Source organism: Fluviicola chungangensis, from assembly GCF_007558725.1.
Classification (GTDB): domain Bacteria; phylum Bacteroidota; class Bacteroidia; order Flavobacteriales_D; family Crocinitomicaceae; genus Fluviicola; species Fluviicola chungangensis.
This window is the reverse complement of the sequence record NZ_VLPL01000003.1, coordinates 230,686-288,356: the sequence shown is the minus strand read 5'-3', so window position 1 is coordinate 288,356 and position 57,671 is coordinate 230,686. Positions and strand designations below refer to the sequence as shown.

At 43.2% G+C, this 57,671-nt stretch carries 39 protein-coding genes (2 of these 39 only partly in view); 18 read left to right on the top strand and 21 right to left on the bottom strand.

The features are described from left to right. The 6 genes from FO442_RS07470 to dacB form a co-directional block, all read right to left on the bottom strand. On the bottom strand, positions 1-880 hold the 5' portion of the coding sequence (locus FO442_RS07470; protein ID WP_144332541.1) for a Gfo/Idh/MocA family protein. It extends 161 nt beyond the left edge of the window; only the first 880 of its 1,041 coding nucleotides appear in the window; the start codon lies at positions 878-880; its stop codon lies beyond the left edge, outside the window. 204 nt (positions 881-1,084) lie between these two features. Further along, positions 1,085-1,657, bottom strand: coding sequence for an acyltransferase (locus FO442_RS07465; protein WP_144332540.1), 573 nt, complete (start codon positions 1,655-1,657; stop codon positions 1,085-1,087). A 10-nt stretch (positions 1,658-1,667) separates the two neighbouring features. Then, entirely contained in the window at positions 1,668-2,666 is a 999-nt protein-coding gene (locus FO442_RS07460; protein ID WP_144332539.1) for a UDP-glucuronic acid decarboxylase family protein, read from the bottom strand. Position 2,667: 1 nt separating this feature from the next. Further along, complete coding sequence (locus tag FO442_RS07455; RefSeq protein ID WP_144332538.1) at positions 2,668-3,984, bottom strand: UDP-glucose dehydrogenase family protein; 1,317 nt, start codon at positions 3,982-3,984, stop codon at positions 2,668-2,670. A 2-nt stretch (positions 3,985-3,986) separates the two neighbouring features. Then, on the bottom strand, positions 3,987-5,105 hold the full coding sequence (locus FO442_RS07450) for a DegT/DnrJ/EryC1/StrS family aminotransferase (RefSeq protein ID WP_144332833.1): 1,119 nt from the start codon (positions 5,103-5,105) through the stop codon (positions 3,987-3,989). A 206-nt stretch (positions 5,106-5,311) separates the two neighbouring features. After that, positions 5,312-6,835, bottom strand: coding sequence for a D-alanyl-D-alanine carboxypeptidase/D-alanyl-D-alanine endopeptidase (gene dacB, locus FO442_RS07445; RefSeq protein ID WP_144332537.1), 1,524 nt, complete (start codon positions 6,833-6,835; stop codon positions 5,312-5,314). Positions 6,836-6,967: 132 nt separating this feature from the next. Here dacB and FO442_RS07440 point away from each other — a divergent pair, with 132 nt between their 5' ends. The 7 genes from FO442_RS07440 (at position 6,968) to uvrA (ending at position 16,871) form a co-directional block, all read left to right on the top strand. Next, positions 6,968-8,146 (top strand): glycosyltransferase, encoded by a 1,179-nt coding sequence (locus FO442_RS07440; protein ID WP_144332536.1) that lies wholly within the window; start codon positions 6,968-6,970, stop codon positions 8,144-8,146. Next, entirely contained in the window at positions 8,136-8,906 is a 771-nt protein-coding gene (locus tag FO442_RS07435; RefSeq protein ID WP_144332535.1) for a polysaccharide biosynthesis/export family protein, read from the top strand. Before FO442_RS07440 ends, FO442_RS07435 begins: the two co-directional genes overlap by 11 nt. 1 nt (position 8,907) lies before the next feature. Further along, a complete protein-coding gene (locus FO442_RS07430; RefSeq protein WP_144332534.1) occupies positions 8,908-11,265 on the top strand; it encodes an exopolysaccharide transport family protein in 2,358 nt (785 codons plus the stop codon). Further along, positions 11,266-11,814, top strand: coding sequence for a dTDP-4-dehydrorhamnose 3,5-epimerase (gene rfbC / locus FO442_RS07425; protein ID WP_144332533.1), 549 nt, complete (start codon positions 11,266-11,268; stop codon positions 11,812-11,814). 6 nt (positions 11,815-11,820) lie between these two features. Then, complete coding sequence (locus tag FO442_RS07420; protein WP_144332532.1) at positions 11,821-12,885, top strand: MraY family glycosyltransferase; 1,065 nt, start codon at positions 11,821-11,823, stop codon at positions 12,883-12,885. A gap of 34 nt (positions 12,886-12,919) precedes the next feature. Further along, entirely contained in the window at positions 12,920-13,846 is a 927-nt protein-coding gene (locus FO442_RS07415) for a lytic transglycosylase domain-containing protein (RefSeq protein WP_144332531.1), read from the top strand. 178 nt (positions 13,847-14,024) lie between these two features. Continuing rightward, entirely contained in the window at positions 14,025-16,871 is a 2,847-nt protein-coding gene (gene uvrA / locus FO442_RS07410) for an excinuclease ABC subunit UvrA (RefSeq protein ID WP_144332530.1), read from the top strand. 630 nt (positions 16,872-17,501) lie between these two features. On the opposite strand, the gene FO442_RS07405 is transcribed toward uvrA, so the two are convergent. The 3 genes from FO442_RS07405 to FO442_RS07395 form a co-directional block, all read right to left on the bottom strand. Continuing rightward, complete coding sequence (locus FO442_RS07405) at positions 17,502-19,706, bottom strand: OmpA family protein (protein WP_186279972.1); 2,205 nt, start codon at positions 19,704-19,706, stop codon at positions 17,502-17,504. Between the two features lies 1 nt (position 19,707). Further along, positions 19,708-20,640 carry a PorP/SprF family type IX secretion system membrane protein gene (locus tag FO442_RS07400; RefSeq protein WP_144332528.1) on the bottom strand — a complete coding sequence of 311 codons (933 nt, stop codon included), beginning with the start codon at positions 20,638-20,640 and terminating at the stop codon, positions 19,708-19,710. Positions 20,641-20,732: 92 nt separating this feature from the next. After that, complete coding sequence (locus tag FO442_RS07395; RefSeq protein WP_144332527.1) at positions 20,733-26,372, bottom strand: T9SS type B sorting domain-containing protein; 5,640 nt, start codon at positions 26,370-26,372, stop codon at positions 20,733-20,735. A 420-nt stretch (positions 26,373-26,792) separates the two neighbouring features. Here FO442_RS07395 and FO442_RS07390 point away from each other — a divergent pair, with 420 nt between their 5' ends. Continuing rightward, positions 26,793-27,476 (top strand): LOG family protein, encoded by a 684-nt coding sequence (locus FO442_RS07390; protein ID WP_144332526.1) that lies wholly within the window; start codon positions 26,793-26,795, stop codon positions 27,474-27,476. 41 nt (positions 27,477-27,517) lie between these two features. Here the strand turns inward: FO442_RS07390 and FO442_RS07385 are convergent, their stop codons facing one another. The 3 genes from FO442_RS07385 to FO442_RS07375 form a co-directional block, all read right to left on the bottom strand. Further along, positions 27,518-28,723, bottom strand: coding sequence for a 3-deoxy-D-manno-octulosonic acid transferase (locus FO442_RS07385; protein WP_144332525.1), 1,206 nt, complete (start codon positions 28,721-28,723; stop codon positions 27,518-27,520). Further along, entirely contained in the window at positions 28,724-29,482 is a 759-nt protein-coding gene (locus tag FO442_RS07380) for a hypothetical protein (RefSeq protein WP_144332524.1), read from the bottom strand. An 85-nt stretch (positions 29,483-29,567) separates the two neighbouring features. Then, on the bottom strand, positions 29,568-31,292 hold the full coding sequence (locus FO442_RS07375) for an ABC transporter permease (protein ID WP_144332523.1): 1,725 nt from the start codon (positions 31,290-31,292) through the stop codon (positions 29,568-29,570). Between FO442_RS07375 and FO442_RS07370 the strand changes: the two genes are divergently transcribed. Together FO442_RS07370 and FO442_RS07365 are read left to right on the top strand one after the other, a co-directional pair. Then, positions 31,273-32,565 carry an exo-beta-N-acetylmuramidase NamZ family protein gene (locus FO442_RS07370; RefSeq protein ID WP_246073830.1) on the top strand — a complete coding sequence of 431 codons (1,293 nt, stop codon included), beginning with the start codon at positions 31,273-31,275 and terminating at the stop codon, positions 32,563-32,565. The two genes, FO442_RS07375 and FO442_RS07370, sit on opposite strands and share 20 nt — an antisense overlap. Before the next feature lie 163 nt (positions 32,566-32,728). Further along, positions 32,729-34,312: an FMN-binding glutamate synthase family protein gene (locus FO442_RS07365; protein WP_246073829.1), complete on the top strand. Its 1,584-nt coding sequence runs from the start codon at positions 32,729-32,731 to the stop codon at positions 34,310-34,312. 43 nt (positions 34,313-34,355) lie between these two features. On the opposite strand, the gene purE is transcribed toward FO442_RS07365, so the two are convergent. Continuing rightward, positions 34,356-34,850 (bottom strand): 5-(carboxyamino)imidazole ribonucleotide mutase, encoded by a 495-nt coding sequence (gene purE, locus FO442_RS07360; protein WP_144332522.1) that lies wholly within the window; start codon positions 34,848-34,850, stop codon positions 34,356-34,358. A 128-nt stretch (positions 34,851-34,978) separates the two neighbouring features. Between purE and FO442_RS07355 the strand changes: the two genes are divergently transcribed. From FO442_RS07355 to FO442_RS07345, 3 genes are all read left to right on the top strand, one after another. Beyond that, entirely contained in the window at positions 34,979-38,317 is a 3,339-nt protein-coding gene (locus FO442_RS07355; RefSeq protein ID WP_144332521.1) for an HYR domain-containing protein, read from the top strand. Positions 38,318-38,329: 12 nt separating this feature from the next. Next, entirely contained in the window at positions 38,330-39,370 is a 1,041-nt protein-coding gene (locus tag FO442_RS07350) for a PorP/SprF family type IX secretion system membrane protein (protein ID WP_144332520.1), read from the top strand. Positions 39,371-39,459: 89 nt separating this feature from the next. After that, positions 39,460-40,782, top strand: coding sequence for a 1-acyl-sn-glycerol-3-phosphate acyltransferase (locus tag FO442_RS07345; RefSeq protein WP_144332519.1), 1,323 nt, complete (start codon positions 39,460-39,462; stop codon positions 40,780-40,782). 78 nt (positions 40,783-40,860) lie between these two features. On the opposite strand, the gene FO442_RS07340 is transcribed toward FO442_RS07345, so the two are convergent. From FO442_RS07340 to hpt, 5 genes are all read right to left on the bottom strand, one after another. After that, positions 40,861-41,226 (bottom strand): fluoride efflux transporter FluC, encoded by a 366-nt coding sequence (locus FO442_RS07340; protein WP_144332518.1) that lies wholly within the window; start codon positions 41,224-41,226, stop codon positions 40,861-40,863. Beyond that, positions 41,223-41,813, bottom strand: a complete 591-nt coding sequence (locus FO442_RS07335) for a phosphatase PAP2 family protein (protein WP_144332517.1) — start codon at positions 41,811-41,813, stop codon at positions 41,223-41,225. Before FO442_RS07335 ends, FO442_RS07340 begins: the two co-directional genes overlap by 4 nt. After that, positions 41,806-42,798 (bottom strand): GTPase ObgE, encoded by a 993-nt coding sequence (gene obgE / locus FO442_RS07330; RefSeq protein WP_144332516.1) that lies wholly within the window; start codon positions 42,796-42,798, stop codon positions 41,806-41,808. The genes FO442_RS07335 and obgE overlap by 8 nt, the downstream gene beginning before the upstream one ends. Positions 42,799-42,991: 193 nt before the next feature. Then, complete coding sequence (locus FO442_RS18985; protein WP_144332515.1) at positions 42,992-43,564, bottom strand: adenylate kinase; 573 nt, start codon at positions 43,562-43,564, stop codon at positions 42,992-42,994. A gap of 11 nt (positions 43,565-43,575) precedes the next feature. After that, complete coding sequence (gene hpt / locus FO442_RS18980) at positions 43,576-44,145, bottom strand: hypoxanthine phosphoribosyltransferase (protein WP_342777660.1); 570 nt, start codon at positions 44,143-44,145, stop codon at positions 43,576-43,578. 155 nt (positions 44,146-44,300) lie between these two features. Between hpt and FO442_RS07315 the strand changes: the two genes are divergently transcribed. Together FO442_RS07315 and FO442_RS07310 are read left to right on the top strand one after the other, a co-directional pair. Next, complete coding sequence (locus FO442_RS07315) at positions 44,301-45,446, top strand: 5-(carboxyamino)imidazole ribonucleotide synthase (protein WP_246073828.1); 1,146 nt, start codon at positions 44,301-44,303, stop codon at positions 45,444-45,446. A gap of 92 nt (positions 45,447-45,538) precedes the next feature. After that, positions 45,539-49,741 carry a PAS domain S-box protein gene (locus FO442_RS07310; RefSeq protein ID WP_144332514.1) on the top strand — a complete coding sequence of 1,401 codons (4,203 nt, stop codon included), beginning with the start codon at positions 45,539-45,541 and terminating at the stop codon, positions 49,739-49,741. 186 nt (positions 49,742-49,927) lie between these two features. Here FO442_RS07310 and FO442_RS07305 read toward each other — a convergent pair whose 3' ends face one another. Both FO442_RS07305 and rbfA read right to left on the bottom strand, forming a co-directional pair. After that, entirely contained in the window at positions 49,928-51,055 is a 1,128-nt protein-coding gene (locus tag FO442_RS07305; RefSeq protein WP_144332513.1) for an ABC transporter permease, read from the bottom strand. A gap of 85 nt (positions 51,056-51,140) precedes the next feature. After that, positions 51,141-51,476, bottom strand: a complete 336-nt coding sequence (gene rbfA, locus FO442_RS07300) for a 30S ribosome-binding factor RbfA (RefSeq protein WP_144332512.1) — start codon at positions 51,474-51,476, stop codon at positions 51,141-51,143. Between the two features lie 67 nt (positions 51,477-51,543). Here rbfA and FO442_RS07295 point away from each other — a divergent pair, with 67 nt between their 5' ends. Next, on the top strand, positions 51,544-53,382 hold the full coding sequence (locus FO442_RS07295; protein WP_144332511.1) for an ABC transporter ATP-binding protein: 1,839 nt from the start codon (positions 51,544-51,546) through the stop codon (positions 53,380-53,382). A 122-nt stretch (positions 53,383-53,504) separates the two neighbouring features. Then, on the top strand, positions 53,505-55,904 hold the full coding sequence (locus FO442_RS07290; protein WP_144332510.1) for a choice-of-anchor L domain-containing protein: 2,400 nt from the start codon (positions 53,505-53,507) through the stop codon (positions 55,902-55,904). Here the strand turns inward: FO442_RS07290 and FO442_RS07285 are convergent. Next, positions 55,896-56,681 carry an SDR family oxidoreductase gene (locus tag FO442_RS07285; RefSeq protein ID WP_144332509.1) on the bottom strand — a complete coding sequence of 262 codons (786 nt, stop codon included), beginning with the start codon at positions 56,679-56,681 and terminating at the stop codon, positions 55,896-55,898. The two genes, FO442_RS07290 and FO442_RS07285, sit on opposite strands and share 9 nt — an antisense overlap. 365 nt (positions 56,682-57,046) lie before the next feature. On the opposite strand from FO442_RS07285, the gene FO442_RS07280 reads away from it, so the two are divergent. Further along, positions 57,047-57,671: the beginning of a GEVED domain-containing protein gene (locus FO442_RS07280; RefSeq protein WP_144332508.1), read on the top strand. 3,344 nt of this gene lie beyond the right edge of the window; only the first 625 of its 3,969 coding nucleotides appear in the window; its start codon is at positions 57,047-57,049; its stop codon lies off the right edge, out of view.

Below are 57,671 nucleotides of genomic sequence, written 5' to 3'. Positions count from 1 at the left end.
AAGCTCCGTAATCATTTCCGGGATTAGTAGGTGCCAGTTCGGGCATTTCATATCCCGGAATGTTGCACACTTCCACTTCGTTCATATACTGCCCGCCGATTTTCACGCTTCCGTTCCTTCCGATGATAGTCATGGAACTTTCCAGGTTGCGATCTGCCACGGCAGTTGAATAATTGATACATCCCATTCCACCGTTTACAAAATCAAAGCTCACAAATCCCGAATCTTCAAAATCAGTGGAATCTTTGTGCGTGAAATCCGCAAATTTCCCCTGAATATGGTCGATATCCCCGAACAACCAATACATGATGTCTATGAAATGGGAAAACTGTGTAAACAAAGTCCCGCCGTCCAGGTCCTTGGTCCCTTTCCAGCCACCTGCTTTGTAATAACGTTCATCGCGGTTCCAGTAGCAATTCAACTGGACCATAAAGATGTCTCCTAATGTTCCGCTTTCGATCAGGTTCTTGATCCATTCACTCGGAGGAGAATAGCGGTTTTGCATCACACAAAAAACATGCTTGGACTGCTGCAAGGATTTAAAGATGACTTTTTCGCACTGGTCTTTCGTTAAACCCATCGGTTTTTCCACCACCACATGCTTTTTATTTTCGAGTCCTGCCAAAGCTTGTTCCGCATGCAATCCGTTCGGAGTACATACATTCAAGACATCAAACTCAATACCCGAAGCCAGTAATTCATCCAACGTAACAAAGAAAGGAACATTGAAATCTGTAGCTGCACATGCTTCCATGGAACGAACATCCACCATTGCAACCAGTTCAGCTTCCGGGTCTCTCCTCACCATTTCAGCATGTCTTTTCCCGATATGTCCGGCCCCAAGAATGGCAAACTTTACTTTTTGGTTTTCTGGTATCATATTATATAATGCTCTGTTATCGACTGGTATTTTCAAAGCCCAAAAGTAATTAAAATTGCTTGGAATAAAGTGGTATCAGGCAAATTCGGAAATCGCTTCCGTTCAATGCACGCAATCCGGCAAAAAACCGATAACCGCCAGGGGCGCTATTAAACCAGTAGGGGTGTAAAATTTTACACCCCTACTGGTCTGGTGTATTTATAATCAAATTGCCTTCACGCGGTTATCCGTCAACTGGTAGCGCTCATTGCTTTCCGGACAAACCGCAAAACCGTTTTCATCGAAAGTCAAGCGGTGACCAAAAGCACTCATCCATCCGATCTGTCGCGCAGGATTCCCTACAACCAGGGCATACGCCGGAACTTCTTTCGTTACAACGGATCCGGCACCGATAAAGGCATATTCCCCGATATCATTTCCGCAAACGATCGTTGCATTTGCCCCGATGGAAGCACCTTTCCGTACAACCGTCCGGGAATACTGATCTCTCCGGTTTACAGCCGAACGCGGATTCATGACATTCGTAAAAACCATCGATGGCCCCAGGAATACATCGTCTTCACAAATGACTCCCGTGTAGATGGAAACATTGTTCTGGATTTTCACATTGTTTCCCAAAATCACTTCCGGGGAAACCACGACGTTTTGACCGATGTTACAGCGTTCTCCGATCACACAATTCGGCATGATATGCGAAAAGTGCCAGATCTTGGTTCCTTCACCAATGATACAGCCGGGATCAACTACCGCTGTTTCGTGTGCAAAATAGGTTGTCATTTCGTTGGATTTATCGAACGATGTACTTCTCAAAATCAATGTGATCCGATTGGTACAATTCCTCCTTGGTTAAACTCTTAAAATACGCATACGTCCGTTTCAAACCTTCTGCCCGGTCAATTTTCGGTTCCCAATCCAACAGTTTCCGTGCTTTGGTAATGTCCGGCTGACGTTGTTTCGGGTCGTCTACAGGAAGATCTTTGTAAATGACCTTCTGCGTAGTTCCGGTCAATTTGATGATCTCTTCGGCAAACTGGCTGATGGTAATCTCATCCGGGTTACCGATATTCACCGGATCAGCACAGTTGCTATGCAGCAAACGCACAATTCCTTCCACTAAATCGTCTACGTAACAAAACGAACGCGTTTGGGAACCATCTCCAAAAACGGTCAGGTCTTCACCACGCAATGCCTGCCCGATAAATGCGGGAAGTACACGACCGTCGTTCAACCGCATGCGCGGTCCATAAGTATTAAATATGCGGACAATCCGCGTTTCAACTCCGTGAAAGGTATGGTAGGCCATCGTAATGGCTTCCTGGAAACGCTTCGCTTCGTCGTAAACACCCCTTGGTCCTACCGGATTCACATTTCCCCAATAGTCTTCCGTTTGCGGATGCACCGTCGGATCGCCATAAATTTCGGATGTACTTGCAATCAATACGCGCGCATGTTTTACCCTGGCCAATCCCAAACAATTGTGAATCCCCAAAGACCCTACTTTCAGGGTCTGAATCGGTATTTTTAAATAATCAATTGGGCTGGCAGGTGAAGCAAAATGCAGGATATAATCCAAATTCCCGGGAACATGGATGAACTTGCAGACGTCGTGGTGGTAGAATTCAAAATTCTCCAGCCGGAACAAATGTTCAATGTTCTTCAGTCGTCCTGTGATGAGATTATCCATCGCGATCACGTGATAATCGTCCTTGATAAAGCGATCACATAAATGCGATCCCAAAAATCCGGCTGCACCGGTAATCAATATGCGTTTTCTCCCTGTATTCATATTATTTTGATACTATGGACCTGCCAATTGAACTGTAATAGAACCCGTTCTTATTCATTTCAGAAATCTCGAACAGGTTTCTTCCGTCGAAGATAACGGAATCTTTCATCAGAGACTTCATTTTATCAAAGTCCGGGTTTCTGAAAACACCCCATTCGGTGCAAATGAGCAAGGCATCTGCATCCTTCAGTGCGTCGTATTCATTCTCTGCAAATGAGATGCTGTCACCAACAACTCCTTTCACGTTTTCCATTGCTTCCGGATCATAGGCCGTGATGTTTGCTCCTGCTTTAACTAAAGCATCAATCATATACAAAGCCGGTGCTTCCCGGATGTCATCCGTATCCGGTTTGAAAGCCAAGCCCCACAGAGCAATTTTCTTGCCCGAAAGATCTCCCCTGAAAAAATTCTTCATTTTCGGGAAAAGAATCGTTTTTTGAGATTCGTTTACTTCCATTACTGCCTGAATGATCCCGAACGAATAGTTATTTTCAAGCCCTGAATTGACCAATGCCTGAACATCTTTCGGGAAACAAGAGCCCCCATATCCGATTCCCGGAAACAGGAAACGCTTCCCGATGCGCTCATCGGACCCGATCCCAATGCGGACTTTGTCTACATCTGCTCCTACCAGTTCACAGAAATTGGCTATTTCATTCATGAATGTAATCTTGGTGGCCAAAAATGCATTTGCAGCATATTTCGTTAACTCAGCTGATTTCTCGTCCATAAAAATGATCGGATTTCCCTGGCGGACGAATGGTTTGTATAATTGTTCCATGATTTGTTCCGCCCGCTCCGAAGAGGTTCCCAAAACGACCCTGTCAGGTTTCATGAAATCGTCTACCGCAAACCCTTCTCTTAAGAATTCCGGGTTGGAAACCACGTCAAAATCAACGGTCGCGTGTTTTGCAATAGCCGCATGTACTTTCTCAGCTGTTCCAACCGGAACCGTGCTTTTATCTACAATAACCTTGTAATCTTTTAATAACTTGCCGAGTTCGTCTGCTACACCTAAGATGTATCTCAGATCTGCCGAACCATCTTCCCCCGGAGGAGTCGGTAGAGCCAGAAAGATTATCTCAGCATCTTGGATACCTGCTTCCAGGTCCGTGGTAAAGGACAAGCGATTTGCTTTAATATTGCGTTCGAAAAGCACATCCAGGTGCGGCTCGTAAATCGGGACCTCCCCGTTGCGCATACGTGCTACTTTTTTACTATCGATGTCTACACAGATAACCTGGTTTCCTGTTTCGGCAAAACAGGTCCCGGTTACCAAACCTACATAGCCGGTTCCAACTACAGCAATTTTCTTCATGATCAGTTAGCGTTTACGAAATGAAGAATTTCAGAACAAATAAATGCCTGCTGTTCTTCTGTCATTTCTGTATGAATAGGAAAAGAGATTACATGTTTCGTTAATTCTTCTGTTACCGGAAGGTCCAAATCGCCCAGATTGAAAGATTTAAACATCCCTTGTTTATGCGCCGGAGCAGGATAATAGATCATCGAAGGAATTTCCTTTGAAGCCAAGTACGCTTGCAGCGCATCTCTGTCAACACCTTTCAATTGAACGGTATACTGATGAAAAACATGTTTGGATTTCCCATCTCTGTAAGGCGTTTCAATTTTATCTGATGCGCCCAAAACACGGTCATAAAAATCAGCCACCTTGATTCGGGCAGCAACATATTCGTCCAGTTTGGGAAGTTTTACATTTAAGATTGCCGCTTGAATGGCATCCAGCCTGGAGTTACAACCTACTACATCGTGCCGGTATTTTACTTTCTGACCGTGATTAGCGACCATTCTCAACTGTTCTGCCAATGCATCATTATTTGTGAAAATAGCCCCGCCATCTCCGTAACAACCCAGATTTTTTGAAGGGAAAAAGCTGGTACATCCAATATCTCCGATCGTTCCGAGCTTTCTTGTTTCCCCGTCTTTTGAATAATAATCGGATCCGATTCCCTGGGCATTGTCTTCGATCACGAATAAACGATGCTTCCGGGCAATCTCCATAATGGCATCCATATCAGAAGCTTGACCGTATAAATGAACCGGGACGATTGCTTTTGTTTTCGGTGTAACCGCCGCTTCGATCTTTGACGGATCCAGGCAAAAAGTCTTTGGATCAACATCTACAAAAACCGGTGTTAAACCCAATAATGCAATAACTTCCGTAGTTGCAATGTAAGTAAATGAAGGCGTAATCACTTCGTCGCCAGGTTTCAGTCCCAAAGCCATCATTGCGATTTGCAAGGCATCCGTGCCGTTGGCACAAGGGATCACGTGCTTTACACTCAAATACGCTTCCAATGATTTTTGAAACCGCTGAACCACAGGTCCGCCAATAAAAACAGACGAATCTAAAACTTCCTGAATTGCTGAGTCTATATCGGATTTTATTGCCTGGTACTGGGTAGCCAGGTCAACCATTTGTATTTTTTTCACGTGTTTAATCTATGGAGATTACTTAAAATAGTCTATTCCTACAAAATTAATAAAAGCGGTGAATTGAAGAAAGGCAATTAAAGTTTCCTCCCTTTACTGCACTAACCTTTGTAAGATCACCTGCAGTGCGGGTCCTTCTACTCAAGGAGGGAAACCCGAATATCGTTCCTTTAACACAATTAAAACCAGTGTTATTCCGACAAAACCATCGCGTTGAAGACCTTCTCCATTTGTTCCACCGTATACTCTGAAGAGCAGTTGAAGTTATTGATGATCAGTGAAAAACACACTTTTTTACCGGACTTTGTTTCTGCATACCCCGAATAAGCCTTGATCCGTTTCATTGTTCCGCTCTTTGCATGGATCTTCCCTTCTCCCGGCTGATTCCTGCAAACAGAAGAAAGCGTTCCGGAAACTCCCGCAACCGGTAAAGTCGCATAAAAAGCATCAAATTCTTTGGCCGTCGACATGTATTTCAGCATTTCACAAAAATGACCGGCAGAAATCGCATTACTTCTCGATAAACCTGAACCGTCGGTAATGTAAAGTCCGATCGTATTGATTTTGCCAGACCAATAATTCATCATCCGCGCAATGCTGTTGTCTATCGATCCGTTTCCGGAAGTTCCATACCCTATCCAGCAAAGCACTTCTTCCGCAAATAAATTCACGGATTTCATATTCGTCCACCAGGCAATGGAATTCAGGGTTTTCCCCTTATGGGTGAAGAATAATCTCATGCCTGCGTACCGCGAAGTCGCTGAAAGGATGCTTAAATTCCGTGCTGAAAGCGCCGGTTCTTTCACCTCAATCCCCCTGGATTTCATTACGCGTGTAAATTCCTGTGAAAACGTCAATTCCGGATCGGGCAAACTTCCCTTTACGGTAAATCTTCCCAAGCCGGCTCCCAGTGTTCCCGTTCCGAAACGGTCCATAGAATACGGAGCTCCGTAGATATACGAATTGTCACCCGAACCACCTGTTTGAATATAATTGGCATATTTTAATCCTTCCACAACCGGAGTTGTTCCAAGAAAATTCGTTTTTAGCCCGCTTTTAGTTCCTACCTGGAAATGATAACGCAACATATTATCATAAATCGGAAGTCCGGATGCTCCTGCTCCGTAATAATTTCCCATATCTCCCCAATTCCAGCCGTCAGGTGCTCCTTCGTAACCGAATTCCGAAGCATCGGCGACAATGGCCCCATTGATTTTCCTGATCCCGAGTTTCACCAGCGTGTCCACCCATTTTTCAAGGAATTCATCTTCTCTTCCATTACCATTGTAATAACGGCTTCCAAGCGCCACATCTCCGCCGCCCCTGATCCATAAATTTCCGTTGAGCACTCCTTCTTTAGATAATTCTCCATCCAGGTAAATCCGCGTTTGAGGGGCATAATTCTTTCCCAGCAACTGAAATGCCGTAGCAGTTGTGAAGAGCTTGGTAGTAGAAGCCGGCGGAAGGGCCAGCGAAGGATTTTTGGCGGCCAAAACCTGGCCCGTAGCACAATCCATTGCCATGAAACTTACGGATGCATTTGCAAAGTAGGCATTGGAAGAAAACGCATCGATTGCTGTTTGAATCGAATTCTGAGAAAAACTGAAATTCCCTGCAAAAAAGACGATTAATCCGATCGAAAAAACGCGTAACATCAGCTTGAAATGAATCATACCATAAAGTTCTGCTTTCTCTCCTTGCAAAATTTCTGCCACTTAAAAACTTTTGAACAGTTCGATCAGGAAAGTTTCCGTATAGTGGGTTCCAGTGAACATTTTACACGCTTTTCAGTTAGATTTTCCGTACTTTTGCAACAGTTCTTATAAAAAAATAACAATTCAGGAATAATGCCAAAAGTGCTGCGAATCATCAATCGATTCAATATCGGTGGCCCAACCTATAATGCTACTTTCTTAACGAAATTCATCTCGGAAGACTATGAGACTTTGTTGGTTGGCGGTTTACCTGAAAAAGACGAATCGGATTCCCTGCACATTCCGGAAAATTATGGGGTAAACCCCTTGTTAATTCCCGAGATGAAACGCATTCCCAATTTTCGCTCGGATCGGGAGGCTTATCGAAAAATCAAACAAATCATCCGGGAGTTTCAGCCCGACATCGTACATACCCATGCAGCAAAAGCAGGAGCACTGGGCAGGAAAGCAGCAAAAGCATGTGGCGTTCCCGTGATCGTGCATACCTTTCACGGTCACGTCTTTCATTCCTATTTTGGCCGGACAAAAACCTGGATCTATAAAGTCATTGAACGCAGATTGGCAAAAATTTCCACCGGAATCGTCGCAATCAGTCCCATGCAGAAAGAAGAACTGAGCGCTGTTCATGGGATTTGCAGCCCGGATAAAATCAAAGTCATTCCACTGGGTTTCGATTTGAGTAAATTCCAAGAGAACTTACCCGAAAAAAGAATGGAAACGCGGCAAAAATGGAATCTCGGTGACGAAGAAATTGCTGTGGCAATTGTGGGAAGATTAGCTCCGATCAAAAACCATGTCCTATTCCTGGATGTTATTCAATTACTTGCTGCGAAAGGAATCAAAGCGCGCTATTTCATTGTAGGAGACGGACAGGAAAAAGCATCCATCGAACAACGGGCAAAGGAATTGGAAGATACATATGGTGTAAAGGTTGAACTAACCAGCTGGATTATAGATATCGCAACCTTTAACGCAGGAATGGACATCATCTGCTTGAGTTCGGACAATGAAGGAACACCAGTCAGTTTAATCGAAGCCCAGGCAAGCGGTATTCCTGTCATCTCAACGGACGTGGGAGGCGTGAAGGATATTTTGGCAGAAGGTGAAACCGGTTTCGTCGTACCCAAAAACGACGCAAAATCATTCGGTGAAAAATTACAATTATTGATCGAAAATAAAGAAATTCGCTCGAAAATGTCACAAAATGGCTGGAACTTCGTAAGAGATAAATTCCATTACACTACTTTGGTGAAAAATATGGAAGATTATTACGCAGAACTAATTGAAAAGACTAGAAAAAATGCAAAATAAAGGAGTGTTGTTTTCCTTGTTGGCCGGTTTATTCCTGTTCCAATCCTGTGGGATCAACAGTAATCTCATGTTCCGAACTCCCAAAGGAGTGAAAGAAGTCAGGGACAGTATTCCTTTGAAGCCTTCGGCGGAATATCAAATCTCCAGGGACGATAAATTCACGTTTATGCTGTATACCAACGAAGGCGAGCGCATTGTGAACGAAATGGCAGGAATGAACAAGGAAGCCATTGCAAAGGCAGAAATTGAGTACGTGGTAAGGCCCGACGGAAAAGCTGATTTACCTATCCTCGGATCGACGCTCGTTGCAGGATTCACCGTCAAACAATGTGAAGACACACTGGCAAAATTATTTGAACAGAAAAACGGTTACAACAAACCTTTTGTCCAGGTAAAACTGACGAACCAGCGCGTGATCGTATTTCCCGGGAACGGGAGCACCGCAAAGGTCATCCCCCTGCAAAACAATAATACGACCCTCATGGAGGCTATTGCACTTGCCGGTGGAATTGCCGAGCGGGGGAAGGCCAGCAAGGTCAAAATTATGCGGGTTGTCAATAATGTGCGCACCATGTACGTGGTCGATCTGTCGAAAATAGAGAACCTTCAATATGCCGATATGATCATCCAGGCCAACGATTACATTTACATTGAACCGAAAGAACAGGTCGGACAGGAATCACTAAAGATCGTGGCGCCGATTGTTTCCCTGGTTTCAAGTGCCCTGGTCATAATTACCGTACTCTCAACATTGAAATAGCGTGAATAGTTCAAACTCATCCATATTTATCAACAAGGATTACAATCCGATCATTGTGAATGTAGTTCTGCGCCGCTACTGGTGGTGGGTTTTGCTATTAATCCTGTTTTTTCTCGGCGTCGCTTTTTTTTACCTGAGATACACCAAACCTGTTTATGATTCTACCATGGTCATTCAGCTGGTTGAAAAAGATCAGGCAAAGGAATTACTGGAACTCGACAATATCAATAAGATAGATGACATTTCCTCTGAAATAGAATTACTCCGATCACAATTGCTGTTCGAAATGGCTATTTCAAAAATGAACATGAATGTTTCGATCTTTGCGGAAGGAAAAATACTAACAGAGGAAAAATACCATCAAAGCACCTTCACTGTACTTCCGTATGCGCTGCGCGACAGCAGTTTGTGTGATGTACCGATCGGAGTAGAAACGACCGACAATCGCAGGGTGAAACTTACTTATGTATTAAATGGTCAAACCTACTCAAAAACCTCCGAGATAAATAAAACCATTCACACCAGGCATTTTGACATTGCTTTTAAAGTGGAAAACTGGAATATTCTCAAGCAGGACGATGAGGCAAACCGGCTTTACTTTACCTTTAACAATCAAAAAACACTGGCGTCCAGGCTGATCACCAACCTGGAAGTGAACCCGATCGATATCAATGCAAAAACGATTGAACTTCGCTACAGCGGAAATAATCCCGATTTGTGCAAAGACATCATTCAATCGGTAGCTACCACTTTTTTCAATTACGATGAGGAAATGAAGCGAAAGAGTGCGGATAACATTCTTTCCTTTATCCAGTTGCAGTTGGATTCTATTTCGGGTGAATTAAAAGATTCAAAAGACAGCCTGACAGATTTCCAGCGCAAAACACGTCTGACAGATCCGGAAAACACCAACGGCTCGCTGACTGAAAACATGGATAAATTCCAGGATATGCTTTTCGAACTGGAGAATGAATTGGCTACACTGAAAACGGTGCATTCAAAACTGAAACTGGAACCTAATCGCCTGGATATTTACCGCCTGATTCCGGAAATGCTGGGGAAAAGCTATGAATTATCCCTGACCAAACAAATTACGGACCTGAATACCTTACTGGAAAGAAAGGAAGAACTTCTCACCAATGTTTCTGAAAATAATTCGGAATTAAAAAATCTGAATTCACGCATCCAGTCCAAGGTCCAATCCATCAGGAGAAGCGTGGAGGTTATCCAGGAACGCATCCGGTCACAAATCAGTACAATCAATGGAAAAATCGGGTTAATCGAAGGTGAATACCTGAAACTTCCGCAGAAAAAAATGGAATACAACCGGTTGAAATCATTGCAGGACCTAAATGAAAAGTACTATACCCTGCTTACTGAGAAGAAAGTCATGTATTCGATTTCAAATGCGGGATACACTTCCAGCAACCGGATATTGAACGAGGCTTCTTTCAATACGGTTCCGGTCAGCCCGAATCGCAAACTGGTTTATGCAGGTTTTGTTTTTGTAGGATTCACTTTTGGATTTGCCTTCCTGTTCTTCAAGTACATTACTTTCAATGAGATCAATACGATTGAAGACCTGAAACACCTATTACCTGACAAAGTAACGATCCTGGGAAATATTCCGCAATTGAAAGAGAGTTCCGAATTCAGCCAGTTGATGATCCATACCAGTCCGAAATCCATTTTGGCCGAATCCATGCGCAACATCCGGACGAACCTCAGTTTTATCAATGCAAACGCACGGGTCATCGCTATTTCGTCCTCTATTTCGGGAGAAGGAAAAACCTTCGTAGCCTTGAACCTTGCGGGAATTATTGCACTTTCAGGAAAGAGAACGATCGTGATTGACCTGGATTTAAGGAAACCAAAAGTTCACTTGGGACTAAATGTTTCCAATGATAAAGGGATCAGCAATCTGATTATCAAACAAGCCACACTGGAAGAATGTATCCGCCATTCCGAAATTGAAAACCTCGATTTTATCAGCGCAGGACCTATTCCTCCCAATCCTTCGGAATTGATTTTAAGTGATTCGTTCTTTGAGATCCTGGATGCTTTGAAAGCAGCATACGATGTAGTAATCATTGATAATCCTCCGGTCGGCCTGGTAACAGACGGTGTACAGATCCTGGCAAAGGCTGATGTTCCGATCTATATCTTCAAAGCACATTATTCCAAGCGTATTTTTGCCGGAAGAGTGCGCGAATTATTTGAAATGAACCAAATCACACATCTGAACATTATTTTAAACGGTACAAAAGCCTTCAAAGGAAAATATGGTTATGGATATGGCTACGGTTATGGATATGGCTATTACGATGAGGAGGATAAAAAGAAGAAAAAAAACAATTAAATGGAATTTAAACGTACAGCAATTGCTGATGTAATATTGATACAACCCACTATTTTTGGAGATGACAGGGGATATTTCTTTGAGTCCTTCCATCAGAAGAAATTCAATGATTTTATCGGTTCTGAAATTTCTTTCGTGCAGGACAATGAATCCTTATCTTCCAAAGGAGTACTGCGGGGTTTGCATTTTCAGGCTCCTCCGCATGCGCAGGGGAAATTGATCCGGGTGATTAAAGGAAAAGTACTCGACGTTGCTTTGGATATTCGCAAACACTCTCCCACGTATGGTCAGCACGTTTCTTTTATTTTAAGTGAAGAAAACAAAACCCAGGCATATATTCCGGAGGGTTTCGCACACGGATTTTTGACCCTGGAAGACGACACTATCTTTCAATATAAATGCACCAACTGGTATCATCCTTCCAGCGAGGGAAGCATCCTTTGGAATGATCCGGCGTTAAACATTCATTGGGGAGAACCACATCCGATCTTATCTGCAAAAGATACTTCGGGAATCCTCCTGGCAGATTTTAAAACTCCATTTGAATAAGTTGAGATGACGTACGAAATAACTTTGGCTTGTATAGGGTTCCTGATTATGGGAATTATCATGAGTTACGTCTCTAACGGAATCCTTTTACGTTTTTCTCAAAGCCTGGGAATCCGGAACAAGAATGATGTAACCGTTCGTTGGGCAAATGAATCGAAACCCTCTTTGGGAGGAATCGGTTTTTTTGTTGCCTTCTTTTTCGGAACAGTTGCCTACTCCATCATTTTCAGCAATGAAAACATCTTTCAAAACCGGCAATTTGTCGGATTGATGACAGCAGCAACCATTTCCTTCATTATGGGGCTTGCAGATGATGCATATAATACCAGACCTTTTATCAAATTATTTGTACAGATTCTGTGCGGGGTGATCTTCATCTATACGCACAACATGATCGAACTGACCGGAATTTATTGGGTCAATGCCTTTATCACAATAACATGGGTAGTAGCCATGATGAACTCCCTGAACATGCTCGACAATATGGATGGAATTACCGGAACTACTGCGTTGTTCCTGCTGATTTCCTGTTTGGCAAGCAACATTATTCTTTTTGACTGGAACATGAACATCTGGACACTGACGATGCTCATTCAGATCGGTGCAATCATCGGTTTCCTGGGCTACAACATTTACCCTTCGAAATTATTTATGGGTGATGCGGGAAGCCAGTTTATCGGATTATTTGTTGCTTTCTTTTCGATTCATGAATTGTGGAATATCGGGAACAATACGCATTTGAATCCCTTAACGGGAGGCGCCATAACCCTGATTGCTTTTACTCCCGCTATTTCGGATACGCTGACTGTTGTGATCAACCGTTTGAGAAAAGGAAAATCTCCGATGGTCGGCGGAAAAGATCATACAACACACCATTTGGTTTATTCCGGCTTGAACGACCGGCAGGTCTGGATCGTTTTTCTTGGGATCGGACTCATGGCGACCTTGGTTACAATTCTTGCGGTGGTATTTGCAAAAATGGGCAATCCGTGGATGTCCTTCTTCCTCACAAGCTACTTTTTTGCTGTATTTTTCGTTTTATACCGTAACACACTTATTCACAAGAGGTAGATTGCTTAATTTTGCAGTGCTTTAACTGCATGGCATGAACAAGATATTCCTTTTATTCATTGTTGGGCTTTTGGCTTCCTGCCGGAGCGAAACAATAGAACGTAAAAAAGAGGCTAAGCACAAGGAAGTGCTTGCCTCATCCGCCGTTATTTTCCCGGATCTGCCGCAAAGTATGGAGTTTGCAGGTACAACGATCAACCTGCAGGACGAAGACTTGCGTGAACGTTTGGACCGGGAAGTACTCATAACAGCTTATTACCAGAGTGCGTGGATCGGGGCGATCAAAAGGGCACATCGCTATTTCCCCGAAATTGAACGTATCCTGAAAGAAGAAGGCGTTCCGGATGATTTTAAATACCTGGCAATTATTGAAAGTAATTTGCAGCAAGCCGTTTCACCGGTCGGTGCTCAGGGATTCTGGCAATTTATGCCCGCAACAGCCAAATTGTATAACCTGGAGATGAATGCGGAAATCGACGAACGTTTGAACATTGAAAAAAGTACCCGAGCCGCTTGTCGCTATTTAAAAGATGCCTACCGGACACTAAACGATTGGGTAATGACCACAGCAGCTTATAACCGTGGTGTTGGCGGCGTCATCGAAGATATGGAGTGGCAAAAAACCGAGCATTATTTCGACACGTATCAAAACAGTGAAACGGGAAGGTATGTTTTCCGGCTTTTGGCTACGAAATTAATTTACGAAAACCCGGAAGCTTACGGATTCTATCCCGAAAAAATGGAATTGTACGAGCCGTTTCATATTCAAAAAGTAATTGTTGAAGAAAGTATTCCGAACCTGGCACTTTGGGCAAATGACCAGGGCATTAATATTAAAATTCTTCGTAAATTAAACCCTTGGTTAAAGACGACCAAATTGACCGTTAAAAAAGGAGCGAAATTCACCCTTCTTTTACCTGCGGCCTCCGAAAATCTGAAACCTTATGGTGCGTACAAATAATTTTAGCGTTTAGGCAAAAGACAGATGACTTGAAATTTTTCAGCAAGAACGGGAACAGGTTTAAAATTAAAAGGTTCAGATACCATTAAACTTTTGATCCCGATAGCTATCGGGACTTTCAACCTCTTGAACTATTTGAATCAAAATATATTAAAATAAAGATTATACATATTCTGACATGAGTTTTGACGAACAAACAAAAACAATTGAAGTCTACGGAGCCAGAGAACACAATTTAAAAGACATCCATTTAGAAATCCCCAGAGACAAACTCGTTGTTTTTACAGGTTTAAGCGGAAGCGGGAAATCTTCACTTGCATTCGATACGATTTTCGCTGAAGGCCAGCGCAGGTATATTGAAACCTTCTCATCTTACGCCAGACAGTTCCTCGGCGGAATGGAACGCCCCGATGTGGATAAAATCAACGGTTTGAGTCCCGTGATCTCGATCGAACAAAAAACAGTTTCCAGAAGTCCGCGGTCTACGGTCGGCACCATTACTGAAATTTACGATTTCATGCGTTTGCTTTATGCACGGATCGGAACAGCATACTCCTACGAAACAGGAGAACAAATGGTCAAATATTCGGATGACCAGATCACCGATTTGATCATCGGGCAATTCGACGGAAAGAAAGTACTGATCCTTGCTCCCAAGATCAAAGGCCGAAAGGGGCATTACAGGGAATTATTCGAACAGATCGGCAAAATGGGTTACTCCAAAGTCCGGATCGACGGAGAAATCCAGGAGATTACCAAAGGAATGCGTTTGGACCGTTATAAAATCCACGATATTGAGATTGTTATTGACCGGATCCAGGTAAAAGCGGATGACCGCAAACGATTATACGACGCCATTACAACCGCCATGAAACATGGTGGGAAAAGTATGATGATCCAGGATTTTGAGACAAACCAGGTGCGTCATTTTTCACGCCTGCTCATGTGTCCTACAACCGGTATCTCCTACCCGGAACCGGAACCGAACCTATTTTCATTCAATTCACCCTATGGAGCTTGCCCTACCTGTGTCGGATTAGGAGAAATTTCTGAGATCGATCGCGAAAAGGTCATTCCAAATCCGAAATTAAGCATCAAAAAAGGGGGACTGGCTCCCATTGGAGAATACAAACGTAACTGGTTCTTTGATCGCATTGAATCCTTTCTCCAACAGGAAGGATATACCATTAACACTCCTATCGAAGACCTTCCCGATGACCTGATCCATGTGATCCTAAACGGAAACGAAGGATTAGAGCAAAGCGGCAAAGAGGCAACCATTCAATTTGAAGGACTCGGGAACTTTATGGCTCGTCATGCGGAAGAAAGTACAGCAGGAATCCAACGATGGGCACAAAGTTTTATGAATAAAATTACCTGCCCGGAATGTCATGGAGCACGCCTGAAAAAAGAAGCACTTCATTTCAAAGTGAATGAAAAAACACTGGGAGAAGTGGCTACACTAGACATCCAGGAACTGGCTCTTTGGCTGGAAAACATCGAAGATTCATTAAACAGCGAACAGCAGGTTATCGGAACGGAAATTCTGAAAGAAATCCGTGCACGTGTGCGATTCATTTTGGAAGTCGGGCTGGAATACCTGACCCTGCATCGTTCCGCAAGAAGTTTGTCGGGCGGAGAAGCACAACGCATCCGGTTAGCTACTCAAATAGGATCTGAACTGATGAACGTACTGTATATTTTGGACGAACCCAGTATCGGACTACATCAACGGGACAATACACGCCTGATCAACTCCCTGAAACGGTTACGTGACGGCGGAAATTCGGTCATCGTCGTTGAGCACGACCGGGAAATGATGGAAGCTGCGGATTTTGTAGTCGATATCGGCCCGGGAGCGGGTGTCCATGGCGGCGAAATTGTGAATGCAGCGCCATTCAACGAGCTGGTATCCAAAGATTCTATCACTACGAAATATTTGAAAGGCGAACTGGAAATTGAAATTCCGAAAAAACGCCGGAAAGGGAACGGGAAGAAGCTGGTATTAAAAGGTGCTTCAGGGAACAACTTGAAAAACGCAGATCTGACGATCCCGTTGGGAACACTGACCTGTGTAACCGGTGTTTCGGGAAGCGGAAAATCTACCCTGATCAACCATACGCTTTATCCTATTCTGAATGCACATATTTACAATGGAGTGAAGAAACCCATGCCTTACAAGAAAATTGAAGGACTGGAGCATTTGGATAAAGTAATTGAGATCGACCAAAGTCCGATCGGAAGAACTCCGCGCAGTAATCCGGCAACCTATACGAATGTATTCACGGAGATCCGTTCCTTGTTTGCAGCACTTCCGGAGGCACAAATCCGCGGGTACAAAGCCGGAAGATTCTCCTTCAACGTAGCAGGCGGACGCTGTGATACCTGTGGCGGAGGCGGATTGAAGGTGATCGAGATGAACTTCCTCCCGGATGTATACGTGGAATGCGAAACCTGTAACGGAAAACGCTACAACCGCGAAACATTGGAAGTACGTTACAAAGGAAAATCCATCAATGATGTATTGGAAATGACGATTGAAGACGCCGTTGTTTTCTTCGAAAATGTTCCGAAGATTCACCGGGTACTGGAAACTTTAAACTCGGTCGGATTGGGTTATATCAAATTGGGACAGCCTTCCACAACCGTAAGCGGTGGTGAGGCGCAGCGTATCAAACTGGCAGGTGAACTAACCAAACGCGGAACAGGAAATACGATTTACATCCTGGACGAACCGAGTACCGGGTTGCATTTTGAAGATATCCGTATGCTGATCGAAGTATTGCAGCGCCTGGTAGATGACGGAAATACGGTTTTGGTGATTGAACACAACCTGGACATTGTAAAGGTCGCTGATCATATTATTGACGTTGGTCCGGAAGGTGGTCGTGGTGGCGGAAATATTGTCTGCACCGGAACTCCGGAAGAAATCATTAAAAAATATACAGACGTTTCCCATACAGCCAAATACCTGAAAATGGAGATGGAGCATATGGAGAAGTTGCGAAAAGGATTGAAGAACTAAAATATAAATTGCAAACTAAGAGGACCGGGAGACTTGTGTTAGAAACCAATCTATATATGTAAAGAAGCCCATCGAATAATGTTCGATGGGCTTCTCTACTACAACTTAACCTAACTAACTCTTGCGTAAGAGCATCTTTTGAGCAACGCATATTTCATGTTGTGAGCAGCATGTTACTCGATATCTTTTTTATTGATTTGTGCAGTTGTAACAAATCAAAATCACTCCCTATATAAAACCCCTTTTTAGGGATCTTTAGCGAAATATAATATATTAAATATACCCTCACAAGGGTATGTTGAATCTGAATGTAAAGATAACCCGGAAAACAAACTGATTTAACGAAGCATCAAATCAATCTAAAATTGATTAACTAATTGATTATCAGGTGAATAGATGTTAATAAACTAATTCGCTTCAACCAGTAATAAATTCACAATTCGTTCGCAATTTTTGTTTTAAAGTTTACATTTATTTAATTATTCAACTAATTTTTAACTATTTCGAGTCGCTTTCGAATGAAAAAACTTCAGGCTACGACACATAAAAACAAGGGATCCAATGAAAAAGCCCCTCCGAATACGATTCGAAGGGGCTCCTATTAATTAAACCTTGTCTTTGACACCAATGTTAAATCTTCACTACCAGGAATTCTGTTCTACGATTCACTGCATGTTGCGCTTCGGTATACTTCGGTTGTTTTTTCGGTCCTTCGCAGGTACAACCATTGATTATTTTTGATTCTCCGTACCCTTTTCCGGAAATTCTCCAAGGATCTTTAATACGAGCTTTGATGTATTCTGCCGAAGCATCTGCTCTTTTTTGGGAAAGCTCCAGGTTCTTCGCCGCCGTTCCCCTGCAATCCGTGTGAGACCCCAATTCAACCACCATGGTCGGGAACTCGTTCATGATTGCTACGATCTTATCCAACTCTAATGCTGCATCCGGACGAATGTTGTATTTTGCCAAATCAAAGTAAATTGGTTTCAGATCGATTGCTTTTGCCAGATCCGTTCCTACTTCCATTTTTTCCAGCTTCAGGGGAAGATCTTTCGAAACATCGTAAACTCCCGGAGCAGTCAGCTCTTTGTTATAAGTTGTTCCTTTCGGTAAATACCCTTTTTTCTCCAGGCGGATGTTGTAAGAAACGCGGTCATTTAACTTCTTGTCATAGATCGGTCGTTTGATCTGACCATCTTTATTGGTATAGAAAACACCTTCTTCCTTGCCGGTCATGTTATTGATCAGTGTCACCTTTACGCTATCCAGAGCGGCACTCGATTTTTTATCCAACACCTGTACCAAAAGCATGAACCCCGGATCTTTTTCCAGGACCAGTTCAGCAACTAACATCTCCGGAGATTCGTCAGTTACCGCGACACTTCCGCCCGCTTCAAAGTAGTCCTTTTTCGATCCGGCGAAATTAAAAGAACCGGTTTCGGGTGTTTCATATTTTGCTTCCGCATTTTCATCAGATGTGAGTGTTCCAAGATCTTTACCCGAAGCATCTTTTAAGTTGATCTGAACACCTGTCAGCTTATTCCCTTTCTCATCCTTCACGGTAATTTTAATTATCCGTGAAAAGGTGAATGGTTTGTCCATGGTATAGGTATACAAATCATCGTTCCCTTTCCCTCCGGCTCTGTTCGAAGAGAACATTCCTGATTTGGCGTCTTTGTTCATCCACACGGAGAAATCATCTCCTGAAGAATTGAACGGTGCACCTACATTCCGGGTTTGTTTGATGTCGTCATCTTTGTATTGTCCCACAAAGATATCCAACCCTCCATAACCTGCATAGCCATCGGAGGAGAAAAAGAAAACCCCTGATTCATGGAAAAACGGAAACATTTCATCACCGCTCGTATTGATCGAAGCCATGTTTTCCGGAACAGACCAATTCCCGTCCTGCCATTTGGAACGGTAAATATCCACTCCTCCTTTTCCACCGGGCATATCAGAAGCAAAAAACAAGGTTTTTCCATCCGGAGAAAGGGTGGCATGTCCTACGCTATAATCTGTACTGTTAAAAACAATCGGTACAGGTTCAGACCAGGTTGCTCCTTCCAGGTTGGAAACAAACAAGGAAAAATGCCTTGTCCCGTCCACCGCCTTTTCCGTATAATTATTCCGGGTAATAAAAGCCTGTTTTCCATCCGGTGAAAAGGCTACCGGGCCTTCGTGGTATTTCTTGTTTACCTTCTTGTTTTTGATGGCTTGAATATTGGATATGTTATTATCCGAAGGATTGATATCTGCCGTATACAAATCCAGAAAGGACAACCGGTTCCCCAGCCAGGTCCTGTTCACCGCCTCACTCTTTCTCCGCGATGAAGTGAAATACAATTTCCCATTGTGGATTGCCGGTCCAAAATCCTCTTGTTCCGTATTGAACGGAGCATTTTGGACCTTTATAGCAACTCCCTGAGTAGAAAACTTGGTCAATGATTCGTTCAACAATTTAAAACGATCCATTTCACTGTCCTTCGGATTCAATTCCGAATAAATTCTCAATTGCGCCTCCGCTTCCGTATATTTTTGATTCTTCATCAACATACGTGCATATTGCAAGTGATCGTCCGGAATACGGTCTGCGCGTTTACAAATAGCGGCATAGCATGCTTCTGCGTTTGCGTAGTTCCCGATCATATCATATCCCACTGCCAGTTTACGAAGTACACCGGCATCTTTGTCTTTTACTTTTTCAAGTGTACTGACCGATGCAAAATAATCGAAATCATTTAATTGACCGGTACCGATTATTTCGTTCTTTTCCTGCGCTGTCACCCAACTTATCACGAAGCATGAAACAGCAAATAGTATGGTTCTTTTCATATTAGAAGTATCTAGGTGACTTAATTTTCTCATCGTTGTTAAATAGCAGATCATATCGTAACATAATCTCGTGACTTCCCCCGTTAAATTTTCCGGTTCGGACTCCAGTCGACCAATCGAAAGAATAGCCGAAGAGCAGTTGTTTGGAAATATGCACACCAACCAATGCGCCGACTCCGTCACCGGTTCGGTACATGATTCCAAGATCGATCAAATTTCTCAGCATGAATGTTCCGGTAACATCGATCTGGAAGGGAGCATTTTGCACCAGCTTACCCAACACCGTCGGTTTGAACTTCACAGATGGTGAAATGGCGAATACGGCGCCTGCAACAAAGTAGTAATGTCTTCTTTCTTTCGAAATATCCATCGAGTTACTCGTTCCGGTTGCGAACAGGCTGTTTTCCAAGATAGAAGGGACAGATGCCCCTACATAAAAATTCGGCATTTGGAAATAAATTCCGGCACCCAAACTCGGGATCATTTTCCCCCTTCTGTTTTCCATAAACGCTGCATCCGACGGATCTGCCAGTGTCAGGGAATTTACATCTGCAGAAAAACTGTTAAATCCGCCATTGATCCCGAAACACAAACGTGCTTTTTCCGAAAGCCTCAGCCGATAAGCAAAATCGACGTTTACCGCCGTGTTATTTGTCGGACCGATTTTATCGTTCATAAAACTCAACCCAAGACCGATATTCTTTTTAGCGATCGGTGTATGAACCGTAAACGTTTGTGTGGTAGGTGCACCTTTAAATCCGACCCATTGAAATCTTCCCAATGCCGTAAATGTGAGTGCGTCCCTGCTTCCTGCGTATGCCGGATTTATCACGAGCGTATTGTACATATAATGCGTATATGCTGCTTGTTGCTGTGCATGTGATTGGTTTACACCTAAACTAATCAATGCTATGAGTATGAATCTATTTTTCATTTTTTCTCTTTTTTTGTGAGAATTTGCTTTTGTTTTCTCCGTGCATCAGCTTGTAACTTGTAAGCTGATTCGATCGAAAGCTTCGCTTTCTCTTATCTTGTTATGTAGATGTAGCCCTTAACTATTTTATCCTGACCCAAGCCCAAATCAAGCAGGTAGAAGTAAGTACCTTCCGGCAATACATCTTTTCCGAGTGCCATTTTACCTTGATCCGTTCCGTTCCAGTCGTTCTTGTATGGACTTGCCTTATAGACTTGTACTCCCCAGCGATTGAACACCGTAAATGTGTTATCCGGGTATTTATCCAGGTCGGCAATAATGAGTGTTTCGTTCGAACCATCACCGTTCGGAGAAAATCCTTCCGGAACAACGATACCAGGTTCACCGTTTCCACCAGACTTACATGCCGGTGAATCCGGTAGCGGATCACATGGGTCCAGCGGGTCGGAAGTACCGGTCGGAACATAAGGTGTCGAAGGATCATCCACTCCATGGACTTCTTCTCCGTCAGTCACTCCGTCACCATCCGTATCCGGATCATTCGGATTAGTGCCATTCGTTGCTTCATCATCATCTGAAACGCCGTCTCCATCGCCATCACAAGCAACACTCGTCGGAAGCGGATCACACGGATCCAAAGGATCTGAAGTTCCTGTAGGTACATATGGTGTAGATGGATCGTCTGTTCCATGAACCTCTTCCCCGTCAGTCACTCCGTCGCCGTCCGTATCCGGGTTATTCGGATTGGTTCCGTTGGTAGCTTCATCCCCATCTGAAACGCCATCTCCATCGCCGTCACATGCAACACTTGTAGGAAGCGGATCGCATGGGTCAAGCGGATTAGAAGTTCCCGTTGGAACATAAGGTGTCGACGGATCGTCCACTCCATGAACCTCTTCTCCGTCTAACACACCGTCACCGTCTGTATCCGGGTTATTCGGATTGGTTCCGTTTGTTGCTTCTTCTCCGTTTGTTAATCCGTCTCCATCTACATCACAAGATGCACTCGTGGTATTCGGGTCACATGGGTCCAAAGGATCCGAATTGTTGTTTACTTCATATCCGTCATTGAATCCATCACCGTCTGTATCCGGATTATTCGGATCGGTTCCGTTTGTTGCTTCGTCACCGTTATTCAATCCGTCACCATCCGAATCACAGGCCGGACTTGTATTGATCGGGTCACATGAGTCTAAGGGATCAGAGATTCCCGTCACCACATATGGTGTTGATGGATCATCCACTCCATGAACTTCTTCTCCGTCCAAAACACCATCACCATCCGTATCCGGATTCGTTGGATCAGTTCCTGCACTTGCTTCTTCTGCATTCGTCAAGCCATCCCCATCCTGGTCGCAAACCGGGTTGGCAGGATTCGGGTCACACGGATTCAACGGATCGGATCCGAAATTCACCTCATCCCCATCACCGTAGCCATCACCGTCCGTATCCGGATTGTTCGGATCTGTTCCGGTATTTGTCACTTCATCAAAATCTGTTAACCCGTCTCCATCCGTATCGATATTGCAATCAACCATGGTTAGTGTAACAGGAGAAGACGGTTGGGAACTGCATACTCCATTCGAAACACTTACCGTAAAGGTTCCCGGTGCATTTACCCAAATGGTTTGCGTAGTTTCCCCATCGGACCACAAATAGCCGGAAGCTGAAGACGAAACGAGTTGTACCGAATCACCCGCACAGAAGTTTGTCGGACCAACCACTGTAATTGTCGGAGTTGTTGGCGTAGGATTTACAATCACTGCTGTTGAAGCGCTGGAAGCCGAGCAACCGCTTGTTGTAATCGTTACCGTATAAGATCCGGAATTGAATACGGTTATTGCTTGTGTCGTCTGCCCATTCGACCACATGTATGATCCTCCGGGTGAAGAAGTCAATGTAACCGAATCACCCAAACAGAATGTCGTGGGACCGCTTGGTGTAACTGTTGGCGGCGAAGGAATCGTGCTCACGGTTACTGTTGTCGGTGAACTTGTCGCTGTGCATCCACTGGTCGTTACCGTTACGGTGTATGACCCGGAAGTTGAAGCAGTAATGGATTGAGTGGTTTCCCCGGTTGACCACAGGTAACTTCCCCCGGAAGAAGCTGTTAATGTGACCGATCCTCCGGCGCAGAAGGATGTCGGTCCTCCTGGTGTAATCGTTGCTACCGGGGTCGGATTTACCGTAATTGTTGCCGGTGCGCTGGTAGCCATACAGCTTCCTCCACCCACACTTACCGTGTATGAGCCCGATGCTGAAACAGTAATTGAATTCGTTGTTTCTCCGGTCGACCAGGCATTTCCGGAAGGAGCAGAAGACGTTAATGTTACAGATCCACCGGCACAGAAGGTTGTTGGTCCTCCGGGTGTAATGGTCGGGGTTGCCGGTGGTGCAGTCACCGTTACCGTTGTTCCGGCGCTTGTTGAGCTGCACGTTCCGTTTGAAACAGTTACCGTATATGTCCCTGAAGTAGAACCAGTAATTGAACTGGTTGTTTCTGTTGTAGACCAGGTATTCCCCGAAGGAGCAGAAGAGGTCAGTGTTACAGATCCACCCGTACAGAAAGTAGTCGGTCCACCAGCTACAATTACCGGTACACTTGGTGAAGGATTTACTGTAACCATTGTTGGAGCTGATGCCGCAACACATCCGGAACCATTTCCGACAGTTACGGAATAGGAACCGCTAGTTGAAACCGAAATAGATTGCGTAGTTTCTCCGGTCGACCACAAGTAGGTACCCGCTGCGGATGATGTCAAAGTAACTGAACCTCCGGAACAGAATGAAGTTGGCCCTCCCGGAGTAATTATCGGAGTTGCCGGTGCACTTGGTCCAGTGAGGGTTTGCACTAACGTATTTGATGTACAGCCCGAAGCGGCTGTTAAAGTAATGTTGTAAGCTCCCGAACCCAAATTCGGGATTGTAGCCGGAAGTGTTACTCCCATCTGAATTCCGGAAGCAGTGCCTGTCCAGGATAAATTCCCAGTCGCAGCACCAGTTACCTGGATACTTCCGTCTGTTGAAGAACAGGTGGTTGGATTTGTAACTGTTCCTAAAGCAATTACAGGACTTGGATTAATGACAACCGAAGTTGAATTTGCTGTTGAAGAACATCCGTTTACACTTGTTATTACGGAATAAGATCCTGCATTTACTGCCTGTGCATTCGGGATAACCGGGTTTTGATCTGTACTTGAGAAAGCGTTTGGTCCGGTCCATTGATACGTTGCCCCTGAAACAGCAGTTGCTGCTAAGTTAATGGATGCATTTTCACAAACAGGTGAATTGCTTGAAGCCGTTGCAGCGGTTGGGGTCGGATTCACTATTACGTTCGCAGTACTTGTATTTGTTGAAGAACATCCGCCAACTGTAATTTGCAGGGAATAAATTCCCGCATCACTTAAAGCTGCGGACGCAATGGTTGGATTTTGTGCTGAAGAACTAAAACTTCCCGGTCCGGACCATTGATACGTTGCGCCTGAGACCAATGGTGCCGTTAAGTTAATCGGAGATCCCTGGCAAATAGGTGAATTACTTGAAACTGTCGGCGCGACCGGAGCAGGATTGACCATTACGGAGGTAGTTCCCGCAGCAGAACTGCATCCCGCAACAGAAAGTGTTACACTGTATAATCCGGCATCTGCACTCGTAATATTCGGTATGGACGGGTTTTGCAGGGAACTCGTAAAGCTATTCGGACCGGACCATTGATAACTTGCTCCCGAAACGGTTGGTGTAGTCAGGTTCAAAGTAGTTCCTTCACATAAAGGTCCGTTGTTTAAAGCACTTGGTGTTGAAATAGGAGTACTTTGATTAATGGAAATCTGATCTGAAGAAGCATGACATCCATCCGTATAAATAAACCAGGTGTATGTATTTACTCCGGTATTCAATCCCGATACAGTGGCATTTGCTGCATGAATATTCGAAAATGAACCTGCACCGGATGCAACCGACCAATATCCCTGTCCGGAAACCGGAACATTGGCTGCCATGGTATACGTTGTGGCACAACCACTTTGGTCATTCCCTGCAGCTGCAGTTGTCGGAACCGTATTCTCTCTCCAATCGGGAAGTCCGTCCCCGTCTGTGTCCTGTCTTGGTGCAGTTGTACCGCCATTATCCGGATCGTACGCGTTATCTAATCCGTCATTGTCGGTATCAATATTTACCAGGTTGAAATCAGCCACACAATTGTGGTCCGCATCGTTCCCTTCCAGTTGATCCGAAAATCCGTCATTATCCGAATCCAGATCAATGTAATCGGGATTATCGGTTCCATCGGTGTTAACCGGCACGATCAATGTTCCTCCGGTACTTGTGTCATATGCATTATCTAATCCGTCACCATCCGAATCCGATCCTGTCGGGGGAATAAATCCTGCAGAAGTTTGGTATTCATGTAAATCCAGGATTCCATCGTTATCCGAATCCTGGTCTTTCCAATCCGGTTTTCCATCGTTGTCAAAGTCCTGAGAAGAAGCGAGCGGCGAGCAGAATTTAATTTCTCCGATTCCGTATCCCTGATTTCCCAGGCCCGGGTCCAAATTGTCATATACAAACCGAACGGAGTCAACCAAAACCGGAATGTTTAGTGTAATCGTTCCGTTCAGTTCGGTATTGTCCATTGCAACCAACCCAAGGAATTGATTGTTCCCGTTAAACATATTGAAGTTGCCGGTCCCAATCGTATAATCTGTAGCTGTAAGCTGGTACAATTGGCCGAATGAATAGGCATTTACCGTAATTCTATCCTGGAATTGCCCGGCAGCTATATCAATATCCTGCAATTTGAACGATAAATTACTAACCGGTTGACTGAATCGCATGACCTGGATGGACTGGTCAGCTGCAGTAGCCACATCTTGTTCCGTATAAATTTCCAGACCGGAAACGGCTGAGAAATTCTCTGAAATATTAAAATTAACGATTCCCGCACCGGAGGTATTTCGCGTAATGGTATTTTCCCACACGCCTGATATCGTCGGGAAATACAACGTAGGATCGGATTGCGCCGTTAGAGGCAAAGTCGATGTGGCGGTACAGGGTAATAGTTCTGCATTGTTTGCTACACCATCCCCGTCCCAGTCAATATCTGCAACATCCTGAATTCCATCATTGTCCGAATCGCTTAACGGAACATAGTAATACACCCGGATGCGAACAGCATCGATGTAAGAAATGACCGTTGGAAGAAGCAACCCTGCCGCCCGGGATTCGATTGCTATTGCCACACCAAAACCATTGTTGCTTACTTCCATCCCATTCAGGGTTGTTCCCCAAAGATCGGCATTGGTACCGTAAGTGAATGCCGTTTCGGAGGTTGGCCAGTTGACACCTGTATTTGCATGGTTGGTACCCGTAATCTGGTTGTTCTTCAATAAACGAATGTCTAAATCCCTTGTCCAGTTTGAGGAGGTATTATCCGAACTCGCTTTCCGGATTTCTACCTGTACTCCGCAAATCTGGGCATTGATCGGAATATTCAGATTCAGATTTCTAAGTACGAGGAAATTGGAACTCCTGACAGTTCCACCGATTAACAGCGCCGCATTTGACATGGTTGCGTAGCTGTTATTGTCTGTTAATGCGTTACCGGGATTATTCCAGGGATCTGTTCCTCCTGCGGCACTGTTTACGCTAACTTGAGCGTTGACATATCCGGTGTTTGATCCGGGACATTGCGCCATCGAGGTTGTAACGAAAAGGGAGCTAAACAGTAGGGACATAACAATCCCAGCTCGGTTCGAGTGAATAACGGTCATATTTATAGTTTTTAATGCCTTTTTTACTCGTATCTTACCGGATGTTATAAACTGTGAAGTTTAAGGGTGCAAATAGTCGTAATTAAGGTAATCAACATTATGAAAAAATTTAACGTCATCCAAATTTTTAACGATAAAATTTAATGAATCGTCTTGTAAAAGGCTAAATCAATCGAAAACTGTTCTATTTTAAACAGTTGTAAATCAATAGTTTAACTAGTTAAGTAGTTCAATCGTATTTCTTTTATTTTTTTGTTGAATTTTAGAACGATTTTGCCTTATAAACGATGCTCCGTTCATAATTAATAAATCCGACTTACTTTAAACTTACTCAAGAGCTCTATTTTTACTGGAATAGCACTTTTGCTACTTTAAAGCAATCAAATGAACGCAATACGCAAGGACTGGAACGAAATAAAGACAAACGACAGCTGGGCAATTTTTAAGATTATGTCTGAATTTGTCGAGGGGTATGAACGCATGGCACGCATTGGTCCATGTATTTCTGTTTTTGGATCTGCCAGGACCAAAGAAGAGAATAAATATTACCAATTGAGCGTCGAAATTTCTGAAAAGCTTGCCAAAGCGGGATATGGAATTATCACCGGTGGCGGACCAGGTATTATGGAAGCCGGAAATAAAGGGGCACAAAAAGGAGGTGGAAAATCTGTCGGATTGAACATTGACCTGCCTTTTGAACAGTTTCACAATAAGTACATTGACCGGGAAAGCAATTTGAGCTTTGATTACTTCTTTGTGCGCAAGGTGATCTTTGTAAAATATTCCCAGGGATTTGTGGTGCTGCCGGGAGGTTTCGGCACGATGGACGAATTGTTCGAAGCAATCACGTTGATCCAGACGAAGAAAATCACCAAACGGCCGGTAGTACTTGTGGGTAAGGAATACTGGAGCGGATTGGTGGAATGGGTCCAAAAAATAATGCTTGAAAAAGAACACAATATTTCTCCAGACGATATGCGTTTTTTAACCGTTGTGGATACGGCAGACGAAGCGGTGAAATATGTGGATGACTTCTACAAAACACATGATCTGAGCCCGAACTTCTAAGCAATGATTTCCACCTTTTTCATTGCCAAAAAGTGGAAAAACTAATTTAAAGAGCTAATAATCTTCTTCGCTGCTCCCTGGTTCCTTGCAAAGATCTCTGCCAATCTTTCATTGATCAGAGCCCTTTTTCCGAGCGCTTCCTCCACGGCTTTTTCAAAACTGAAACTATCTTCAATCGTAAACGCCACTTCGTGATCAAGGAATAGCTGAGCTTCAGGGAAACGTGCAAATTTCGGTCCGAAAAAAATGGGAATGCCAAAAGCGCCCGGTTCGAGAATGTTGTGTAATTTTCCTGTAAATCCACCGCCGACATATGCCAGATCCGCGTACTGATATGCATTGGTCAATTGACCTATTGTATCCAGAATTAAAATATCTCCGCCTAAATTTTGAAACTCTGTATAGCGTTCCACTTCATAATCAAATTCCGCTGAAATTTGTTCGATGTGCTTCTCTGAAATATCATGCGGTGCGATGATGATCTTGAATTTCTGCCGGAGTTCAAATAAAGCAGGGATTAGGATTTCTTCATCAATAGTCCAGGAGCTCCCCAAAATAAGCACCGGTTTTTCTTCCACAAAACTGCGAATAATCTCATTTTCCCGGCTTCGTTCTTTTACTGCAATCATCCGATCGTAGCGCGTGTCACCGGTAACGGTAACCTGGTCAATGCCAATGCTGTTCAACAGCTCTTTCGAACGCTGATCCTGGGCGTAAAAATGATCAAACAAACGCAACGCTTTCCGGAAAAATCCACCGTACCATTTAAAGAAGCGATGCCCCGGCCTGAACAAACTGCTGACGCCATAAATCTTCGCCCCCTTTCTTCGGGCACATTTCAGATGATTGTACCAAAACTCATACTTCACAAAAAACACCATTTTCGGATGGAAATGATCAACGAATTTACGTGCTTTGATTTTTGTGTCCAGCGGCAGATAAAGTGCCAAATCTACCTGGTGCTCCCTTTTCTGATAAAACTCCATTCCCGAAGGACTGAAAAAGGTAACAATCAGAAACGATTCGGGATGAGCTTCCTTATAAGCATTCATCACAGGAAGTCCCTGGTCAAATTCTCCCAGAGAGGCACAGTGGAACCAAACAACCTGTTTGTTGGCCGGTACATGAAATGTCTTTAATGGAATCCGTCTTCCAAGAATCCATTTCTTTGCTTTGGGATGAAACCAGGAAGCGAGCCACATTACCGCATAAAACGCCCGAATACCAAATCCATAGAATAATCTCATTTACTCAAAATAATAGTCTTTCGGTTTGCGCTTGTAAACAGGAACAAACCAACCGACTTTGAATCCATATTGTAAATCTAATCTTTGTGCTTTAGAAACCGGCACATCCGGCTGATCAAAAAAGATATCTCTTCTATTATATGTTAACCCTTCCTGGATATAAAATCCTGCATAGAAGTTCACAAATCCCTGGTTAGCCATAAAGGCATATCCAGCAAATTGGTGGAAGTTCAATCCGGTAGTATAGCGGTCGTAACCTTTTCTGTATTTTAATTCCAGGGTGGGAACAACCTGATCTTGTGTTTCCACACGGATTTTATATTGCATGTACCCCAATCCGGCATGGACATACAATCCGGAGTTTTTATTCGGACTAAGCACCGGAAACACTTTGCCGACCATTACATTTGCATTGAAGCCACGCATATTCACCACCACGATTGCCACATCTCCGTTCACATCATTGATGTAGCCATGAGAATCAATCAGGTTGGCAAACATCCCGGAAGTTTTCACCTGGTTGCCAAACATGAAATTTCCATCCAGTCCATAAACCCAATTCCTGGAAGTTTTATAGCCGGCCATTGCTCCCACATGGTTGATTGTTCCGAAGCGTTCCTTTAAATCTCCACCCGGTGCATTCAACCCATAGTGAAGCGCAATCCATGGAGTTGCAATTGCACTGTCGCGAACATTTCTCTGGCTCAATCCCTGGAAACCGAAACAGATCAAAAAAGCAAATAAAAAAGAATTTCTCATGTTTTTAAAGTCACTCAAAAATAAGGAATTATCGCTGCTCAGGAATCAAATTATCGGGAAATGGGTGAATTATCGATTAAACGGGTTATTTAAACCGGATTGATTTTGCCGGATTGATTCTGCTAATCAACAAAGAAGGAATGAAAAGTGCCAACAAACAAACACCCAATGTTATGACGTTTAACGCCCCTATTTTCCAGATGCTGAATTCAATCGGAACGGTATTCAAATAATACACTTTCGGATCCAAAGGAATAATATGGAACTGATATTGAAGCCAGCAAAGTCCTATTCCAATGACATTTCCCCAGATCATGCCTTTGAGGATCAGTTGTCCGGTATGGATCATAAACACCTTCCGTATAAACAGGTTATTTGCACCCATTGCCTTTAAAATTCCAATGAAATTAGTACGAACCAGGATCAATACCAACAAAGCAGATCCCATATTTACAATTCCGATAATTAACATGAGTACCAGGATGATTGCCAGGTTCACATCCAAAAAACTCAACCAAACAAACAAATCATGCTGATTGTCCTTGATGCTGTTCACTTTCACCTGCTGCCTGAAATCCGGGTTGAATTCCACCGCTTTTTCAATGTTCTTTTTTTGGTTTTCGATGTCTGAAAAATCAGCCACGCTCAATTCATACGATCCCACATATTCCTGATATGAACCGTGTCCGGGGAAAAACTCCAGGTCTACTGTTTTTGCTCCTGCTTTCACTTCATAATGAAGGCCATCCTGACTCAGGAAATGCTTTTTCAAATTCCCTTCCGAGTCCATGGAAAAGGGGCTTGTACTCAGTTTATCGCCCTTCACTTTGATTTGTAACCAAGTAGTATCCGGAATGGCTGTCTCACTTTTCGGGTTATCCGGACTTCCGGTTGGTTCATCCAGGAAAGTCCAGTAATCTGCTACAATGAGCCGGATTGTGGTGTCTTTTTGCGGATAGATTGCAATAACAGGCGTATTTTCATAGCCTTCCCCCCAGTCGTAACGGTAATTGCCATTCCCTCCCGAAACCTGTGCACGTAAAATTAAATTTCCAAAATAAAGTGAATCCTCTACGATCAGTTCCGCACTGATTCCCCAGTCATTCAGTTGCTGGACCTGTGGCAGGTAGCAAAAAACCAGTTCTTTATCAAAATCCTCCAACCCGGTTTCATAAATCCCAACAATCCGGAATTGACGCTGAATGGGCTTTTGTTTTACGAAATAAGCGTTAATGGTGTCGCCTAACTGGTAGTGCAAGTCGGCAGCAATTCGTTTTGAAATAAGTACTTCTGTTGAAGCAGGATCTGTAAAATCAGGAAGTTTTCCTTCTTTCAGATACGTCTTGAAAAACGACCAATCGTAATTTTTATCAACACCTTTTAAAACAACTCCCAGGATCTCTTTTTGCGTTTCTCCTCCTCTGGATTGAAGCAATGCAGGCTTATAAGCAACTGATTGAACATGGGTTACACCCTCGATCCGAGCCAGGGTTTCTTCCAATTTTTTACTCTTCATTAAGGGCGCTGATTCCATTAAAGAAATTTCTCCTGACTTCTGGATAGAGATATGTGAACCAAAACCTATAACTTTACGGCTCACTTCTTGTTGGAATCCTTCAACCACTGCAATTGTAACGATGTTTACGATCATTGCCAGCGAAATACTCAAAATAGCAATTCTAGTAATTGGTTTTGCTGCTTTTTTATTGCCTTGCAATGAATCATCCGTAACCAATTGTTTACGTTGAAGTTTTTTAGCGATGAAATAGATATAATTCCAATTATTGCTCATGCGAATACGAAAGTACATAAAGCTTTTGGCGTTGAAAAGTATTATTTTGCTTTTCCTGGTTTCATGTACCCTGAACAAAAAGTCTCTTCCAACTGTTACAACGGACAAGAACCTGGATAAAACAAAGGAATATCCTGTAATACAACCCATTGACGATGAAATCCGGTATGATGCATATGGCATAGAAAAAATGCCCAACCTGCAACTTGGCAATGCCCGGATGGACCTGTACCTGGACTCGTTAAGAGGCAAAAGGATAGCGATTGTGGCAAACCAATCTTCTCTGCTGGGCACCATTCATTTGGTGGATACTTTACTGTCTCTGGGTATCCAAATACAAAAGGTCTTTGCGCCTGAACATGGATTCAGAGGAACCGCTGATGCAGGTGAAAAAGTTTGGAGCCACACAGACCCTGTTACCGGCTTACCGATCATCTCCCTTTATGGAAGCAATAAAAAACCCCGAGCGGACCAATTGTGGGATGTTGACCTGGTATTATTTGATATCCAGGACGTGGGTGTTCGTTTTTACACCTACATTTCAACGCTGCATTACGTCATGGAAGCCTGTGCCGAAAACAATAAAACATTGATTGTGCTGGACCGTCCAAACCCGAATGCACATTATGTTGACGGGCCGGTTTTGGAAAAAGATCAAACTTCTTTCATCGGGATGCACCCGGTACCGATCGTTTACGGGATGACCATCGGGGAATATGCCTTGATGATCAACGGTGAATTTTGGCTTCAAAACAATGTGACTTGCCAGATGTACATTGTTCCATGCCGCAATTACACGCACAAAACGAAATTTGAGATCGCGATCCCGCCTTCCCCGAATCTCCGGACAGATCTGGCAATTAATTTGTATCCGAGTTTGTGTTTATTTGAAGCTACCACTGTAAGTGTCGGAAGGGGAACAGAACGTCCCTTTGAACTATATGGTCATCCGAATTTCCGGAACAGCGGGTTCACATTTGTTCCCATGCCTACCACCGGGGCCAAAGATCCCTTGTGGCAGAACCGCACCTGCAACGGCTATGATTTAAGGGCCAGTCAGAACAAACGCATGTATGAGATCAACCTGAACTGGTTGATTAACGCACGCGATCAATTGGGCGACAGTTTGGACTTCATCAATCAACGCAATTTTTTCGACCGCCTGGCAGGAACAACCCAACTTCGGGCACAACTGAAAGCCGGGCTGAAAGCAAAAGAAATCAAGGAAACCTGGAAAACAGGGATTCAAGCGTTTTTGAAGATCCGGCAAAAATATTTGATTTACAGGTAATATACGATAGGAGAATTATGGCACAAGTGTGATACTTATACGAACTATAAGCCGCCACTTAGTCATTTGCAACAACTAGTTTATATTGTTTTTTAACAAACCGGATCCCCCTTAAACAATTTAAAACATTACCTTACGAAAGTAGTTTTTAAAACTTCCTCTCGTGAGAACCAAATTCATTATTGCAAGTAGCTTAATAACCGCAGCACTCTCGGTAGCCGGATATTTTTTCTGGACAGGGTGGTGGTACATTCTCGGCGTTTTAATGGTTCCCTTTGCACTCGGATACATAGATCTCCTTCAAAAAAAACACTCCATAAGGGCAAACTTTCCTGTAATTGGGAGATTGCGCTGGATCATGGAAGCACTCAGACCGGAAATATACCAGTACTTCATTGAAAGCGATACAGATGGAACCCCCATTAGCCGGCTTGACCGGACAATTGTTTACGAACGTGCAAAAAATGAAGCAGATTCCATGCCCTTCGGAACCCAGAATGATGTCTACAAAGAAGGATATGAATGGATGCCACACAGCATACAACCCAAACACTTCGACTCAGTCAATCAAAATCCCCGCATCTTAATCGGAAATAAGGATTGTACTCAACCTTACAGCGCAAGCATTCTCAATATCAGCGCCATGAGTTTCGGCGCATTGTCATCTGCAGCGGTAGAAGCCCTCAATGGCGGGGCCAAACTGGGTGGTTTTGCGCACAATACCGGAGAAGGAGGAATTGCGTCCTACCACCTCAAACACGGCGGCGACATCATCTGGCAAATTGGTACCGGGTATTTCAGCGCACGCGACATGAATGGGAACTTCAGTGTGGAACTCTTCCGGAAAAACGCACACCTGCCACAGGTCAAAATGATTGAGATCAAACTTTCACAGGGAGCCAAACCCGGACACGGAGGAATTCTTCCTGCCAAGAAAAATACCAGGGAAATTGCCGAAATCCGTCACGTTAAACCTTTTACTACTGTCTATTCCCCACCCTACCACTCCGCTTTCAACACACCGAAAGAACTGGTAACATTTATCCGTCTCTTACGCAATGAATCCGGTGGAAAACCAGTAGGATTCAAATTGTGTATCGGAAAAAAAAGTGAATTCATTGCTATCTGTAAAGCCATGATCGAAATGGATACCTACCCCGATTTCATAACAGTAGACGGAGGAGAAGGAGGTACCGGCGCTGCTCCACAGGAATTCAGCAACTATGTAGGGGTTCCTTTCCTCGATGCATTAGCCTTTGTCGAAAACATACTCACCGGGTTCAATATCCGGAAACACATCAAATTAATCGGATCGGGAAAGATCATCACCGGTTTCAGTATCGTAAGAGCAATGGCCTTAGGCGCCGATGCTGTAAACTCAGCAAGAGGAATGATGCTCGCTTTAGGATGCATCCAGTCTCTGGAATGCAACTCCAATACCTGCCCCACCGGAGTAGCAACTCATAACCGACAGTTGGTTGCTGGTCTGAATATCGGTGACAAAAAAGTCAGAGTAGCCAATTTCCACCGGGAAACTGTAAGGGCTTATGCCGAACTGATCGGTGCAGCAGGACTTGATCATGGCGACCAGATTACACGCGATTTGATAAACCAGAGAGTATCTCTCTACGGATCACGTACATATGAGGAACTATTTCCAAGTCTGGAGCCCGGAAGTTTGTTAAATGGAAAAATACCGGAAAAATACCTCGCAGATGTCACAAAGGCAGATGTCAACAAATGGTAATACGGTGAAATCCAGCCAAAAATCGCATGCAAAAGTACTTCATTTACGCTTGCTTACTGCTCTGCTCTACTTTCTTTGCACCTTCCAACACGGTTTCTTTCATTGATTCCATGTAAGCGCTCAATTTTTTTTGTAGGTCCGGGTTGGTAGCTCCCAAGATCTTTGCCGCTAAAATTCCAGCATTCTTTGCTGCATTAATCGCAACTGTTGCAACCGGGATCCCGTTCGGCATCTGCACAATGGACAACAAACTGTCCCAGCCGTCGATTGAATTACTTGATTTAATCGGAACGCCGATTACCGGAAGCGGAGTCAAACTTGCCGTCATCCCCGGTAAATGTGCTGCTCCTCCTGCCCCGGCAATGATCACCTGGATCCCTCTTCCCGAAGCCGTTTTTGCGTATTCGAACATCCGTTCGGGAGTTCTGTGAGCAGAAACAATGGTTAACTCATACGGGACTCCAAACTCCTTTAATATATCTGCAGCGTCTTGCATAATTGGCAGGTCTGAAGTGCTGCCCATGATAATTCCAACCATTTGCGTTTATTTTGTCTGCAAATCTAACGATTAATCCCCATCGTTGAAAACTATTACCTCATTGTGGAGTATTTCCCCTTATTTTTATTGAATTTTCTGTTAGTTTTGGGCCTCGTCCAACTTAAATTATGAATAAATCGATACTCCTATTTGTGTCCGCCGTTCTTATGCAATGGAGTGCACACCTACTGGCTCAAACAACCTTCATAACCGATAATTTTGAAGGCGCATTTTCCTGGAATACGGTGAGTACTACCGGACCAAACCAATGGGTCCAGGGATCCTGCACCAACAACGGCGGAAACTCGGCATTGTACATTACTTCAGGCGGTGTTACGAATGATTGTACCCCGACCGGAATTACGCATTATGGTTATGCCAATTCAGCTTCCGGAACGGAAACAGCCATTGTTTATCTTCCGGTGAATGCTGCCTGTTACAGTTCCATCCGGATCCTCGCGGAAATTCAGGTAGAGGGTGAGAGCGGGTTGGATTACCTGGAACTGGTCTGCAGTACCAATTCCGGAGCAAGCTGGACACCTGTTTCAACACAACTGGTTGCAAACGCCACGTATACCGGATTTAACCAATTGCTCCCGGGCAGTTTTGATAACAGTGTTTTCTGGATCGGTTTCCGGTTCACATACAACGATTCAAATATTGGAAACAAAGCTCCTGCGATTGACAATTTCAGGATTCAGGGTATATCCGGTGATGTTACTCCACCAACGATTACTTGTCCTTCCCCTTCAACCGGTTACACGGACGAATTCTTCTGCCAACTGACGCTGGCTGATTTTGGAGCACTTGCAACCGTTAATGACAATTGCGGAATAGTTTCTACCGTTCAAACACCTCCCGTAGGAACAACGGTCAGTACCAATACCATGATTACACTCCAGGCAACGGACCCATCAGGAAACAACACAAGTTGTAACTTTCTGCTGACCGTACTGGATACCGTTGCACCAAAACCTACTTGCCCGGCTTTGGACAGTGTCTATGCATCTGCTTCCTGCGATGCGCTCGTTCCGAACCTGGTTCCAAGCGTTACAGTAAATGAAGCATGTACACCCGCCGTATCCCTGGTTTTTAACCAGGCACCGGCTGCCGGGACCACCATCACAGCAACGCAAAACGTATTTGTCACCGTGACGGACCTGGCGGGAAACGCTGCAAGCTGTTTTACACACATCCTTTTCTTCGATACAATTTCTCCTCAAATCACCTGTCCGGCCAACCAAACTGTTTCTACGAACAACGGCTGCACCTATGATATTGCCAGCTTTACATCCCAAGCTACCGTAACAGACAATTGTTCAACCGTTTTCCTGCTGAACCAAAGTCCGGCAGTTGGAAATTCCCTGCCAACAGGTGTACACAGCATCACCATCCAGGCAATTGACCAGGAAGGAAATGACCAGGTTTGTCAGTTCAATTTAACCGTCCAGGATTTAACGCTGCCGGTGATCAACTGTCCTGCTACCCTTTCCATACCGGTGAATAACCAGTGTTTGGCATTGGTTGGAGACCTGGTTCCATTGGTTTCCGCAACAGATAATTGTACCGCGAGCAGTTCTTTGGTATTTGCCCAGGACAAACCGGCTACTTTGCTGTTTTCCGACTCCATTACTGTTTTAATGACTGCCGTTGATTTAAACGGAAATATCGGAAGCTGTTCTATTTTTATCACTGCAATTGATACCTTGGATCCGATCGTTACCTGTTTGAGCGATACCAGCCTGGCTATTTCAGGAACGTGTTCCATGACCATTCCGAACCTGGCAGGAACACACAGCGCAGTTGACAATTGTTCTCCTTCCAACCTGTTGACATTCTCACAAAACCCGCTTCCGGGAACGGTTGTCAGCAACCCGGTCGGAATTGTTATTTCGTATACGGATACTTCCGGTAATATCGGTACATGCATTACGCAAACCATTCCCATCGAATCCATCAATCCGACCATTAGCTGCCCTCCTGCCCAATCTGTCAACAACGGAGTTGCCTGTTATGCACTGATTCCTGACTTGACATCCTTTGCTACGGTAAGCGACAACTGTATGGGATATTCTTTAACCCAACAACCGGCTCCGGGAACGAATTTAATTTCAGGAACACATGTTGTGACCATTACCGTAACCGATTTGGCAGGGAATACCTCCTCGTGTGCTACCAGCTTCACCATTATCGAGACCCAGGCACCTTCCATTACGTGTCCGAACAATATTTCAACCTGCAATCCACTAGTTAATTACGGGAATCCTATCGGAACGGATAACTGCTATTTTACGATTTCACAGACAGACCTTTCGGGAGTTTCTTCGGGTGACATTTTCCCAATTGGGACAACAACGCAAACCTATCAGATCGAAGATTCTTCAGGTAATACAAGCAGCTGTTCTTTTACCGTGGAGGTGCTTCAATATCCTGATACCGCTTTTATCCCGAACAGTTTGATTTACCTGTGCAATACCTTCACAACAAGTATTGAGGCACAAGCCATCCAATCCGGAACAGGTTCCTGGAATATGCTAACCGGCGGTGGAACCATTACCAATCCGAACGCGTTACAAACCACTGTACAAAATCTTTCCTTGGGTGCAAACACCTTCGAGTGGGTAGTAACTTCACCAACCTGTGGCTCTACAAGAGATACCGTAAGAATTGTCGTGAATATGCCACCTCCTCAGGCTAATCTCCAGGATTCCATGTATGCCTGTGCTGCAACAAATTACATCATCCAGGGAAACAATCCGGGAACAGGAGCCCAGGGAACCTGGTCGAGTAATTCCGCGATTACGTTCAATAATACTCATGCTCCAGTGGCAACCATTCTTTCTATTCCCGACGGATATCATACCATTTACTGGACTATTTCAACCAACGGTTGCCCCAGCACAGTAGACAGCAGTATCATTTATGCTCCGATTGTTGCACAGGTGCTTACTCCCGATACCACGATCTGCTTGAATCAGTTACCGATAAATCTCCAGGGAAATCAACCGGGGAGCGATCAGGCAACCTATTGGATCGAACTGGCGGGTACGGGCACCTTGACCAATAAATACAACCCGAATACGCAATTGACCGGCGGTGCTCCCGGAGAATTAGTCCTTCTTTACAGACATACTCACGATTTTTGTGGTGCTACACAAGATACCTTACGCATCCAGTTAACCAACTGCGGTGAGGCAACTTTTGATATTCCAACGGTATTCACACCGAATCATGACGGAGACAATGACCTGTTCCTTATCCCTAACCTGTATGAAACATACCCGGATTGCAAAGTGACGATTATCAATCGTTGGGGATCCAAAGTGTTCCAATCAACCGGATATGAAGAACCATGGGACGGAACTTTTAAAGGAGACGATCTTCCGTTCGGGACTTATTTTTATGAAATAGTATCTCCGAACAATGATTTTAAAGCAATCAAAGGTTCAATCAGTATTATCCGTTAATCCCTATTACCCATGAAAAAAATAATCGTTATCGCATGTGTTTCAGTTGCAGGATTAACCTTCGGACAACAGGACATTCAATTTACCCAGACAGCTTCTTCGCCATTCTTAATTAATCCGGCAGCAGGCGGATTGATGAATGTAGCCGAAGTGGTCGTTGGGAATCGGTTGCAATATGCCGGAGTGGACGGGAGACCTATGACCACTTTTGCAGGGATTCAAAGCATGGTGCGTTTCAAAAAACGCAAATCGAAAGCCTTGCTGAGTGAACTTTCCTCGATCGGGCAAACTTTTTACAGCACCCCTCAACGCACGGTTTCCTACAAACAAGTTGCCGGCTTGACTTTTATCAATGACATCATCGGTCCGTTTACACGAACCAACGTGAAGGCAAATATCGGTGTTCATATTCCTTTGTCTCAAAAGCTAAATGCAGGGATCGGTTTGGGCGTCGGCTGGTCAAATTTCGGAATAGATAATTCCAAGGTAACACTTGGAAATTCAAACGATAAGGCTTATGCCAATTATATCGGGATCGCTGCTTCACAAAATTACCTGGATGCACAAGCCGGTTTACTAGTTTACAATGACCGTTTACTGGTAAGTTTAAGCGGAAGCCAGCTCTTTAACAACAAAACGCGTTTGAGCAGTATAACGACGGAAAGTACGTTTCAGCCACACCTTTTCATGTTGGCTAGTTATCGGTTCGATTTAGGGAAAAACTACGGGCTGGAACCCATCGTTCAGTTCAAATCCGCGAAACACGCCCCCATCAGTTACGATATCGCGATGCGTTTGCACTACATGCGTATGGGATGGGTTAGCCTTTCCTACAGAAGACAATCTGCTATCGGAGTTGGTTTCGGAATAAACTTATTGGCGCGCTTCAATGTCTCTTATTCCTTTGAATTCGGAAACGGGGTTACCGAGAAATTCGGAAATACTTCGCACGAAATTCGTTTAGGGTTTATTTTCGGCCACAAACGAAATATGGAAAAGGAATTTAAGCAGGATGAAAAAGTGAATCCGGTGCCGGTGGAAGAAACACCCTGATAACCGAAGAGGGATGCAGATCGAACAAAATCCGGAAGAATAAATGCTAATTTTCAAGTATTGCTAATTTTGTAAAAAGTACACTCGTTATGCGTCCGTTTTATTTTTTGCTTAAAATATCTTTAAATATTTCATTCAGACTCTTTTACAAACGTTTTCTTGTATTAAACAAACACAAAGAACTATTCGGAAGTACCATTTATGTGAGTAATCACCCGAATTCATTTATGGACCCGATCATGATCGGGGCGATGAACCGGCCGATCGTTCACTTTATGACCCGATCAGACGTCTTTGTATGGTGGCTGAAACCCATTCTTTGGTCGGCTCATATGACCCCTATTTATCGTCAGCATGACGGCGGCGATATGAAAGGAAAAAATACCGATGTATTCAAAAAAGTAAATCAATCCTTGAAAATGGGGCGGAACATTCTGATTTTCGGGGAAGGTTTTACGGATGACACCCCGATCAGGGGGCTGAAACCGGTGAAAAAAGGTCCGATACGAATGGGTTTCGGTGCTCTGGAAGCAATTAACTGGAGCAAAAAGATCTACATTTCCGGCATTGGGATCAGTTATTCAGACCGGAATACCATTGGTTCGGAATTCGTCCTGGACAATGGTCCGAAAATTTGCCTGAACGATTACAAAGAAAGGTATCTCGAGAACCCGAATAAAGTCATTAATGAGGTCACAAAACTGGTTGAAAAAGACATGCAGCAATGCATTGTATATGTTGCCAAACCGACTCGTTATTCCTTGCTGGAGGGCATCATGCAAATCACCCGAAAAGGCTTCAACAATGCAAATCACGACGATCACATTCCACTGATCAAACGCTGGGAATATGCAAAAAAACTGGGGATTTGGATCAATGAAAATGTGACAGATGAAAGCACGGAGATCCTGGCACTTCAAAAGGACCTGGATGCTTACTTCAACCTGGAAAAACGCATGAAAGTCCAGGACCGTTTTGTCATTGCCAAACAACACCCGGAACTGGTAAGCACCTGGAACAATTGGCTTTATTTAATTTTAATGTGGCCTTTTGCACTTATAGGAACTATTCATGGGTTTATTCCATATATCCTATCCAAAAAACTGACTGAAAAGATCATGAAACGGAAAGTATTCTGGGGTTCCGTTAAAATGATGATGGCCAAAATCATCGGTTCTATTTACAATATCCCAATCATCATTTTGATCACCAAATGGTATCTGCCACATTGGTCTTTGGGTGTTTTGTACTATTTCATCACACCTGTTTTATGGCGGTTGAGCTATGAATATGCGCACCAATTCAAAGAAATACAAATCAAACGGAAAATGAAGTCCGTTGATTTGTCCAAGTTTGTTGAAAAACGTGCGGAATTAGCAGAACGAATCAAACAATTGATTCCTGTTGCGTAATCAACAATAAGAAGAATTCTATAAACATTTAGTGACGCGATTAATCGTGCCCACTAAATGTATCAATTAGTTCAAGTTTCAAACTAATTTTCGTCCCAGGTAAACCATCCCGATACAGAAACTGATAGAAATCAGGATATTCAGAACAGCGATCAACCACTGCCCGCCTTCCATCAGTTCCAGGTTTTCTTTTGCAAAAGTTGAAAACGTACTGAATCCTCCACAGATCCCGATGATCCAAAATGCCTGGAATGATTCCGCATTTGCAGGTTTTACTTTCATCAGAAGTACGAGAAAAACACCGAGTAATGCAGAAGCAAGCAAATTAGATACCAGGGTCGCTACAGGGAAAACAGATTTTGGAAATTGAAGAACCAATTGTGTGATCCCAAATCGCAATAAAGAGCCTATACCACCTCCCAGGAAGACATAAAAGACATTCATTTTACCTTTGTTTTATTTGAAAAAAAACGCTGATAGAATTTCCAAAATACAAAAGCCCACAAAACTCCCCAAATAATGCCACAAAGTACATCGGATAAGTAGTGCATCGTCAGATAAATTCTGCTCAAACCGATCAATGCCACGCAAAAGATCAGTACCCACTTCACTTTCGGGTAAAACCCGCGCAGGAAAAACCAGGCAAGTAACGCCACAGCAGCATTGTTGGACGCATGAGAAGAAAAGAAACCATACTTTCCTCCGAGATAGGTATGCCCGTCCTCCATAAAGTAATGGAGGTGCTTCTCCAGTAATAAATTATGAGAAGGGCGATATCGCATGATCGTATCCTTGAAAAAGAATGTGGTTGAACTATCTACAATAGCAATCATCACCAAAGCCATTCCCAAAAACAACAAGGTCGTTCTGAGCCCATAATTCTTCCAGATGAAATACAGGAGCAGAAAATAGAAAGGAATCCAGGTAGACGTCTTTGTCACGTACCAGAAAAATTGATCCAAAAATGGTGTATTCCAGCCATTTATTGCCAGAACAATGCTTCTATCAATGGATTCCAGGTAATCAAACATGGTTCAAATGCTTCCAGATCATATCTTTCAATTCAGTCAGTCCCTGCTGAGCCACGGAAGAAATAAACACATACGGGATCTTAGGTAAATCCTTACTGATTGCTTCTTTCAATTCGTCATCCAGCATATCCGACTTGGTAATTGCCAGTAAGCGTTCCTTGTGCAGTAATTCCGGGTTGTATTGTTTGAGTTCGTTTAGCAGTAATTTGTATTCTTCGTGAATATCGTCTGCATCTGCAGGAACCATGAAAAGCAAACACGAATTTCGCTCAATGTGGCGCAAGAAACGTAATCCCAGGCCTTTTCCTTCATGTGCTCCTTCAATAATTCCCGGAATATCTGCCATTACAAATGAACGGTAATCACGGTATTTCACAATTCCCAGGTTCGGTCTGAGCGTTGTAAACGGATAATCTGCAATTTCCGGTTTTGCTGAAGATAAAACAGAGAGCAGCGTACTTTTTCCTGCATTCGGTTTCCCAACCAATCCCACATCTGCCAAAATTTTCATTTCAAGGATCATCCAGCTTTCTTGTCCAGGTTCTCCGGGTTGTGCAAAGCGAGGCGTTTGATACGTTGATGATTTGAAATGATCATTTCCCAGACCACCGCGGCCTCCCGGTACCAGGATTTTTTCTTCCCCGTCTTCCGTGATCTCGAAAAGGGTCTCTCCTGTTTCGGCATCTTTTGCCAACGTACCGAGTGGAACTTCAATGTATTTATCTTCTCCCTGCGCTCCTTTTTGCAATTGGCCCGAACCATGTTCTCCATGACCCGCCTTCATATGCTTTTGGTACTTCAAATGAAGCAACGTCCACAATTGTTTGTTTCCGCGAAGAATAATATGGCCGCCACGTCCTCCATCACCTCCGTCGGGACCTCCCTGCGGAATATACTTTTCGCGTCGAAAATGCGCAGAACCACCTCCCCCGTTTCCGGAAGTACAGTGAATTTTCACATAGTCAACGAAGTTATCTGATGCCATAATTTTTCCTTTTATTGAAAAAGTTCAATCGTTCAAAAGTTTAAATGTTCAAATTTGATCACACTGAACCAAAGTTACTCGGAATCAGCCCAGTTACCCTCGAACTTTTTGAACTTTTGAACATTTCGATCCTCCATAAGACTTGAAAACCGCACTCTATTCGAATGCGGTTAACGTCCTGTGGGTTTTCGTATTATTTATTGTCTATTGCTGCGTACAATCTTTGTGAAATATCATCGATACTTCCGATTCCGTCTACTGCAATGTATTTTCCTTGTTTTTCGTAATAATCTTTCACCGGTGCTGTTTCGTTCTTGTAAACATTGATCCGGTTCTGAATCACTTCCGGATTTGCATCATCCGGTCTTCCACTTATCTCAGCACGTTTTTTCAAACGTTCACGCAATTCATCTTCGGCCACTTCCAACCCGATCATCATCGTAATTTCTGTATTGACAGATGCAAGAAATGAGTCTAAAGCCTGGGCCTGTGCATTTGTTCTCGGGAAACCATCAAAAATAAAGCCCTTCGCATTTTCATGTTTCAATACTTCGCTTTTAAGCATATCGATAGTCACCTCATCCGGCACCAAATTGCCCTGGTCCATATAGCTTTTTGCCAATAAACCTAATGCTGTTTCGCCTTTAATATTTGCACGGAAAATATCTCCTGTCGATAAGTGTACCAGGTTGTATCTGCCAATCAATCTTTCAGACTGTGTTCCTTTCCCTGCTCCAGGAGGGCCAAATAGTACGATGTTCAACATACGTTCTTCTTTTAATGGGATTCTTCTTCTCCCTTTAGTTGATAAATGTGTTCGGTATTTCTTCCCAATTCATTGTAATCAAGGCCGTAACCCACTACAAATTTGTTTGGAATCGAAAACCCGATATATGTTGGGGTATGTGTTCCTTTAAATGCTTCCGGTTTGAACAACAAGGTCGCTATTTCCAGACTTGCAGGTTTTTCAACCGACAATAAGGTAAACAACTTTTCCATGGTAATCCCTGTATCCACGATATCTTCCAGGATAACGACGTGTTTATTTTTAATCGATGTATTCAGGCCGATTACTTCGTCCACACGACCGGAAGAATGCATCCCCTGGTAACTACTCATTTTCACAAAGGTGATCTCACAGGAAGACCGGAAATATTTCATTAAATCAGCGGCAAACATAAATGCTCCGTTCAGAACGGCAATAAATACCACCTCTTTTCCGGTATAATCCTGCTCCAATCGCGAAGCTAATGCCGAAATCTCTGCCTGAATTTTTTCTTTTTGGATAAAAATCTCAAATAATTTATCGTTGAGCTGAAGCACTTTGTCGTCTAATTTTATGTGCAAAAGTAGGATTTTTGCGCCAATTATTGGCTTAAATCACAAAGAAATAGCTCAAATCGGATTATTTCGCCGAATCTTGTGCTACTGATCCGGTATATCTGTATTGAAATCACCTGACTTGTGAAATCAGATATGTTTAAACCAACTATCTTTGCAGTATGAAAAAACAATGGAACGGAAACACATACAAAGTCGGAATGCTCGGCGGCGGTCAATTGGGCCGGATGTTTATACAGGAAGCACTTAATTATGATGTTCATGTTCATTGTCTTGATCCGGATGCAGATGCCCCGTGCAGGTATTTGGCAACTTCTTTTCAACATGGCTCTCTGAAGGATTACGATACGGTTGTTCAGTTCGGGAGCAACAAAGATGTTGTTACCGTGGAAATAGAACACGTGAATGTGGAAGCGCTGCACGAACTGGAAAACAGGGGAATTAAAGTTTTCCCGCAACCCGGCGTACTGGCAATTGTCCAGGACAAAGGGTTACAAAAGGAGTTTTACCTGAAAAACAACCTTCCTACCGCTGAATTCATGTTAGTGAACGGAAAAGAAGAACTAATCTCTAAAAACATTCCTTTTCCGTATGTCCTAAAATGGCGAAAAGGGGGATACGACGGAAAAGGCGTTCAAATCATGAAATCCGCAGCTGATTTTGACCAACTGATTGACACTCCTTATGTTATTGAACAAATGGTTCCTTTTACCAAAGAATTGTCGGTTATTGTTGCCAGAAATGAAGCGGGAGAAAGTGTAGTCTATCCGACAGTAGAATGTGAGTTCAGCCCCGTTGCAAACCTGGTTGAGTTCTTGTTTTCACCGGCAGAAATCTCAGAGGAGGTGGAGAAAAAAGCACGTGAAATCGCATTGAAAGTAATTGATTCACTTCAAATGGTCGGTATTCTGGCGGTAGAACTTTTTCTTACTGCCGACGATGAAATCCTGATCAACGAAATAGCCCCCCGGCCTCACAACAGCGGACATCACACGATCGAATGCTGCTATACTTCCCAGTTCGAACAACATTTGAGAAGTATCGTCAATGCCCCGTTGGGTTCTACAAAACTAATCACACCCGGTGTGATGATTAATTTATTGGGAGAACCCGGATATGAAGGGATTGCAAAGTATGAAAACCTGGAACAGGTGATTTCCCGGGAAGGTGTTAGTGTTCATCTCTATGGAAAACAAACCACCAAGCCTTTTCGCAAGATGGGACACGTAACAATTTACGGTCCGGACCTGAATGAATTAAAAACAACCGGCAGAATCGTAGCTAAAGAATTAAAAATCAAAGCTTAAATACATTTATTTCTCTTTAATTACTACCTTTATCCCCCATTTAAGAACTATTGAAACTGCGCACACTTATTTTTGCATTCTCACTACTTGTATTGAGTCAACAACTTAATGCCCAGTTATATACATTTCAAGAATTCAATCACCAGGACGGTTTAAAAATCACTACCACCCTTACAACAACACAAGATGAGTTGGGGCATTTATTGATCGGAACCGACGGTAACGGAATTGTCCGGTTCAACGGGACTACTTTCGAGTCGATTCACAGTGCCAAAGGCCTCGACAGACCTTATCACGTCACAGGAATTTCTCTTATCAACGGCGAGCTGTATTTTTCTACGCTCTATGCCGGTGTTTTGAACTATTACAATAACGGGATCCATTTGTTCTACAAAATAAATCCTAAAGCAGAGGGTTCAGCTTTGCGCATCGCGAAATGCCAAAACAACCTTTCAATCATTACAAATAATTACCTCATCGTAACCGACCTGAAGGGCAAAGTCCTGATTAAAAAACCATATTTATCGGGTTACATCAGCAGATGTGTCCAATTATTGGAAACTCCATACGGAAATATACTGATTACCGACAAAGACTCCTATTTTATCAGTTCAACCGAAATCACACCATTAAGCAACTGGCTGAATTCACCGAAGGTAAATTTTAAGATTGCCTCCTATTATCAAAAGAAGCTGGTCTTGTTTGACGAAACGGGGAAAAATAAATATACGTATTACTTTTCCAATAACGGAAGTATTTTCAGACGGACTATTGATCCTTCGGGCTTTGAATTTTCCATCGATCCGATTGAAAATGTTACTTCCAAGAACAACCGCATTCTTTTCAACCATTCAGATAAACAGCTCTTTTCAATTGAAGACGACAAGTTGAAGCGAATTGCTCCCAACTACAATAAAGAGTTGGGAACTATTTACCATCTTTTTATTGATAACTCGGGAGATTACTGGATCAATACTTCCCAGGGAATTACCAAAGTGAGCATTGAACCGTTTACCAAGGTGAAGTTAAGCCCAATCTTTGAGGACAACCTGATCCTCCAGGTTTTTCGAACGCGCAATAATGAATTTTTATTGGGAAATGGAAAGAACGAGGTTTATTATGGGTCTTTGTATTCACCGGATTTTAAAGTCAAAAAGAATTTTCGGGCGAATCATATTTTAGAATGTCCGCTGGGAACACTGATTTGTTCGGAAACGGGAATCTTTGAATTAAAAGGAGGTGAAATCAGGGAAACAACGATTCCCGAACAACAGGGTAAGCGCATCAAGTTTGCTATTTGGGACGGGGAAAAACTATGGTTTGCCCCGGTTCAAAAAGGACTTTATTGCTATAATCCGAAGACCCGAACGAGCACTAAAATAAAAATGAAGTTCTCGCCGGATTACTTCTATTGCGGTCAGCAATCAGCTGACGGTAAATTCCTTTACCTGGGAACCAACGAGGGAATCCTAAAATTGAATCCTGCAACCAATGAAACCGATCACCTCTCTCATTTCAATGTTATTGGTTCCTATGTCGGAAATTCAACGAAGGACCTCTACGGGAACCTTTGGTTTACATTGGATCGTGGAATCGCTGGAATTGACCGAAATCACCACCTCATCATTATTGATGACCAAAAGATCTTGCCTTCCTATTTGTTTTACACCCTTTCTTCGGATAAACTTGGAAACCTGATTATCGGGACCAACCTGGGAATCCATATTCTCAAAATGGACAAAGCCGGGAAAGTTGTTTATCACAAGAATTACAACGAAAAAAATGGATTTCAGGGCTATGAGACCAATATGCGGGCTGTTTTTCAGGACGAAAACAAATCATTTGTCGGAACTTCAGAAGGCTTATTTCTGATCAATACGGAAATCTTAAAAAACTACCCGGTCCCGCCAAAACCTATCATTATCAAAGGTCGTCTTTTTCAAAATGGAGTGATCCGGGATGTTGATCAGGGAAAATACCTCACATTCAAAACCATTCTGTCAAAAAACAGCGGATTGGAATATTACTATAGGATCGGCGGTTATCATAAGTTTTGGGTCAAATTGAACAGTTCGGGTGAAATGAAACTACCTGAACTGGAAAATGGTTCCTACCGTTTGGAAGTACGATCGAGTTTTGACGGAATTAATTTTTCCGAGATTTCCCAATACCCGATCCATATCCACAATCCTATCTGGCAATCCAAGTGGTTCATTGTCATTATCATCCTGTTTCTCGGGCTACTAAATATCGGTTACCTTGAATGGACACGAACCGGTATGCGGATCAACCTTTATGAGATCAGTTACAATTCGCTGGATCCGAGATTTGTTCCAAAATTGCTTCTATTCGGTGCCTTAAGTAATGTGATCACCGGTTTGATCGTTTATTACTTCGTTGACAACAAACTTGGAAGCATAACAGCGAATTTTATTGCCAGTTCGGTTTTAGTTGTCGGGTATGCTACACATAAATTTTCGGGGCGCAGAAACCGTTTGGACAGGATTAACAGCCTGAGTTTATACTTTTCTCTGCTGGTGTTATTCGTACAATTTTTCTACCTGCTCTTTATCACCAATATCCATCCCTACCCGGTAATCGCAATTGTACTTATATCCAGTGCCTTACCTTACATGTTGAATAACATCCGGTCCATCATCATCATTTGCCTGCTTCAAATCTCTGTTTCTGTCCTGATGCTGATCTGGATTGAAAATCCTGTTTACAACAGTGTGCTTTTTATTCTGACGATGGGAGTTTCTTCCGCACTCACGGTAATGGTGACTTATTTGAGAAACGACTCCCTCGAAAAGCTGTTTTTCGTCAGTAACATTTTGAACAAAGGGAACATGATGGCAATTTCCTTCGATCAAAAGGGAATCATTACATATTGCAGTAAAAATCTTTCGAACCTGCTGCATATCGATTCGAACATGATAGTCGGGAAATCACTTTCTACCCTCAATCCTATCGTTGTTTCTGCTGAAATGCGTGAATTTTCACTGGGGGATGAATTTTCAGACGGAAAAATATTCCTGGTCCCGATGTATAACAAGAAGGGGGAAGTGATTTGGATCGAGTGGTCGTGCAAATACTTTTCCGATTCCGTTCGCGTGATCATGGGACAGGATGTGACTGAAAAACTGACTCTGACGACCAATTACCAGTCATTGGTGGAAAATGCGCACGACATGATCTTCAATACGGATATCGATGGAAACTTCACCTATCTGAATGAGATGAGCAGCAGAACTTTCGGTTATAAGAATGAAAACCTCGTTGGGAAAGATTCTGTGACGATCGTTCACCCGGAATACCGGGAAATCGTAAAAGATTTCTTCCGCAATCAAATTATTAACCGGATTCAAAATACGTACCTGGAATTCCCTATCCGGACAAAAGAAGGACGGATCATCTGGCTGGGACAAAACGCTTCCATCGTGTTTGAACCGGGATCCAGAAAACGCATCATCGGGTTTACTGCTCTTGCACGGGACATCACTGAAAAAAGAGCCAACGAATTATTGATCGAACAGCAAAACAAAGACATTACTTCAAGTATCAATTCAGCTAAACGCATTCAATACAGTTTATTACCCAAAGCTTCTGAAATTGGAACACATTTCGAAGACTATTTTGTGATCTTTAAGCCAAAGGATATTGTTAGCGGGGACTTTTACTGGACACATCAAACAGGGAACAAGCTAATCCTTGTATTGGCGGATTGTACGGGACATGGCGTTCCGGGAGCTTTTATGACTATTCTCGGAATCAATTTATTGAATCAATTGGTCATTGAACGGAAGATTGATGATCCTGCGCAAATTCTCAACGGATTGAACAGTGAATTGCACAAATTACTGCATCACGGAACCAATACGTTAACGACAGAGGGAATGGATGCACTGGTGGTCGTTTTTGAAAAAGATTCAATCCAATTTGCAACCAGCGGGGTTGCACTGATCCACATTCACCAGGAAGAATTTTTACTTTACCGATCAACTAAAATCGAACAGGATACGGAAATACAGATTTATGAAAACAGGCAAATTACGCTCACTGACAGAGATCAGTTATACCTGATAACAGATGGTTTCCAAAAACAGTTCGGATCTATCCGAAACAAAAAGTTCTCCTTCAAACGCATACGTGAATTGCTTGAGAAGATCAAAGTGGAATCGATGCCCTTGCAAAAAAAGTATTTTGAAAACGCTTGGTCCAATTGGTCGGAAGGGCATGAACAAACGGATGATATTACGATTATCGGATTGAAGAAATACCAGCCGAAGGATTAGGCTTATAGGTACCGTTGCTTTTTATGAGCCAGGACCAGAAAATGAGAACCGGTAAGTATATAAGCTATGCTTTGTAAACCTTTTAGTTAATTCGTTCATTCCCCTCAAAATCAATGAGCTAAATAACACTATTTAAAACCACATCAGTAAACCATTTAGTTAATTCGTTCACAAAAAGCCGCGGTATCAAATCCCGTCTATTGTCCGCTTAACCAAATAGCGCACCGGAAAATAAGACGACAACACACTCAAAATCACCACCATTGCAAAAATAAAGAGCACATCCTTCACCTGCAAAATCATCGGGAATGCTTCTCCACCCGAATTCGGCATTTGTAATAAAACAAACTGCATTTGCAGCAAACACACACCAACTCCCAAAACCAACCCGATCAGGATTCCTTTAAACGCAATTAAAATTCCCTCAAAAAAGAAAATCTGAAAAATGAATCGCTTCGTAGCACCAAAACGCTCCATGGTTTCGATATTTTCCTTTTTCTCTATGAACAACATATTGAGCGAAGCAACTAAGTTAAATGCGGCCAAAATGAAAATGAAAAGCAGGATTAAAACAACGATTTTCTTTTCGCTTTCACTTGTCTTAAAGATCAGCTCATTCTTTTCAGCCGCCGTTTTAATCAGGAATTTCTTTCCGAATTTAGCTACGAGGATCTCTTTAACGGATTCAATATTTTCTTTCTTAATGTGAAAATAAATAGCTGTTATATCTGTGCCGTAATTCAACTGAACTTCCGCATAGTTGATCGGGACTAAAAGATCAGACATATTCACATCCTTATTGAAATTCATTCTTCCTACCACCTTTAGTGGAGAAACTTTGAACGGACTTTTCAAACGCGCAATCGAAGCATCTCTCAAAGGAGTGTACAATGTCAATTCCTCGTAACCATCCATTTCCGAAATGTATCCGTCAATTTTGTCCAGCAAACTCGCTCCGATCACTGCAGTCGGCTCCCCGTTCTCTTCCAGGTATGGATAACCATCAACCAGGTGCTTTTCCAGGTTACAAGCCTCTGTAAAAGAATAATCCACACCTACCATTCGTGCGTTGATCCATTTTTTTCCATGTTTGATGATTACTGTTTCTTCAATGGCTTTGGAAAGGGAAATTACACCCGGAACTTTACGCAGATCGTTCAGGTTTACCGCAGTAGAATCGAAGGTTTTACCCTCCAGAGATCGCATCGAAATGGAAGGATCATAATCCGAATACAACCTGGAAACCATCTGTTCGATACCGTTGAAGGCGGATAAAATAATGACCAATGCCGCAGTGATAACAGCAATTCCCACAACCGAAACCCGCGTAATCCAATTGACGAGGTTGCGTTGCTTTCGGGTATACCGAAGGTATCTTCTTGCTATGAAAAACGAGACCTTAATCTTTCAATAATTTATCGATGGTTTCAGCATAATCCAATGAATCGTCAATGTAAAACAACAATTCCGGAATTTTGTGCATATTCTTCAAACGCTTCCCCACTTCCCCACGGATTTTGCGGGAATGCTGCTGAATATTTTCCAGGACTTCCTTTTTATCCGGACCGGCAAAAACAGATAAATAAATGCGTGCCAAAGACAGATCGGAAGTTACTCTTACAATCGTCACACTGACCATTGCGCCTAAGCAAATCTCCCGTGCATTACGTTGAAAATAAGTCGATAATTCCTCTTGAATTACGCCTTCAATTCGGTTTTGTCTAATTGAACTCATGCTGCAAAGTTAAGAATTGTAAACTCGTTCATACACAAAGGACAACAAAAACATATCTTTGTACTGCATGAAATCAATATTAGCATTCCATAAATACACATTTTCGTATAAAGCCCCGGCGATACTTACGATCTTTTACAACTTGTTGTTTGTGATATTCAACCTCATTTCCATGATCTTGTTTATCCCGTTCCTGCAATTGATTTTTAGACCCGGCCAGATCACTAATCTTCCAAAGCCCATTTATAATGGAGGTTTCACAGATTTTTTTATTTACTGCAAAGACCTTTACAACTATACCATGCAGGAAATGGTGAAAGAAGACCCGAAATATGCTCTGTTATTCGTTTGTATTTCTGTCCTTGTTGCCTTTTTCCTAAAAAATCTCACCCGTTATGGTGCAATTTGGTACCAATCTCAACTGCGAATGGCAGTGGTCCGAGATGTAAAGGACAAAATCTTTTCGAAAGCCATGAAACTTCCGCTTTCGTTCTATACAGAGGAACGAAAAGGAGATTTGATGTCGCGCATGAACAGCGATGTAGGAGAAATTGAAATTGCAGTAGTAGCTATCCTGGAATTAATCTACAGAGAACCCATTGCTATTATTATAACTGTCGGATCGTTGTTATATATCAGTCCGCAGCTGACCCTGATTTCCTTTATTTTGCTTCCGGTCTCTGCCTTTGTGATTTCACGGATCGGGAAAAGTTTGAAACGTACGGCTAAATTGCAGCAAGAACAAAACGGGATCGTTTTTTCCACCATTGAAGAGGCCTTGGGAGGAATCAAAATAATTAAAGCGTTCAATGCGATTCCATTCATGACGGAACGTTTCCGTAAGATCAACTTAAGGCATCAGCAATTAGTTACACGCACTTTCCGCAAAAAGGACCTTTCCCCACCTTTGAACGAATTCTTAGGAGCAGCAGTCATGATCTGCCTGGTTTGGTTTGGTGGAGTGATGATACTGAATAATGATGCGGACAGCCTCACCGGAGAAGAATTCATTACCTTCATCATTGTTTTCTCCCAATTATTGAGACCCATCCAGGGAATTGCAACAGCTGTCGGAAATCTCAACAAAGCAGAAGCTTCACGTGATCGAATCAATGAAATTCTAGACACCAATGAAAGCATTTACGAGACCGAAAATCCGAAAAAACTGCACGGACTGAAAAACGATATTAGATTGGAAGGTGTGAGTTTCAAATACAAAGACGAATGGGTTTTGAAGAATATCAATTTCGACCTGAAACGCGGTAAGACCATCGCTTTGGTTGGAGAATCCGGAAGCGGGAAATCCACTATAGCCGATTTGCTTCCCCGTTTTTACGATGTCAATGAAGGAGCAATCTACATTGATGATATCAATATCAAAGAATACGGATTGGAAGATTTACATAAAAATATCGGGATTGTTTCCCAGGAATCAATCCTTTTTAACGATACCGTGCGAAATAATATCGCCTTCGGAAGAGACGATGTTTCCATGGAACTCATTGTGAAGGCTGCCAAAATTGCACATGCAGACAGTTTCATCGATCAATTGGAGAACGGGTACGATACAGTGATCGGAGAACGGGGAAATAAACTTTCAGGCGGACAAAAACAGCGATTAAGCATCGCGAGGGCAGTTTTGAAAGATCCGTCCATTTTGATTCTGGACGAAGCAACTTCTGCTTTGGATACGGAAAGTGAACGCATTGTTCAGGGAGCTTTGGATGAATTAATGAAAGACCGGACTTCCCTGATTATTGCTCACAGAATGAGTACGATTATTAATGCAGATGAAATTTTAGTCCTGTCAAAAGGACAGATTATTGAGCGCGGAAAACACCGGGATTTAATCGCCCTGGGAGGAACTTATGCAAACCTATGCGGGCTTCAGGGAATATTCAATTGATTTTATGATTTTTTTTGACTGATAAATCATTGATTCCTACCGTTTAATCAGTATATTTCCATTTTGGTTCGCTTTTTGTATTTAGGCAAACAACTATTCCATTTACGGAACGTTATTTACATATGAAGCTAATTTGTCTTATAGCACTTCTTTTTCCTCTTTCCCTGATGGGCCAGCTGGTCACATCTCCTCAAAGTGCTGCTTCATTAGTTCAAAATACCTTGCTTGGTCCCGGAGTTACTGTTTCAAATATCAATTATTCCGGTGCTTCTGCTGCTCTGGGCAAATTTACCGCAAACGGCACCAACCTCGGAATCAATTCAGGAGTTGTAATCACAACCGGAACTATCGCGAACAACGGAAGCGGTCCGCAAGGACCAAATAATTCATCCAATTCAGGAGTGGATAATAATTATCCGGGTTTTGGGGCCTTAACTACCCAGGCCGGCGCGAGCACCTACAATGCCGCTATTCTGGAATTCGATTTCATTCCTTATTCCGATACGGTGCGTTTCAAATATGTCTTTGGTTCGGAAGAATACCCCGAATACGTTTGCTCCCAATTCAATGACGCTTTCGCATTTTTCATTTCAGGACCGGGAATCCCGGGAGGAACGGCGAACATGGCCAAATTGCCAAACGGCGCAACCGTAACTATTAACAACGTAAACGGAGGAAATCCGGGAGGAACCGGAAGTGGTATCGGAGCATGTGGCGCCAGCAACCCGGCGTATTTCGTCAATAACGGAAACGGAAACCAAAGTCCTTATAACGGGTCATCTTCATACATTCAGTATGACGGATTTACCAAAGTATTGGAAGCTGTTTCCAAAGTTCAATGCGGACAGACTTATCACTTAATCATTGCCATTGCAGATGCCGGAGATGGAATTTTCGACTCGGGAATTTTCCTTGAAGCAAACAGTTTGACTTCCAAAGTTCCGGTTGAAGTAGATTATGTCATGTCATTCGACGCTTTCAATGATGGAGTGACCATGGCCGAGGGATGCGTATCTACAACCGTTACCTTAAAACGGAACGGATCAACTGCAAGTGCAACTACAGTTCCGATTACCGTTGGTGGAACCGCTACCGAAGGTGTGGATTACACGAGTATCCCAAATTCTGTTACTTTTCCTGCCGGTCAAAATACCGTTCAATTCACATTCAATGCCTTAGCTGACGGACTCACGGAAGGAGTAGAAACCATTGATTTGATTTTTGCAGTTCCGGATCCATGTGGCGGATCTAATCCTTTAGAGCTTCACCTCAAGATCGATGATATTCAGCCGGTTCAGGTAACTGTAAATTCAGTGGATAAACTTTGCCCGCAAGATGAGGCAGAATTGACAGCAGTTCCCAGCGGCGGATCAGGTCCGTATACCATTCTCTGGAGCACGGGTGAAACCACGGCTTCCATTACAGTCAATCCTCCCGCAACGCAAAACTATACGGTTTCGGTTACCGATGCCTGCTTGCATCAGACAGCGAATGCTGTTGGAACGGTCACTGTTCCGGTCTATCCGCCAATTGGCATCGTAACAACTCCGGATATTACAGAAATATGCCCTTACGTACCAAAAGAATTAACTGCGCAAATTAGCGGCGGTGCAGGGAATTTTGTTTATTCATGGCATCTTGCCAACGGTACAGTCCTGGGAACAAATGATACCCTGGATGTGATCCCAAGTACCAGTACGATGTATTATGTTGAAGTAACCGATCAGTGTGGTGTTTCATCCATCGACAGTGTCATGTATACAATTACAAGTCCTCCTTTGGTATTGACCATGTCACCGAATCAGATTATTTGTCCGGGAGACACAGTTCCGATCAGTGTGAGTGCAACAGGCGGGTATGGACAATATTTTTACGATTGGTTTCACAGCGATGAAACAACTGCTCAGGTGTTTGTAAATCCATACACAACTACTTCCTATACGGTTTCCGTTTCGGATGAATGTCAAACTTTCACCGTTGAGGGAACAACTACCGTAACAGTTATTGAACCAGTTGCAAATTTTATTATTTCGAGTCATCTCTTATTTGAGGATTTACCGATTACATTTCAAAACCTGACCGTCGGAGGAAATACCTACGAATGGGAATTCGGTGACGGGCAGACCTCTACCCTGGTTCATCCCAATAATACGTATGATGTTCCGGGAACTTATTATGTCACGCTTATCGCGACCAATTACCTCGGTTGCAAGGATACTATAGTGAAACCGATAACTATCCAGGAAGAATATTGGATCTATGTTCCAAATACCTTTACTCCTGACGGAAACCAGTTCAACAACACCTTCAAGGCATCCATGATTAACATCCGGGATGTGGACGTGACAATTTATGATCGCTGGGGACAACTGGTTTTTCATTCCAACAGTATTCGCTGGGAATGGGACGGAACGTACAAAGATTTGCCCGTTCCGGACGGAACATATACCTATAAGATCAAGTACACCTCCAGGTCAAATATCTCTGATGAGATTGTCGGTCACGTAAATGTCTTAAAGTGATTTCGTTCTTCCTCCGTCAACAGGAATGTTAATCCCATTGATGTAGCTTGCCGCAGAAGATGCCAGGAATGCAACAGCAGCTGCAATCTCTTCGGGCTTGGCAATTCGCTTCATTGGCGATTCGTCAGCCATTTCCTCAAAAATAGCATCTACCGAATCCCCGGTCTTTGCAGATTTATTTGATGCAATTTCCTGAAGCCGGGTCGTATTTGTTGCCCCCGGAAGTACATTATTTACAGTGATATTGAATTGTCCCAATTCATTTGCAAGGGTTTTGCTCCAATTCCCAACTGCCCCACGGATGGTATTCGAAACTCCCAATCCCGGAAGAGGCTGTTTTACACTGGTAGAAATAATATTCACTATTCTGCCTCCACCCAATTTTTTCATTCCGGGAACCACAGCCTGAACCAGAATATGGTTACAGATCAGATGCTGATTAAAGGCTGCCAAAAACTCGCTGATGTCCGCGTCAATAATTGGCCCTGCTTTCGGTCCGCCGGTGTTGTTAATTAAAATATCGATCCCTTTTCCCTTGGAGATGTAATCCGTAATCTTGTTTTTTAAATCAGAAGGATTGGTAAAGTCAACCACCAGGTAATCATGTACTTGCCCGTCTTCCTGAGAAAGTTCTTCCTTCACCTGTTTCAATTTTTCTTCATTACGAGCCAGTAAAACCACATTGGCACCCATTTCAGCCAATTTCAATGCAACCGCTTTTCCGATACCCTGCGTGCTTCCAGCCACAAGAGCAACTTTACCGTTTAATTCTTTCATAAGAAACAAAATTAATCATTCTGTGCTTCTTTACACTTTTTTAAAAAGGCAATTTTACTTTCAAAAAGCGGGATCTTCTTTCCTGATTTTAACAAAACGATAAACCAGATTTTTTCAATTGTAAATGTTATTAATTGATAGATCAAGCAATTTTTTGTTAAATAAACAACTTGTTGATAAAAAATTCATGTTCTGTTAATCGACGAAATGGTCATTGGAACCGATAGAATATTCATTCGGAGATACTAAATGCAAAAAAAAGAACATTTTTCGCCAGCTAACAAACTCAAATACCAGCAGTTAAAGCCAGCATTAACATTTTTTGGAATATCCGTTTTGCATACTTTTGCTGGAAACTGAAGATTATGAATAAAAAATTACTCTGGCTGGGTTTATTCTGCCTATTTAGCTGTTTTATATACGGCCAAACGGTGATAAACACCACACATCCAAACAACAACGGAAATGGATCCGTTACGTTCAATGTTCAAAACACCAATGCTTTTGATATCATTATTACCGATGTCCAATGTCATTTAGGGACTACTACAACGAATAATATTGAACTGCTTTATCGTACGACACCTTTTGTTGACAATGCGGCACCCTGGGATTTTGGAACCGTAGGATCAGGACAAAACGGGTGGATTTCTGCCGGAACCGGAGTTGTTTCCAATTCCAACACAGCAAATGGGATCGTTACTTGCCTTTCTTCTTTGTCCTTAACCATTCCTGCAGGAGCGACTTACCAACTTGGCTTGTCAGCAACAACTATGCAATATTCGACCCTTACTTCAGGTGCCGGAACAAACACCTTTAGCGGTGGCGGTGTTAACTTGTTAACGGGCGATGGAATTTCATGGGGAGGAACAGTGTACCCTTCCACTCCTGCGAATTATCCGCGAGGTTTGATCGGTGGGATTACATTCATTCCTGCCGTACCTTGTACTTCACCTCCGACTGCCGGTACCGTTTCTGCGGCAAACAATC

What these genes read in the sequence shown, in the direction of transcription:
- FO442_RS07415 (WP_144332531.1), top strand. Translation starts at nt 12,920, where the DNA reads ATGAACAAGATATTCCTTTTATTCATTGTTGGGCTTTTGGCTTCCTGC.
- FO442_RS07460 (WP_144332539.1), bottom strand. Translation starts at nt 2,666, where the DNA reads ATGAATACAGGGAGAAAACGCATATTGATTACCGGTGCAGCCGGATTT.
- FO442_RS07420 (WP_144332532.1), top strand. Translation starts at nt 11,821, where the DNA reads ATGACGTACGAAATAACTTTGGCTTGTATAGGGTTCCTGATTATGGGA.
- FO442_RS07315 (WP_246073828.1), top strand. Translation starts at nt 44,301, where the DNA reads ATGAAAAAACAATGGAACGGAAACACATACAAAGTCGGAATGCTCGGC.
- FO442_RS07450 (WP_144332833.1), bottom strand. Translation starts at nt 5,105, where the DNA reads ATGGTTGACCTGGCTACCCAGTACCAGGCAATAAAATCCGATATAGAC.
- FO442_RS07335 (WP_144332517.1), bottom strand. Translation starts at nt 41,813, where the DNA reads ATGTTTGATTACCTGGAATCCATTGATAGAAGCATTGTTCTGGCAATA.
- FO442_RS07405 (WP_186279972.1), bottom strand. Translation starts at nt 19,706, where the DNA reads ATGAAAAGAACCATACTATTTGCTGTTTCATGCTTCGTGATAAGTTGG.
- FO442_RS18985 (WP_144332515.1), bottom strand. Translation starts at nt 43,564, where the DNA reads ATGTTGAACATCGTACTATTTGGCCCTCCTGGAGCAGGGAAAGGAACA.
- FO442_RS07340 (WP_144332518.1), bottom strand. Translation starts at nt 41,226, where the DNA reads ATGAATGTCTTTTATGTCTTCCTGGGAGGTGGTATAGGCTCTTTATTG.
- FO442_RS07285 (WP_144332509.1), bottom strand. Translation starts at nt 56,681, where the DNA reads ATGAAAGAATTAAACGGTAAAGTTGCTCTTGTGGCTGGAAGCACGCAG.
- FO442_RS07375 (WP_144332523.1), bottom strand. Translation starts at nt 31,292, where the DNA reads ATGTACTTTCGTATTCGCATGAGCAATAATTGGAATTATATCTATTTC.
- FO442_RS07355 (WP_144332521.1), top strand. Translation starts at nt 34,979, where the DNA reads ATGAATAAATCGATACTCCTATTTGTGTCCGCCGTTCTTATGCAATGG.
- purE (WP_144332522.1), bottom strand. Translation starts at nt 34,850, where the DNA reads ATGGTTGGAATTATCATGGGCAGCACTTCAGACCTGCCAATTATGCAA.
- FO442_RS07435 (WP_144332535.1), top strand. Translation starts at nt 8,136, where the DNA reads ATGCAAAATAAAGGAGTGTTGTTTTCCTTGTTGGCCGGTTTATTCCTG.
- FO442_RS07380 (WP_144332524.1), bottom strand. Translation starts at nt 29,482, where the DNA reads ATGAGAAATTCTTTTTTATTTGCTTTTTTGATCTGTTTCGGTTTCCAG.
- FO442_RS07385 (WP_144332525.1), bottom strand. Translation starts at nt 28,723, where the DNA reads ATGAGATTATTCTATGGATTTGGTATTCGGGCGTTTTATGCGGTAATG.
- FO442_RS07390 (WP_144332526.1), top strand. Translation starts at nt 26,793, where the DNA reads ATGAACGCAATACGCAAGGACTGGAACGAAATAAAGACAAACGACAGC.
- uvrA (WP_144332530.1), top strand. Translation starts at nt 14,025, where the DNA reads ATGAGTTTTGACGAACAAACAAAAACAATTGAAGTCTACGGAGCCAGA.
- FO442_RS07345 (WP_144332519.1), top strand. Translation starts at nt 39,460, where the DNA reads ATGCGTCCGTTTTATTTTTTGCTTAAAATATCTTTAAATATTTCATTC.
- FO442_RS07400 (WP_144332528.1), bottom strand. Translation starts at nt 20,640, where the DNA reads ATGAAAAATAGATTCATACTCATAGCATTGATTAGTTTAGGTGTAAAC.
- FO442_RS07295 (WP_144332511.1), top strand. Translation starts at nt 51,544, where the DNA reads ATGAAATCAATATTAGCATTCCATAAATACACATTTTCGTATAAAGCC.
- FO442_RS07350 (WP_144332520.1), top strand. Translation starts at nt 38,330, where the DNA reads ATGAAAAAAATAATCGTTATCGCATGTGTTTCAGTTGCAGGATTAACC.
- FO442_RS07370 (WP_246073830.1), top strand. Translation starts at nt 31,273, where the DNA reads ATGCGAATACGAAAGTACATAAAGCTTTTGGCGTTGAAAAGTATTATT.
- FO442_RS07455 (WP_144332538.1), bottom strand. Translation starts at nt 3,984, where the DNA reads ATGAAGAAAATTGCTGTAGTTGGAACCGGCTATGTAGGTTTGGTAACC.
- rbfA (WP_144332512.1), bottom strand. Translation starts at nt 51,476, where the DNA reads ATGAGTTCAATTAGACAAAACCGAATTGAAGGCGTAATTCAAGAGGAA.
- FO442_RS07465 (WP_144332540.1), bottom strand. Translation starts at nt 1,657, where the DNA reads ATGACAACCTATTTTGCACACGAAACAGCGGTAGTTGATCCCGGCTGT.
- FO442_RS07395 (WP_144332527.1), bottom strand. Translation starts at nt 26,372, where the DNA reads ATGTCCCTACTGTTTAGCTCCCTTTTCGTTACAACCTCGATGGCGCAA.
- rfbC (WP_144332533.1), top strand. Translation starts at nt 11,266, where the DNA reads ATGGAATTTAAACGTACAGCAATTGCTGATGTAATATTGATACAACCC.
- FO442_RS07290 (WP_144332510.1), top strand. Translation starts at nt 53,505, where the DNA reads ATGAAGCTAATTTGTCTTATAGCACTTCTTTTTCCTCTTTCCCTGATG.
- FO442_RS07440 (WP_144332536.1), top strand. Translation starts at nt 6,968, where the DNA reads ATGCCAAAAGTGCTGCGAATCATCAATCGATTCAATATCGGTGGCCCA.
- obgE (WP_144332516.1), bottom strand. Translation starts at nt 42,798, where the DNA reads ATGGCATCAGATAACTTCGTTGACTATGTGAAAATTCACTGTACTTCC.